At 71.8% G+C, this 57,671-nt stretch carries 44 protein-coding genes and 1 pseudogene (2 of these 45 running past the window's edge); 17 read left to right on the top strand and 28 right to left on the bottom strand.

The window, feature by feature from the left end:
• A protein-coding gene (locus SACE_RS15350) for a LysE family translocator (RefSeq protein WP_029621910.1) crosses the window boundary here: on the bottom strand, positions 1-46 show its beginning. 566 nt of this gene lie to the left of the window's left edge; the window shows 46 of its 612 coding nt (coding positions 1-46); its start codon is at positions 44-46; its stop codon lies beyond the left edge, outside the window.
• A gap of 263 nt (positions 47-309) precedes the next feature.
• Between SACE_RS15350 and SACE_RS15345 the strand changes: the two genes are divergently transcribed.
• A complete protein-coding gene (locus tag SACE_RS15345) occupies positions 310-2,355 on the top strand; it encodes a neutral/alkaline ceramidase (protein ID WP_011873946.1) in 2,046 nt (681 codons plus the stop codon).
• A 94-nt stretch (positions 2,356-2,449) separates the two neighbouring features.
• On the opposite strand, the gene SACE_RS15340 is transcribed toward SACE_RS15345, so the two are convergent.
• Entirely contained in the window at positions 2,450-3,055 is a 606-nt protein-coding gene (locus SACE_RS15340) for a DUF4360 domain-containing protein (protein WP_231850059.1), read from the bottom strand.
• A 355-nt stretch (positions 3,056-3,410) separates the two neighbouring features.
• Between SACE_RS15340 and SACE_RS40390 the strand changes: the two are divergent.
• Positions 3,411-5,148 (top strand): annotated as a pseudogene (locus SACE_RS40390) (DUF4153 domain-containing protein).
• Positions 5,149-5,172: 24 nt separating this feature from the next.
• On the opposite strand, the gene SACE_RS15330 reads toward SACE_RS40390, so the two are convergent.
• Entirely contained in the window at positions 5,173-7,269 is a 2,097-nt protein-coding gene (locus SACE_RS15330) for a sensor domain-containing protein (protein WP_011873945.1), read from the bottom strand.
• 415 nt (positions 7,270-7,684) lie between these two features.
• Between SACE_RS15330 and SACE_RS15325 the strand changes: the two genes are divergently transcribed.
• The 5 genes from SACE_RS15325 (at position 7,685) to SACE_RS15305 (ending at position 15,247) form a co-directional block, all read left to right on the top strand.
• Positions 7,685-8,554 (top strand): HalD/BesD family halogenase, encoded by an 870-nt coding sequence (locus SACE_RS15325; RefSeq protein WP_009949081.1) that lies wholly within the window; start codon positions 7,685-7,687, stop codon positions 8,552-8,554.
• Between the two features lie 61 nt (positions 8,555-8,615).
• The gene (locus tag SACE_RS15320) at positions 8,616-9,542 is read left to right on the top strand and encodes a methyltransferase type 12 (RefSeq protein ID WP_009949082.1); all 927 of its coding nucleotides are present in this window, start codon (positions 8,616-8,618) and stop codon (positions 9,540-9,542) included.
• On the top strand, positions 9,493-11,304 hold the full coding sequence (locus SACE_RS15315) for a choline/carnitine O-acyltransferase (protein WP_173401310.1): 1,812 nt from the start codon (positions 9,493-9,495) through the stop codon (positions 11,302-11,304). Before SACE_RS15320 ends, SACE_RS15315 begins: the two co-directional genes overlap by 50 nt.
• Positions 11,305-11,746: 442 nt before the next feature.
• Positions 11,747-12,178 (top strand): CBS domain-containing protein, encoded by a 432-nt coding sequence (locus tag SACE_RS15310; RefSeq protein WP_009949085.1) that lies wholly within the window; start codon positions 11,747-11,749, stop codon positions 12,176-12,178.
• 183 nt (positions 12,179-12,361) lie between these two features.
• A complete protein-coding gene (locus SACE_RS15305) occupies positions 12,362-15,247 on the top strand; it encodes a LuxR family transcriptional regulator (protein WP_231850012.1) in 2,886 nt (961 codons plus the stop codon).
• 110 nt (positions 15,248-15,357) lie between these two features.
• Here the strand turns inward: SACE_RS15305 and SACE_RS15300 are convergent, their stop codons facing one another.
• The 4 genes from SACE_RS15300 to SACE_RS15285 all read right to left on the bottom strand — a co-directional run bounded on the left by SACE_RS15300 (position 15,358) and on the right by SACE_RS15285 (position 21,800).
• The gene (locus tag SACE_RS15300; protein WP_009949089.1) at positions 15,358-15,705 is read right to left on the bottom strand and encodes a hypothetical protein; all 348 of its coding nucleotides are present in this window, start codon (positions 15,703-15,705) and stop codon (positions 15,358-15,360) included.
• A gap of 579 nt (positions 15,706-16,284) precedes the next feature.
• A complete protein-coding gene (locus SACE_RS15295; RefSeq protein WP_011873943.1) occupies positions 16,285-19,527 on the bottom strand; it encodes an acetyl-CoA carboxylase family protein in 3,243 nt (1,080 codons plus the stop codon).
• A gap of 14 nt (positions 19,528-19,541) precedes the next feature.
• Positions 19,542-21,257 (bottom strand): AMP-binding protein, encoded by a 1,716-nt coding sequence (locus tag SACE_RS15290; protein WP_011873942.1) that lies wholly within the window; start codon positions 21,255-21,257, stop codon positions 19,542-19,544.
• Positions 21,258-21,410: 153 nt separating this feature from the next.
• A complete protein-coding gene (locus tag SACE_RS15285; RefSeq protein ID WP_021341759.1) occupies positions 21,411-21,800 on the bottom strand; it encodes a hypothetical protein in 390 nt (129 codons plus the stop codon).
• 235 nt (positions 21,801-22,035) lie between these two features.
• On the opposite strand from SACE_RS15285, the gene SACE_RS15280 reads away from it, so the two are divergent.
• Positions 22,036-22,782, top strand: a complete 747-nt coding sequence (locus SACE_RS15280; protein ID WP_009949096.1) for a lipoate--protein ligase family protein — start codon at positions 22,036-22,038, stop codon at positions 22,780-22,782.
• 89 nt (positions 22,783-22,871) lie between these two features.
• On the opposite strand, the gene SACE_RS15275 is transcribed toward SACE_RS15280, so the two are convergent.
• From SACE_RS15275 to SACE_RS15260, 4 genes are all read right to left on the bottom strand, one after another.
• A complete protein-coding gene (locus SACE_RS15275; protein ID WP_011873941.1) occupies positions 22,872-24,008 on the bottom strand; it encodes an aromatic ring-hydroxylating oxygenase subunit alpha in 1,137 nt (378 codons plus the stop codon).
• Between the two features lie 125 nt (positions 24,009-24,133).
• Positions 24,134-26,590 carry a GcvT family protein gene (locus SACE_RS15270; RefSeq protein WP_443706300.1) on the bottom strand — a complete coding sequence of 819 codons (2,457 nt, stop codon included), beginning with the start codon at positions 26,588-26,590 and terminating at the stop codon, positions 24,134-24,136.
• A gap of 41 nt (positions 26,591-26,631) precedes the next feature.
• Positions 26,632-27,261, bottom strand: a complete 630-nt coding sequence (locus SACE_RS15265; protein ID WP_009945262.1) for an MBL fold metallo-hydrolase — start codon at positions 27,259-27,261, stop codon at positions 26,632-26,634.
• Entirely contained in the window at positions 27,261-28,346 is a 1,086-nt protein-coding gene (locus SACE_RS15260) for an S-(hydroxymethyl)mycothiol dehydrogenase (RefSeq protein ID WP_009945263.1), read from the bottom strand. The genes SACE_RS15265 and SACE_RS15260 overlap by 1 nt, the downstream gene beginning before the upstream one ends.
• Positions 28,347-28,677: 331 nt before the next feature.
• Between SACE_RS15260 and SACE_RS15255 the strand changes: the two genes are divergently transcribed.
• Together SACE_RS15255 and SACE_RS15250 are read left to right on the top strand one after the other, a co-directional pair.
• On the top strand, positions 28,678-29,028 hold the full coding sequence (locus SACE_RS15255) for a bifunctional 3-phenylpropionate/cinnamic acid dioxygenase ferredoxin subunit (RefSeq protein ID WP_009945264.1): 351 nt from the start codon (positions 28,678-28,680) through the stop codon (positions 29,026-29,028).
• On the top strand, positions 29,025-30,212 hold the full coding sequence (locus tag SACE_RS15250; RefSeq protein ID WP_009945265.1) for an NAD(P)/FAD-dependent oxidoreductase: 1,188 nt from the start codon (positions 29,025-29,027) through the stop codon (positions 30,210-30,212). The genes SACE_RS15255 and SACE_RS15250 overlap by 4 nt, the downstream gene beginning before the upstream one ends.
• A gap of 172 nt (positions 30,213-30,384) precedes the next feature.
• Here SACE_RS15250 and SACE_RS15245 read toward each other — a convergent pair whose 3' ends face one another.
• The 3 genes from SACE_RS15245 to mdlC form a co-directional block, all read right to left on the bottom strand.
• Positions 30,385-31,845, bottom strand: a complete 1,461-nt coding sequence (locus SACE_RS15245; RefSeq protein WP_009945266.1) for an aldehyde dehydrogenase family protein — start codon at positions 31,843-31,845, stop codon at positions 30,385-30,387.
• Positions 31,846-31,882: 37 nt separating this feature from the next.
• Positions 31,883-33,247: an MFS transporter gene (locus SACE_RS15240; protein ID WP_009945268.1), complete on the bottom strand. Its 1,365-nt coding sequence runs from the start codon at positions 33,245-33,247 to the stop codon at positions 31,883-31,885.
• Between the two features lie 82 nt (positions 33,248-33,329).
• Complete coding sequence (gene mdlC, locus SACE_RS15235; RefSeq protein WP_009945269.1) at positions 33,330-34,760, bottom strand: benzoylformate decarboxylase; 1,431 nt, start codon at positions 34,758-34,760, stop codon at positions 33,330-33,332.
• A gap of 151 nt (positions 34,761-34,911) precedes the next feature.
• On the opposite strand from mdlC, the gene SACE_RS15230 reads away from it, so the two are divergent.
• On the top strand, positions 34,912-35,823 hold the full coding sequence (locus SACE_RS15230) for a LysR family transcriptional regulator (RefSeq protein ID WP_009945271.1): 912 nt from the start codon (positions 34,912-34,914) through the stop codon (positions 35,821-35,823).
• 115 nt (positions 35,824-35,938) lie between these two features.
• On the opposite strand, the gene SACE_RS15225 is transcribed toward SACE_RS15230, so the two are convergent.
• The 3 genes from SACE_RS15225 to SACE_RS15215 form a co-directional block, all read right to left on the bottom strand.
• The gene (locus SACE_RS15225; RefSeq protein ID WP_009945272.1) at positions 35,939-36,520 is read right to left on the bottom strand and encodes a pyridoxamine 5'-phosphate oxidase family protein; all 582 of its coding nucleotides are present in this window, start codon (positions 36,518-36,520) and stop codon (positions 35,939-35,941) included.
• A 197-nt stretch (positions 36,521-36,717) separates the two neighbouring features.
• Entirely contained in the window at positions 36,718-38,004 is a 1,287-nt protein-coding gene (locus tag SACE_RS15220; RefSeq protein ID WP_009945274.1) for a glycoside hydrolase family 27 protein, read from the bottom strand.
• Between the two features lie 499 nt (positions 38,005-38,503).
• Entirely contained in the window at positions 38,504-39,121 is a 618-nt protein-coding gene (locus SACE_RS15215) for a hypothetical protein (RefSeq protein WP_011873938.1), read from the bottom strand.
• A gap of 195 nt (positions 39,122-39,316) precedes the next feature.
• On the opposite strand from SACE_RS15215, the gene SACE_RS15210 reads away from it, so the two are divergent.
• Entirely contained in the window at positions 39,317-40,183 is an 867-nt protein-coding gene (locus tag SACE_RS15210; protein ID WP_009945276.1) for a PaaX family transcriptional regulator, read from the top strand.
• On the opposite strand, the gene SACE_RS15205 is transcribed toward SACE_RS15210, so the two are convergent.
• Positions 40,167-40,574 carry a RidA family protein gene (locus SACE_RS15205; protein WP_009945277.1) on the bottom strand — a complete coding sequence of 136 codons (408 nt, stop codon included), beginning with the start codon at positions 40,572-40,574 and terminating at the stop codon, positions 40,167-40,169. The two genes, SACE_RS15210 and SACE_RS15205, sit on opposite strands and share 17 nt — an antisense overlap.
• Complete coding sequence (locus tag SACE_RS15200) at positions 40,571-41,326, bottom strand: SDR family NAD(P)-dependent oxidoreductase (protein ID WP_009945278.1); 756 nt, start codon at positions 41,324-41,326, stop codon at positions 40,571-40,573. The genes SACE_RS15205 and SACE_RS15200 overlap by 4 nt, the downstream gene beginning before the upstream one ends.
• An 85-nt stretch (positions 41,327-41,411) precedes the next feature.
• Here SACE_RS15200 and SACE_RS15195 point away from each other — a divergent pair, with 85 nt between their 5' ends.
• Positions 41,412-43,754: a bifunctional salicylyl-CoA 5-hydroxylase/oxidoreductase gene (locus SACE_RS15195; RefSeq protein ID WP_009945280.1), complete on the top strand. Its 2,343-nt coding sequence runs from the start codon at positions 41,412-41,414 to the stop codon at positions 43,752-43,754.
• 83 nt (positions 43,755-43,837) lie between these two features.
• Positions 43,838-44,977, top strand: coding sequence for an acyl-CoA dehydrogenase family protein (locus SACE_RS15190; RefSeq protein WP_009945281.1), 1,140 nt, complete (start codon positions 43,838-43,840; stop codon positions 44,975-44,977).
• 60 nt (positions 44,978-45,037) lie between these two features.
• Here SACE_RS15190 and SACE_RS15185 read toward each other — a convergent pair whose 3' ends face one another.
• Positions 45,038-45,865, bottom strand: coding sequence for an enoyl-CoA hydratase family protein (locus SACE_RS15185; protein WP_011873937.1), 828 nt, complete (start codon positions 45,863-45,865; stop codon positions 45,038-45,040).
• A 182-nt stretch (positions 45,866-46,047) separates the two neighbouring features.
• Here SACE_RS15185 and SACE_RS15180 point away from each other — a divergent pair, with 182 nt between their 5' ends.
• Positions 46,048-47,667, top strand: coding sequence for an AMP-binding protein (locus SACE_RS15180; protein ID WP_009945284.1), 1,620 nt, complete (start codon positions 46,048-46,050; stop codon positions 47,665-47,667).
• A gap of 496 nt (positions 47,668-48,163) precedes the next feature.
• On the opposite strand, the gene hrpB is transcribed toward SACE_RS15180, so the two are convergent.
• Positions 48,164-50,683, bottom strand: coding sequence for an ATP-dependent helicase HrpB (gene hrpB, locus SACE_RS15175; RefSeq protein ID WP_009945286.1), 2,520 nt, complete (start codon positions 50,681-50,683; stop codon positions 48,164-48,166).
• A gap of 164 nt (positions 50,684-50,847) precedes the next feature.
• Positions 50,848-51,321 (bottom strand): CAP domain-containing protein, encoded by a 474-nt coding sequence (locus tag SACE_RS15170; protein WP_009945287.1) that lies wholly within the window; start codon positions 51,319-51,321, stop codon positions 50,848-50,850.
• Between the two features lie 222 nt (positions 51,322-51,543).
• Here SACE_RS15170 and SACE_RS15165 point away from each other — a divergent pair, with 222 nt between their 5' ends.
• The gene (locus tag SACE_RS15165) at positions 51,544-51,765 is read left to right on the top strand and encodes a hypothetical protein (RefSeq protein ID WP_009945288.1); all 222 of its coding nucleotides are present in this window, start codon (positions 51,544-51,546) and stop codon (positions 51,763-51,765) included.
• 305 nt (positions 51,766-52,070) lie between these two features.
• Here SACE_RS15165 and SACE_RS15160 read toward each other — a convergent pair whose 3' ends face one another.
• From SACE_RS15160 to SACE_RS15145, 4 genes are all read right to left on the bottom strand, one after another.
• Entirely contained in the window at positions 52,071-52,868 is a 798-nt protein-coding gene (locus SACE_RS15160; protein ID WP_009945289.1) for a class I SAM-dependent methyltransferase, read from the bottom strand.
• Positions 52,869-52,943: 75 nt separating this feature from the next.
• Entirely contained in the window at positions 52,944-54,092 is a 1,149-nt protein-coding gene (locus tag SACE_RS15155; protein ID WP_011873936.1) for an acyl-CoA dehydrogenase family protein, read from the bottom strand.
• A gap of 61 nt (positions 54,093-54,153) precedes the next feature.
• Complete coding sequence (locus tag SACE_RS15150; protein ID WP_009945291.1) at positions 54,154-55,005, bottom strand: TIGR03084 family metal-binding protein; 852 nt, start codon at positions 55,003-55,005, stop codon at positions 54,154-54,156.
• A gap of 125 nt (positions 55,006-55,130) precedes the next feature.
• Complete coding sequence (locus SACE_RS15145) at positions 55,131-55,343, bottom strand: hypothetical protein (RefSeq protein ID WP_011873934.1); 213 nt, start codon at positions 55,341-55,343, stop codon at positions 55,131-55,133.
• Positions 55,344-55,741: 398 nt separating this feature from the next.
• On the opposite strand from SACE_RS15145, the gene SACE_RS15140 reads away from it, so the two are divergent.
• The gene (locus SACE_RS15140) at positions 55,742-56,074 is read left to right on the top strand and encodes a putative quinol monooxygenase (RefSeq protein ID WP_009945293.1); all 333 of its coding nucleotides are present in this window, start codon (positions 55,742-55,744) and stop codon (positions 56,072-56,074) included.
• Positions 56,075-56,705: 631 nt separating this feature from the next.
• On the opposite strand, the gene SACE_RS37650 is transcribed toward SACE_RS15140, so the two are convergent.
• Both SACE_RS37650 and SACE_RS15135 read right to left on the bottom strand, forming a co-directional pair.
• Positions 56,706-56,852 carry a hypothetical protein gene (locus SACE_RS37650; RefSeq protein WP_157355926.1) on the bottom strand — a complete coding sequence of 49 codons (147 nt, stop codon included), beginning with the start codon at positions 56,850-56,852 and terminating at the stop codon, positions 56,706-56,708.
• Positions 56,853-57,222: 370 nt separating this feature from the next.
• On the bottom strand, positions 57,223-57,671 hold the final stretch of the coding sequence (locus SACE_RS15135) for a DUF72 domain-containing protein (protein ID WP_029621509.1). Its footprint extends 451 nt past the window's final position; the window shows 449 of its 900 coding nt (coding positions 452-900); the start codon falls outside the window, past its right edge — the gene reads right to left on this strand; the stop codon is at positions 57,223-57,225.

The raw sequence follows: 57,671 nt of genomic DNA, 5'->3' as shown, positions 1-57,671 counted from the left end.
GCGTCACGACGATGACCAGCGATGTCAACCAGAATTCCAAGCTCAAGGCAGCTCCCCTCCAGTGCACGGCGCCGCAGGCGCGCTCGTCGCGCCGACGCCGCGCCGGCGACATTACGGCAGAACCCGCACCGGCCCGGGGTATTGCGCGTTCTCCCGCCGAGGGGTAAGAACTCCGCAAAACATGATTTCTATTCGCATTTTCCCGTTGGCTCGCCGGACGCGGATCTCCCGCACTGGCCAGACGCCGCGGGACGGCACCGGCGGATCCACCCGGCGCCAGAGCAGGCCACTGTCCACTGAGGAGTTCGCATGGACGACCGCACCACGAGTTCCCGCCGGACCGTGCTGCGCGCGACCGCGGCGGCGGCAGGACTCGGCCTGGCGGCGTCGCGGCCGGGGCCCGCCGATGCCGCCGGAACGGCTTCCTTCCTGGCGGGGCGCGGGATTTCCGACGCCACGGGCGAGGTGGCCGAGTGCGGGATGATGGGTTACGGCCGCTTCGACCAGCAGGCCGCGGGGCTGCACACGCGGCTGCGGGTGCGCTCCTTCGTCATCGCCACACCCGACGGCGGTGACCGCGTCCTGCTGATCGTCGTCGACTCCCCGATGATCTTCGAGAGCGTGCACCAGGCCGTGCTGCGCCGCCTCGGAGAACGATTCGGCGACCGCTACACCGAGCAGAACGTGCTCATCACCGCGACCCACACGCACGCGGGCCCCGGCGGCTACTCGCACCACCTTCTCTACAACCTGACCACCACCGGCTTCCACCGCCGGACCTTCGACGCGGTCGTCGACGGCATCGTGGAGTCCGCCGAGCGAGCCCACGCCGACCTCGCGCCCGCCGAGCTGACCCTCACCCACGGCGAACTGCGCGACGCCAGCGCGAACCGCTCCCGCGCGGCGTTCGACCGCAACCCCGGCGACATCAGGGCGCACTTCCCGGACGCGATCGACCCGCAGACCTCGCTGCTGCGCATCGAGCGCTCCGGCCGCGCGGTCGGCGCGGTCAACTGGTTCGCGACCCACGGCACCAGCATGTCCGGCGACAACAGGCTGATCAGCGCCGACAACAAGGGGTACGCGGCCTACCACTGGGAGCGCGAGGTCGAGCGGGTCGACTACCGCGCCGATGCCGATCCGGGCTTCGTCAGCGCGTTCGCGCAGACCAACGCCGGGGACATGTCACCGAACCTGGACCTGCGGCCGCCGACCACGCCGGAGGACTTCGAGCGCACCCGCGTCAACGGGCACCGCCAGTACGAGGCCGCGGCCCGCCAGCTCGGCTCGCCCGGTGCCCGGCTCACCGGTGGTGTCGACTCGCGGCTGGTCTACGTCGACCTCTCCGATGTCGTGGTCTCCCCCGAGTTCACCGGCGACGGCAGGACCCACCGGACGAGCAAGCCCGCGATCGGGGCGCCGATGGCGGCGGGCAGCACCGAGGACGGTCCGGCGTTCCCGGGGTTCGCCGAGGGCGAGAACCCCCTCTGGGACGCCGTTTCCGGCTCGGTGGTCTACGGCCCGGCACCCGAGCTGCGGGACGCCCAGGCACCCAAGGCGATCGTGGTGCCGGTGGGCGCGATGAACCGCGTCTACCCGTGGGTCCAGGAGCAGGTGCCGGTGCAGCTGGTCCGCGTCGGGCGGCTGCACCTGATCGGCATCCCCGGCGAGGTGACGATCGGCGCGGGACTGCGGCTGCGCCGGACGGTCGCCGGGATCGTCGGCGCCGACCTCGCCGACGTCCTCGTCGCCGGCTACGCGAACTCCTACTTCCACTACGTGACAACGCCCGAGGAGTACGACGCGCAGCAGTACGAGGGCGGCAGCACCCTGTTCGGGCGCTGGCAGCTGCCCGCGCTGCAACAGGTCGTCGCCGAGCTGGCGACCGCCATGCGCGACGGCAGGCGGTTGCCGCTGGGTCCGGTCCCACCGGACCTGTCCGGCTCGCAGCTCTCCCTGCAACCCCCGATCGTCATGGACGTCCCGCAACCGATGCGCGCCTTCGGCGACGTGCTGACCGGGCCGCGCGACTCCTACCGCGCGGGCGAGCGGGTCTCGGTCGTCTTCGCGGGCGCCCACCCTGGCAACGACCTGCACCGGCGCGGCACCTACCTTCAGGTCCAGCGCGACGAGGGGGGCCGGTGGCGCACGGTCGCCGACGACGGTGACTGGTCCACGAGGTTGCACTGGGAGCGCGACGGGATCGCGGCGTCGAAGGTGACCATCACCTGGGACGTTCCGGGCGATGTCGGGCCCGGCGGATACCGCATCCGCTACCACGGCCACGCCCGGCACCTCACCGGCGCGATCAGCGCGTTCACCGGCACCACCCGCACCTTCACGGTGTCGCGCTGAAGACCATCCGCGAAGGGATGCCTGTGCGGGCCTGTTCCGCCGGGCCCGGCGGAACAGGCCCGGCGGAACAGGTCGTCTCAGCTTTGCCGCCCCGTCACGGCTTCGGGCACTCCTTCCACTGGAAGTGGTAGGTGGTCTCGAGGTTGCCGTCGGTGGAGTCCATCGACATGAAGCTCGTCTTCGCCGGGTCCGAGGTACCGGCGTCCACCCGGAGTTCGGTGTTGATGTTGAAGTTGCGCTGCTCACCGCACGGCTTGTAGACGATCGCGCCGACCTCGGTCGCGTCGGTGACCTGCCAGTTGTCGCTCATCGGACCGGAAAAGGGTGTCTGGAAATATTCCGTCTGCGACATTCCCTGGAAATAGTAGCTCGCCTTTGCCAGACCGGTCGCGCCCGGTTCCAGGTGGGCGAAACCGCGGTAGTCGGCGCTTGCGATTCCGTAGGTGAAACCCTGCGGGATGTTGACCACGAGGTTCAGCTGGCAGTTCTTGCGGAAATCGGTGGGCGCCGATCCGGGCCCCACCTTCACCAGGTAGTCGCTGTAGCTGACGGTGAAGGAGGTGTTGTCCGGCGACACCGCGACGGCGGCGGTTCCGGCGGGGCAGCCGGAGCCGTTCACGGTGGCCACGTCGATGGTGATCCGGCCGGCCGGCGGGGGGACGTCGTCACCGATGATGATCGTGGAGGGAAGTACGGCCATCGCCGTCAGGACGGCGGCCGGGAGCGCAGCGAACATGGCGAATGCCTTTCGTCGAAAATCGAACAGACAAGACGTCACTGCTGTGAAACTGCGATGAGAGTAGCGGCGCGGACGGTTTGCGCACGCCTCTGAACGGACCAAAGTGGGCTATTCCTCGAAAACTGTTAAACGATCACACCGAAGGGGTCGGACCATTGTTGCCCGGACGCGGAAAACGACCGCACCGCAATTGTGGGACGACCGTTCCGGTCGGATCGGAGGAGGAACCCTCCCGGAACCGGTGCACCCGAAGCGGTGAACCTGGCGCCCTCCGATGCGTCTGAGGGAGTGACGGCCGACGAACGACTGGAGGATCATGTCCGGCAACCCCGACGACACCCGGGGCGCCCGCGACCGCGCGGACGCCGACGCGCAGCCCGCGGAGGTGCCCGAACGGGACGCCCATGAGGAGACTTCGGGCGAACCCCAGCCGCAGGACGCCGAATCCCTGGCTCCAGGCCAGGAGCAGGACGAGGCCCAGCGCCCTCCGGTTCCCGGTCCGGACCCGGCCCCCACTCCGGCCCCGGCCCGGGCTCCGACTTCGACGCCGAGCTCGGTTCCCGCCCCGGCCCGGACGCCGATGCCGACTTCGGTTCCGGTTCCGCACGGTCCCACGCCGGGCGGTGGCCGGCCGCCTCCCGTGCAACCGGTTCCCCCGCTGTTCGACGGCTTCTGGCCCGCGCCCGAGACATCGCGAGCCCCGGTCGTCCTGCTTGCCGCGTCGCTCGGCGGGGTCGGCGGCGCGCTGTTCGTGCCGCTGGGTACACCGGGCATCGGGTGGCCGCTGCTCGGTCTGGCGATCACGGGCGCTCTGCTGCCAGCAGGACGCCGGGCGCAGCGCGAGGTCCGCCCGATGCAACTGCTGTGGGCGGCGATGGCGTTGATGCTGCTCGGCGTCTGCGCGTTCCGGGCAGCGGAGTGGCTCTGCGCGCTGTGCGTGCTCACCGCCTGCGTCGCCGCCGCGCCGGCGGTCGCCGACGGCCGCGACGTGCGGACGTTCGCGGTGTCGGCCATGGCGGTTCCGGTAGGCGCTCTCCGCGCGCTGCCGTGGTGCGTGCGCGGAATGCGCGGGAGGCCGCCGCACCAGCGGAGGCATGCGCATCGCTGCGTCGGTGGCGGTGGGGGTCCTGCTGCTGCTCGTGTTCGGCGCGCTGTTCGCCGACGCCGACGACGGGTTCGCCGAGCTGGTCCGGGCGCTCACACCGCGCTTGGACGGTCTGACCTTCTTCCGCTGGACCTTCGTGCTCGGCTTCTTCGCACTCGTCTGCCTCGGGGCCGCGTTCACCCTGGTCCACCCGCCGCAGGTCGCCGAGGCCACCGGGTCGGGCAGGACGCTGCGCCGCCTGGAGTGTGCGATCCCGGTCGGGCTGCTGGTGCTGCTGTTCGCGGTGTTCGTCGCGGTGCAGAGCACCCCGATGTTCGGCGGTGGTCAGCACGTCCAGCACACCGAGCGGCTGACCTACGCCGGATACGCGCGAAGCGGCTTCTGGCAGCTCATGCTCGTCACCATCCTCACGCTGCCGGTCATCGCGGCGGCCGCGCGCTGGGCGCCCAAGCGGTCCGCGCTCGACCGCAACCTGCTGCGCGGCCTGGCCGGGATGCTGGCGGTGCTGACCCTGCTGATCGTGTTCTCCGCGCTCATGCGCATGTGGGCGTACCAGGCGGCCTACGGCTACACCGTGCTGCGGCTGCTGGTGATGGCCTGCGAACTGTGGCTGGGAGTGGTGTACCTGCTGGTCATCGCGGCTGGTGTCCGGCTGCGTGCGCGCCGGCCGGCCAGCGCGGTGGTCGGCACCGGCATGCTGGCGCTGCTCGCACTGGCCGCCCTCAACCCGGAGGGCCTGATCGCCGGACGCAACATCGACCGCTTCGAGACCACCGGCAGGCTCGACGGGCACTACCTGGCGGATCTGTCCGCCGACGCGGTCCCTGCGCTGAGCCGGTTACCGGAGAGGGAACGCACGTGGATCACCGACGCGATCGGGCGATCCGCACCGGGCGGTGACTGGCGCACGTGGAACCTGTCCGACCACCTCACGACCAGCGGTCCCTGATCCCGTCGGCGGCTCGCGCGGCCTTCAGGGCTGGTGGTCGGGCAGCGGCAGCGGGCCGCCGGCGACCACCGCGCGGAAGTCGGCCTGGGGCAGCGGGCGGGAGAACAGCCAGCCCTGGTGGGCGTCCACGCCGAGCTCGTTGAGCAGGTGGTACTGGGCCGCGGTCTCCACCCCCTCTGCGACGCAGCGGCGGTCGGTGGCGTGGGCCATGTCGATGGCCGACCGCACGATCGCGCGGTCGGCCTCCTGGGTCTCCAGCCCGGAGATGAACTGGCGGTCGAGCTTGATGACCTGCGCGGGCAGGTCCTTGAGCCGCGCCAGCGACGAGTACCCGGTGCCGAAGTCGTCCACGGCGAACGACACGCCGAGCCGGATCAGCGCGTGCATGGCGTCGCGAGCCGCCGCCGACAGCTCCACCAGCGAGGTCTCGGTCACCTCGAGGACGACCCGGTGCAGGTCGATGCCGGAGTCGGCGAGTATCGCCCCGACCGCGTCCAGGAAATCGACCTCGGCGGAGAACCGGCCGCTGAGGTTCACCGAGACCCGCACCGGACGCCCCCGCGCCTGCCGCGGCCAGCCGACCGCGTCGCGCAGCGCCGCGCGCAGCACCCACAGGTCCAGTTCGTGCAGCAGGTTGCCCTGCTCGGCGATCGGCAGGATCACGTCCGGCGACAGCAGCCCCATCCGCGGGTGCGGCCACCGCACCAGCGCCTCGGCGCTGACCACAGTCCGGTCCCGGTCCACGATCGGCTGGTAGTGCAGGCGCAGCCCGTCGGTGCGCAGCGCCTCGCCGAGCTGCTCCTCCAGCCCCATCTGCTCGGCGAGGCTGGCGGTCAGCTCCGGGTCGGCCAGCACCACCCGGCCGGGCCCGTGCCGCTTGGCGCGGAACATCGCGGCGTCGGCGAAGCGCAGCAGGTCCTCGCCGCTGGTACCGGACTCGGGGAACATCGCCGCGCCGACCGAGGCCGAGACCCGCACCAGGTGCCCCCGGACCGGCACGACCATGCGCAGCATGCCCGCGACCCGGTCGGCCAGGACCCGCAGCCCGCCGACGGCGTCGACGTCGGTGGAGGCGATCAGGAACTCGTCGCCGGAGAGGCGGGCGACCGCGCACTCCTCGCCCAGCTCCCCGCGCAGGCGCTGGGCGACTGTCACGATCAGCTCGTCGCCCGCCGCGTGGCCGAGCGAGTCGTTGATCCGCTTGAAGTTGTCGATGTCGCAGAACAGCACGGCCAGCCGCCCGGCGTTGTCGAGCAGCTCGTCCACTCCCCGCCGGTTGGGCAGCCCCGTGAGCGCGTCGTGGGTCAACTGGTGCTGGAGGGCCTCGGCCTGGTGGATGCGTTCGGTGACGTCCTGGAACACCACCAGCCAGAAGTGGCTTCCGTCGTCCTGCACCGAGAGTGCGCTGTAGACGTCGCAGTGGATCGGCTCGCCGTCGGAGCGCAGGAGCACCCTCGACCGCGACACCGGAGTCTCGGGCTCCTCCTCGCTCAGGGCGTTCTCCGAGGTCAGACCCCCGCCCCCGTCGCGGGGGTGCAGCAGGTCGGCGCCGGTCATCTCGAGCACCTCCGCCCTGGGGTGGCGCACCAGGCGGCACAGCGCGTTGTTGACCTCGCGGACGCGGTCGTTGTCGTCGACGAAGCACACGCCGACGGGGGCGAGGGCGAGCAGGTCGGAGAAGCGCCGGTACGAGCGCTGCTGGCGGGCGTGCGCCTCGCTGTCGTCGCGGACGACCTTGACGAAGCCCTGCAGCACGCCCTGTTCGCTGCGCCGGGCGGCGATGATGAGGTAGGCCCAGAAGCGGGTGCCGTCCTTGCGTATCCGCCAGCCCTCGTCGATGTGCACCCCGGCTTCGGCCGCTCGTTCGAGCTCCTCCTGCGGGTAGCCGACCGCGGCCAGCTCCGGAGGGTAGAAGACCGAGAAGTGCCGCCCCAGGATCTCCTCGCTGCGGTAGCCCTTCAGCCGCTGCGCGTCGGGGTTCCAGCTGGCCACCCTGCCCTCGGCGTCCAGCGAATACACCGCGACCGTGCCGGGGCCCGCTTCGGCCGGTCGGCTCGCCTCGCGGCGCGCCCGGCGACCCCGTCCCACCGCGGCCAGGACCTCGTCGTGTCGATCGATCATGCGCTCCACCAACCCGCCGAACCGCTGGTCCGCAGCGGCGCCGGGCTCCCTCCGGCGAGGACACCCCACCTCGCATACCCCGCCGGAGCAAATCGGACACACCATCGGGTGACGGGTCGCCCGGTGCGGCCGGCCTCCGGGGTCGCCATGACGACAGGGCGGCCGGTCTCGGCAACGGGGCGGGAAGGTTCCTTACATGATCTTGTGCGGCACCCACAATATGGCCACGATCACGAACTCGACCACCCGTATCGCTGTCGCACGTCAGGGCGGTCGCGGGATATGAAAACCGCACGCGGAAAGCCCTCATCCGCCACCCGCTCGCGAGGCGGCGGTAACCGCCCCGGCCGGTGTTCGTTGGGCGGTTCGAGAACCCGTCCAGGGTGGGTGAGCTTCGGACGTGGAGAGGATCCTGATGAGCGCATCGGAAGCCGGGCTGGTCGAGCAGGTGGTCGACACCGGTCGTTATCCGCTGACCGATCCGGACAGCACCGCCTGGAAGGACGCGGTCGACCGCGCGCGCCGGGATCTGCGGGAGCTCGGATGCAGCGTGCTGTCCAACTTCGTGCGTTCCTCACTGCACGAGGAGCTGCGCGCCGAAGGCGCCGCGATCGCACCGCTGGCGCACTACGACGTCGAAGTCGTCAACGCCTACAACATCGCCGTCGACGCGGAACTGCCCGAGGACCACCCGGCGCGCACCGCCATGGAACGCGGCAACGCCTTCGTCGCGCGGGACGCCATCCCCCGGCAGGCCATCATCCACCGGCTCTACACCAGCGAGCTTTTCCAGCGCTTCATCGCCGAATGCGTGGAGGTCCCCAGGGTCCACGAGCTCGCCGACCCGCTGGCGGGGCTGTGCCTCAACGTCGTGCGTCCGGGCATGGACCACCCCTGGCACTTCGACACCAACGAGTTCGCGGTCAGCCTGCTGACCCAGCAGTCCGAGGACGGCGGGGTCTTCGAGTACTGCCCGGGCATCCGGTCGGCGCGCGACGAGAACTTCGGCGACGTGCGCGCGGTGCTGGCCGGGGACGGCGAGCACCTGGTCCGCCGCATCGCGCTGCGTCCCGGCGACCTCCAGCTGTTCCGGGGGCGGTACTCGCTGCACCGGGTGACCACGGTGCGGGGTGCGACCGCCCGGCACACGGCGATCTTCGCCTACAGCGAGCGCCCCGGGGTCATCGGCAGCGTGGCGCGGACCAAGCAGATCTTCGGCCGCGTGCTGCCCGAGCACCTGGCCGCCGAGGGCCGCGCGGTGCGCGTCGACCAGCTGCTGGACTAACGAGCAGGCCGGCACGGCGAACCCGGGTACCCGCCCGCGAAACCGAACAGGAGCACGGTCCGTGCGTCTCGACGCGACAGGGAAAGTCTCACTCGACCAGATCTACACCCGTCCCGATCCCCGCCCCTACTTCCGCACGCTGCGCGATCTCGGCTACTGCATCCCGCAACTGGCAAAACCGCACTTCGCCGAGCTGGTGCGGGAATACCGCGAGGCCACCGGGGTGCGGGTGCCGACGATCCTGGACATCGGCTGCTCCTACGGGATCAACGCCGCGCTGCTGCAATGCGATCTGACGATCGACGACCTCTACGAGCACTACTGCGACCACGGCGCGGACGAACGCGACCGCGACTGGCTGCTCTCACGCGACCGCGATCTCATGCGTTCGCGGGGCAGCAACGCGGGAATGCGGTTCGTGGGCCTGGACAGCTCCGGGCCCGCGCTCTCCTACGCGCTGTCGGCCGGCTTCCTCGGCGGCGCGGTGCACGCCGACCTGGAGACGCGGGAGCCGACTCCCGGGCAGCGCGCCGAAATCGCCGCAGCCGATCTGGTCATCTCGACCGGTTGCGTGGGATACGTCGGTGAGCGGACCCTGTCGGCGGTGGCAGGCGCGCACGGCCGGCGCAAGCCGTGGATGGCGCACTTCGTGCTGCGGATGTTCCCGTTCGACCAGATCGCCGCCCGCCTCGCCGAGGCGGGCTACGAGACCGAGGAGCTGCCCGGCTTGTACCGGCAGCGCCGGTTCGCCTCCCCGCAGGAGCAGTCGCAGGTGCTGGATACGCTGTCCCGCGCCGGGGTGGATCCGCGGGGACTGGAGGCAGACGGCTGGTTCTACGCCCGGCTCTTCGTCTCCCGGCCGCGAGTCGCCGCGGCGAGCGCGGTCGTAGAGCCGGCTTCGCCGGCCGACAACGATCCGTCCACCATCGAAGTCGAGGATGAAATTGAACAGCAGCCAAGTGTGGTCGCCCCGTACCTTCGGCAATGAGCAGGAGCTGCCACGGGTGCCGCTGCCGGGGTTGGAGGACAGCTGCCGGCGGTTCGTCGAGTGGTGCGCGCCGCTGCTGACCGAGGCCGAGCTGGCCGAGACCGAGGCCGCGGTGTCGCGGTTCCTGCGTCCGGACAGCGCCGCCCGCGTGCTGCACGCCGCGCTGGAGGACTACGACGCCCGCGAGGACGTGCACAGCTGGCTCGACACCTTCTGGCCGTACCGCTACCTGGGCCGCCGCGACCGGATCGCGCTCAACGCGAACTTCTTCTTCCTGTTCCGGGAATCGCCGCTCGGGCAGGTGGAACGCGCTGCCGCGCTCATCTCCGGTGCTCTCGGGTACAAGCGGCTGCTGGACGCCGAGGAGCTGCCGCCGGTGATGCAGCGCGGACGTCCGCTGTCGATGGAGCAGAACAAGTTCCTGTTCTCCACCACGCGCATTCCCGGGCAGGTGCAGGACACCGTCCGCGCCCCCTACGGCGACGAGTCACCCGGACCTTCGAAGGCGCGCCACATCGCCGTTTTCCACCGCGGGAACCTGTTCCGGATGGACGTGCTGGACGAACGGGGAGAGCCGTACTCGACCGACGACCTCGGCGCCGGCCTGCGCGCGGTCATGAAGGCGGGCGCGAACCGGGCGGCGACCGGGAGCTCGGTCGGGCACCTGACCACCAAGGCACGCGCGGAATGGGCCGACAGCCGGGAGGCGCTGCTGGCGCTGGATCCGGCCAACGCCGAGGCGCTCGACGCCGTGGAGACCGCGCTGTTCTGCGTGTGCCTGGAGGACTTCGCCCCGCAGGACACCCAGCAGGCCTGCGACCACCTGCTCCACGGCGACAGCGGCAACCGCTGGTTCGACAAGGCCGTGTCGCTGGTCGTCTTCGCCGACGGCACCGCGGGCATCAACGTCGAGCACTGCGGCCTGGACGGCACCACGATCCTGACCTTCGTCGACGCGCTGCTGGAGGAGTCGTCCGAGGCGCCCGCGCGCACGGCGGAGCAGGGCGTGCCTGCCGCGGAGGCGATCGAGTTCGTGCTCGACGACGCGTTGCGGGCCGACGTGCGCGCGGCCGCCGACGCGTTCGCCGACTACGCCGCAGGCACGGCCACCACGACGGTGTCCTTCGAGGACTTCGGCGCGAACCGGGCCAAGCAGCTCGGCATGTCGCCGGACGCCTTCGTGCAGATGGCCTACCAGCTCGCGCACAAGCGCAGCAAGGGGCTGACCGGGGCGACCTACGAGTCGATCGCGACCCGCCAGTACCGGCACGGACGCACCGAGGCGATGCGCGTGGTGACGCCGGAGGTGCTGCGCTTCGTGGCGGTGATGGACGACCCGCAGGCCGACGCGGCCACCCGCAGGGATGCCTTCCGCGCCGCCGCGGACAAGCACGTGGCGCGGGCCAGGGAGTGCCAGGCCGGGCAGGCTCCCGAGCAGCACCTGTGGGAGCTCCAGCTCATCCAGAAGCGCCGCGGCGGTGAGCTCGGCGCCACCGAGCAGCTCGACCTCTACGAGTCCCCGGGCTGGCTGAAGATGCGCGACGACTACCTGAGCACCAGCTCGGCGCCCTCGACCAACATCCAGTACTTCGGGTTCGGCTCGACCAGCAGCCAGTGCATCGGCGTCGCCTACGTGCTGCTGCCGGAGCGCTTCAACATCTACCTGAGCACCCCGCGGCAGGTGGCCGACGAGATGTACGGCTTCGCCGACCGGCTCCGCGAAGCGGTGGGTGAACTGCAGGACCTGCTCGGCCAGGAGTGAGACACCCGCACCGCTGAAGTGGCCCCACCTCGCCGAGGTGGGGCCACTTCGACGTCGGGGACGCGTCAGGGCGACCGAAAACCGCATCCCCGCCCCGAGTTCGCGGACACAGTGGACAGACCGCGCCGACGAACAAGGGAGCGCTTCCGGCGGTCGACCGACCGCTTCGAGGTCGCCGGAAGAGACCCCGCGCCGCGGCCGACACCGGGTCAAAGACCCAAGCATTGGTTCGAACCATTCGCTGTGCCGCGGCTCCTCCGCTTGGACTTCGTCGGGCGTTGCGCCCACCGCTACCATGAGTAGCCCGCGGGGATCCGCGGTGCCCGCGCCGAACGATCGTTGTCGCGCCGGACCGCCGCCCTCCGCACCGGCCGCCGAGCAGCCGCCAGCCGACCGCCCAGGACCGATCCACGAAGACGTGACCGACCGGGAGGTACCACCCATGCGCATCTCCGAGATCCTGAGCAAGAAGGGCTCCGACGTCGCCACCATCCGCCCGACCGCCGCGGTGAGCGAGCTGCTCAGGATGCTCGCGCACCACAACATCGGCGCGATGGCCGTGGTCGGCGAGGGCGAGGACCTGCTGGGCATCGTCTCCGAGCGCGACGTCGTGCGCCGCCTCGACGAGCGCGGCGCGGAGCTGCTGACGGCCACCGTCGCCGAGATCATGACCACCAGCGTCATCACCTGCACGCCCGCGGACGCCGTCGAGAGCCTCACCGAGATCATGACCGAACGCCGCATCCGCCACCTGCCCGTGGTCGAAGGCGGGGCGCTGGTCGGCATAGTCAGCATCGGCGACGTCGTCAAGAGCCGCATCGACGCCCTGGAGCAGAGCCAGGAGCAGCTCGAGTCCTACATCACGCAGGGCTGACGACCTCGGCCGCCTGCTGTCCTGCCGGCGGGCGGCACGTGCCGCGGTCCGCTGAAACGGTTGCGAAAACGGGAAATCACCGCTGAGGGTGGCCGCCGCCGGCGGATTGCGCCGCCGAGATCGGCATGCCTAGGCTTCCACCACCGCTCCATCACGTGCGGGGTCCGGGTCCGGGAGCAGCCGATGCCGCAAGACGCGTGTACTTCCGCCCGGCAGAACACGTCCTCGGTGGGCCTGCGCACGAGTTCGCCGGTGCTCATCGGCCGCACCGCGGAGCTGGGCACACTGGTCACCGCCGTGAACACCGCGCCGTCGGTGGTGTTCGTCGAGGGCGAGGCCGGGATCGGCAAGACCCGGCTGGTCAACGAGCTGCTGGTGGCGGTGCGCTCCGAGTCGGTGTGGGTCACCACGGGCTACTGCCAGCCGCTGCGCGACCCGTTCCCGCACGGCGTGGTGTTCGAGTGCCTCGGCGGCTGCGCCAAGCGGCTGTCGGCTTCCGGTCGGCTCAGCGCCGTCACCGGTTCGCTGCGCCCTTACCTGCCCGAGCTCGCCGACCGGCTTCCGCCGGCACCGGAACCGCTCGGCGACCAGGCGGCCGAACGGCACCGGCTGTTCCGCGCGGTGCGGGACCTGCTCGCCGCGCTCGGCCGGGTCGTGGTCGTGGTCGAGGACATCCAGTGGGCCGACGAGGGTTCGCGGCAGCTGTTGCGGTTCGTCATGACCGATCCGCCGCCCGGGCTCTCCCTCGTGGTCACCTACCGCAGGGAGGAGCTGCCCGGCCGCTCCGCCGCGCTGGGCAGGGCGTTCCGCCCGTCACCGGGGACCAGCAGCGCGCACCTGGTGCTGGGTCCGCTGGAGCCCGAGGAGGTGCGCGGCCTCGCCCAGGCCATCCTCGGCACGCCCGTGTCGCACGAGTTCGCCGTCGACCTGCACGGCGGAACGGCCGGAATTCCCTTCGTGCTGGAGGAAACGCTGCACGCGCTGCGCCAGCGGGAAGGCGGCATCCGTCCGGACGGCCGCGGCGCCAAGCGGATGCTGGCCGAGCTGGAGGTCCCGGCCCTGCTGCGGGAGGCGATGCTGGAGCGACTGGACGGCCTGCCCGCCCACGCCCGGGCGCTCGCCGAGTGCGCGGCGGTGCTCAACTGCCCGGCCGACGTCGCGCTGCTCGCGTCGATGACGATGCTGGCGCCGGCGCGAGCGGGCACCGCCGTCTCGAAGCTGCTCACCGCCGGGGTGCTGGTGGAGGACGAGGACGGCCGCTACCGCTACCGCCACCCGCTCGCACAGCGCGCGGTGTACTACGCACTGCCCGGGCCGCGCAGGCAGGAGCTGCACAACCGCGCGCTGCGCATGCTGGCCAGGCAGGACCCGAGACCGCTGCTCATGCTCGCCGAGCACGCCAAGCGGGCGGGCCAGCACGCCGCGCGGCTGCGCTACGGCGAGGAGGCCGCCGCCCTGGCCATGCAGGCGGGCGACGCCACCACCGCCGTGGAGCTGCGGCTGTCGCTGGTGGCCGAGCCCGCGGTGCCACCGGCCGACGTGAACCGGCTGGTGAGCAGGCTGTGCCAGGACGCGCTCACCGGACTGCACCAGCACGAGGTCACCGCGGAGCTGGAGCGGCTGCTCCCCGACACCCGGCTGTCCGAAGACGTGCGTGGCGAGGTGCGGCTGGGCCTCGGGCTGCTGCTGATCCGCCAGGAGGGCGCGCTGGAGCGCGGCCGGGTGGAGGTGCAGCTGGCCATCGACGACCTGGGAACCCGGCCCGACCTGGCCCTGCGCGGGATGGCGGTGCTGGCGCTGCCCTACATCGGCATCACGCCGCTGGCCGAGAACATGCGCTGGCTGCAACGGATCGAGCGCGAGCTGGGAGCGGTCCCGCGCGGCCTGTCGGGGTTCGCGGTGCTGGCCAACTCGATCGGCGGGCGCATGCACGTCGGCGACCCGCTCGCCTGGCAACAGCTCGCGCGGGTCGATCCGCTGTCCGACGACGTCGGCGAGCAGCGCCACATCGCCCGCCTCTACTGCAACCTGGCCGACTCGTGCTCGTGGACCGGGCATTACCAGCAGGCCGAGCGGTTCATCCGCAACGGCCTGAGCGTCGCCGCCCGCTGCGGCGCGCCGTACGTGGTGGGCACCGCCGAGGCGACCAGGATCCGGCTGGACTGGATGGCCGGGCGCTGGGCGGGGCTGCAGGAGCGGGCGTGGCAGCTCGCCGAGACCTACCAGCACCTGATGCCGGTGGTCAGCGAACTGCACCTGGTGCTGGGCTGGACCGATGCCGCGCACGGGAACTGGGACGGCGCGGCGGAGCACTTCGCCCGCACCGGGCTGTCGGACCCGGGCAACTCGATCGCGCCGGTGATGCTGGCGGCCTTCGGCGGTGTGGTGAGCGTCCGGCTGGCCCAGGACGACGTCGTGGAGGCGTGCCGGCAGGCCGACCGCGGGCTGGAGGTCTTCCGCCACAAGGGCGTGTGGGCGTGGGCCGGGGAGCTGGTGCCGGAAGCCGTCGAGGCGTACTGCGCGGCGGGCAGGACCGCTGACGCGGAGAAGGTGACCGAGGAACTGGCCGTGGGTCTGTCCTCTCTGGACGCTCCGCTGGCCGAGGTGGCGCTGCTGGACTGCCGAGCCCGGATCGCCGCGCACCGGGGACGGCCGTCGGCCGCGGCTCAGGAATTCCACCGCGCAGGGCGGACTTACGAGCGCCTGGGGGTGCCCTACCGCGCGCTGCGGATGGCCGAGCTGGCGGCACATCACGCGCCCGGTGGACCGGACGGCATGGGGGAGCTGGCCGACCGCTACGCCGAGCTGGGCGCGACGCGCGACGCGGCGAGGTGCCGCCACCTGTTGCGCAGCCACGGCACCACCACGCCGTCGCGGCGGGGCAGGCGCGGCTACGGCAACGAGCTTTCGCCGCGCGAGCAGGACGTCGCCCGGCTGCTGGCCGGAGGCCGCACGAACCGGGAGATCGCCGAGGCCCTCTTCCTGTCGCGGCGCACGGTGGAGCAGCACGTCGCGCGCGTGCTGCGCAAGCTCGGCGCCGCCTCGCGCACCGAGCTCCAGCGCCACTGAGAGCTTGGCTTCGATCCCCGAAAGCGACTCAGCCGCTTGGCCACCAACCGGTGAGGTTCTTGCTCACGGCCGCCGCCGGTGCCGGGTGTCCGCCCGGCACCGGCGGTACCTCAGAGCAGGTCGAGCGGCAGGTCCGCGTGACCGGCGACCTGGTCGGCGACGTCGCCCACGACCGGCAGGTCGGCCGGCGCGGGCAGGGTGCCGGCCACGTCCTCGACCGGCAGCGCGCCGGTGAGGTCGTCGGTCGGCAGGTGCTCGGCCAGGTCGGCGGCGATCTCGCCGGGCTCCAGGCCGAGACCGCTCAGGTCGCCGGGAACCGAGGCCGCCGACGGCTCGAACTCCTCGACGTCACCGACGGTGTTGCCGGCGGCCGCGACGTTGGCGACCTCGTTGCCGCTCAGGACGTCGTGCACGCTGACGAGGTTGTGCGAGTCGTTCTGCTCGATCTCGATGTCCACGTCCGGACGGGGGTCCGGCGGCGGAGTCGGTCCGGGCGGAGGCGTGGGGCTGGGAAGCAAGTTCTCTTCCTCTCGGTATCGCAGATGTGCGGGATGTGCGTCCGACCGGCGACGTCCGGCGGACCCGGCGCGCGCAGCGCGGCCCAGGGGGCGCAGCCGCTGGTGGCAGCACCGCGCGGCGGCGTGCCGGCCGTCAGCCCGTCGGCGGTCGGTCGTTTCCGAGGACGGCCGGGGTTCCGGCCGGTCACCAGCCGGGTCAGGACTGGTCACCGCGAGGGGCGGCGTGCGACCGGGGTCCGGGAGCCGCCCGCGAGCGGTCCGGACGATCCCGCTGCGCTCGGCCGGCTCCGGATCGTTCCTCGGGGGCGACGACGGGAACCGGCCAATGCCGGATGACGGCACCTTTTCCCCTCTTCACCACGGAAAGTCAGAAAAGTGTGCCGTTTCCCACCGTCGTGATCACTCTATCGGGTTGAGCACGTAACGAACATGGCCCGCTACCCCTAGTCATCCACTTTCTCTGTTAGGGGCACCCTTGCGGGGCGCCATGGGGGATGCCGACCGGCACCGTAGGAGTGCTCACCAGGTGTCCACGCAGGGCCTGCGGCCTCCGGCCGGGGCCGAGGGCCCCTCCGGCGTCAGCAGGGCGGCGATCCACCGGCGGGACTCGGCCGGGTCGATCACGTCGTCGATCTCGAACGCCGAAGCCACGTTCGTGGCCTGGCCGCGCTCGTACTCGGCGGCGACCATCTCCTCGAACCTGCGCTGCCGCTGCGCCGGGTCGGCGATGGCCTCCAGCTCCTTGCGGTAGCCCAGCCGCACCGCGCCTTCCAGTCCCATCGGCCCGAACTCCCCGGTGGGCCAGGCGATCGTGAAGCGCGGTTCCCGGAACCCGCCCGCGGCCATCGCCTGCGCGCCGAGACCGTAGCCCTTGCGCAGCACGATCACCCCGAACGGCACCGACATCGCGGCGGCGTTGACGAACATCCGGCTGACGTGCCGGACCGTCGCGGTGCGCTCGGCGTCCGGGCCGACCATGAAACCGGGCGTGTCGCACAACGAGAGCACCGGCAGGCCGAAGGCGTCGCAGAGCTGGAGGAAACGCGCGATCTTGTCCGCCGCGGGCGAGTCGATGGCACCGCCCAGGTGCGCCGGGTTGTTGGCGATCAGGCCCAGCGGCCTGCCCTCCACCCGCACCAGCGCGGTGACCGCGCCGTGCCCGAAGTCGCGCCGGAGCTCCAGCACCGAGTCCACATCGGCCAGATCCTCGATCAGCGCGCGGACGTCGTAGACGCGCAACCGGTTCTCCGGCACGGCGTGGCGAAGCCTGCGCGCATCCGGCGCTTCCCACCGCGACGCCGCGCCCTGGAAGTAGGACAGATACTTCCTGGCGAGTGCGACGGCGTCGGCGTCGTCGCGGGCCACCAGGTCGATGACGCCGTTGGCGCGCTGGACCTCGGTCGGCCCGACCTCGTCCGGCGCGAACACGCCGAGGCCGCCACCCTCGATCATCGCAGGGCCGCCCATGCCGATCGACGCATCCGGCGTGGCGATCACGACGTCGGAGCAGCCGAGCAGCGCGGCGTTGCCCGCGAAGCAGCGTCCGGAGGCGATGCCCACCAGCGGCACCACACCGCTGAGCCGCGCGTAGAGGGCGAAGGCGCGGCAGTCCAGTCCGGTGACGCCGCTGCCGTCGGTGTCGCCCGGCCGGCCGCCGCCGCCCTCGGCGAAGAGCACCACGGGCAGCCGGGCGCTCTCGGCGAGCTCGAACATGCGGTCCTTCTTGGCGTGCCCGCGCTGGCCCTGCGTCCCGGCCAGCACCAGGTAGTCGTAGGACATCGCGACCACGCGGGCGTGTTCGAAGTCGGCCCCGTTGACCGCGCCCACGCCGGCGACCAGCCCGTCCGCGGGGGTGCGCTCGACCAGGTCCCGCAACGAGCGGCGACGCCGCTGCGCGGCGATCGCGAGCCCGCCGTACTCGACGAAGGTGCCTTCGTCGCACAGGTCGGCGATGTTCTCCCGGGCGGTGCGGCGGCCCCGGTCGTGCCACCGGGCGACGGCGTCGGGCCGTGCCTCGTCGGCCAGCACCGCCCGCCGCTCCCGCAGCGCCGCGAGGTCCGGGCGCGGCGCGTCGAGGTCGACCGCCGCGGTGCCGGACTCGCCGCCGTCCTCCTCCTCGCCCGGTGAAACCAGCGCGACCGGCTGCCCAGCGGTCACCACGTCGTCGACCTTCACCAGCACCTCGGCCACCACACCCGGGGTGGCGGCGCTGACCGGGTGCTGCATCTTCATCGCCTCCAGGACGGCGATGACCTCGCCCCCGCGGACCGGCTCCCCCGGCGCCCGGCAGACCTCGACCACGGTCGCCGCCATCGGCGCGGTCACCTCGACCACGTCGTCGCGTCCGGGCAGCGCCACGGATTCGACGCCCACACCGTCCAGTTCGGACAGCACGTCGTCGACGAACGTGGTGTGCACGGCACCTGCCCGCACCTCCGGTCGCGCGAGCAGGCTGCGCAGCAGTTCGCGGTTGGTGGCCACCCCCTCGACGCGGAACTCCCCCAGCGCGCGGTGGGCCCTGCCGACGGCGTCGGCGAGCACCGGAGCGGAGTCGCGTGCGACGAGCTTGGCCAGCGTCGAGTCGTAGCGCGGGCTGACCCGGTAGCCGGGGTACCCGCACCCGTCGACCCGCAGCCCCGGCCCGCCGGGTGGTTCGTAGGCGGTGATCGTGCCGGTCGCGGGTACCGCCTGGCCTCCGACCGTCAACCGCTCGGTGTTGAGCCTCGCCTGCACGGCGAACCCGCGCGCGGCGGGCAGCTCTCCCGGCGCGAGACCGAGGTCGGCCAGGCTCGCTCCCGCCGCCACGCGGATCTGCGCGCGGACCAGGTCGATGCCGGTGACCTCCTCGGTCACCGTGTGCTCGACCTGCAACCGCGGGTTGGCCTCCATGAAGTACCAGCGGGGCTCTCCCACGTCCCCGGCCTCGACCAGGAACTCGAACGTCCCCAGCCCGCGATACCCGCATTGGCCCGCGAGGGTCGAAGCCGCCTCCGCGAGGGCCTTGCGGACCTCGTCGGGCAGGTCGGGGGCGGGCGCGATCTCCACCAGCTTCTGCCTGCGGCGCTGGAGGCTGCAGTCGCGGTCGCCGAGGACCGCCACCGCACCACCCGCGTCGGCGAGCACCTGGACCTCGATGTGCCGGGCGCGCCGCAGCAACTGCTCCACGAACACCCCGTCGTCGCCGAACGCGGCACGTGCCTCGGACCGGCAGCGAGCGACGGCCTCGGCCAGGTCCTCGTGCGGGGCGACCACGCGCATCCCGCGTCCACCGCCGCCGGCGACGGCCTTGACCACCACCGCGGAGCCGCCCGGCAGGCCCGCGCGGAACTCCTCCGCCTCGTCGGGACCGCTGATCGCCGAGGTCCCCGCCAGCACCGGCACACCGCAGCGGGCCGCCAGCTCCCTGGCGCGCGTCTTGTCGCCGAGCACGTCGAGGGTTTCCGGTTCCGGCCCGACCCAGGTCAGTCCGGCTTCGACGCACGCGCGGGCGAAACCCGCGTTCTCGGCCAGGAAACCGTAGCCGGGGTGCACGGCGTCGCAGCCGGTCGAGCGAGCCGCGTCGACCAGGGCGGCACCGTCGAGGTAGCCGGCGGGCCCGGTACCCGGGAGTGGCACCGCGCGATCGGCCATCCGCACGTGCAGGGCGTCGGCGTCGTCGGCCGCGTGCACCGCGACGGTCTCGACACCCAGTTCCCCGGCGGCGCGGATGACGCGGACCGCCACCTCCGCCCGGTTGGCCACCAGCAGTCCGGCGATCTGCATCTGCACCCTTCCCACTACGGTCGCGCGGTGAGCCGTTCGGCCTCTTCCAGCAACCGTCCTTTTTGGATCTTCCCGGTCGCGGTCATCGGCAGCGCGTCGACCAACCGCACGACCGGGACCTTGTACGGCGCCATGTTGAGCCGAGCCCACTCCCGCAGCGCGGCCTCGTCCAGCTCCGCTCCCGGGGCGGGCTGCACGAACGCCACCGGCACCTGGCCGCGCTCGGGATCGGTCTTCGGCACGACCGCCGCACCGAGCACGCCTGGATGTCTGGCGAGCAGACTCTCCACTTCGGACGGGAAGACGCTCATGCCCGACACCTTGATCATCTCCTTGTTGCGGCCGAGGTAGTGCAGGCAGCCGTCCTCGTCGACGATCCCGAGGTCGCCGGTGTGCAGCCAGCCGTCGCGCAGCGCGTGGGCGGTCGCCTCCGGCTGCTGGTAGTAGCCGGTGAGCAGCGACGGCGAGCGGACCACGATCTCCCCCGTCGCGCCCAGCGGCAGCGGCTCGGCGGTGACCTCGTCGACGACCATGAACTCCGTGCCGGGCACCGGAAGCCCGCAGAACACCGGAGCGGTGAGCAGGTCGTGGTCGCCCGCCTGGAAGCCCTCGGTGATCGAGTCCGCGGTGTGGGTCTCGGTCATCCCGTAGGAAGCCTCGCGCAGCACGCTTCCCGGCCCGGCCAGCTCCCGCCACCGCTGCCGCAACCGCGGCGTCAGCTTGCGGACGAACGACATCGCGCGCGGCCGGCGCAGCGACGACAGCTCGTGGGCACCGGAGTCGGGGTGCTCCATGAGCTCGACGTAGTTGTCCACGGTGCCGAGCATCGTGGTGACCCGGCGCGTGGTCACCGCCTCCAGCACCGCGCCCGCGTCCCAGCGGGTCAGCAGGACGACGGTGCTCCCGCAGAACAGCGGCACCAGGATTCCGAAGTCCTCCCCCGCGATCCAGAAGATCGGCACGTAGATCAGGAAGACCTCGGGCCGCCCGCCGGTGACGTCGATGCCCGCGGCCGCCGCGGCGGTGGCGGCCGTGTAGATCATGTGCCGCTGCGTGTGCTCGCAGCCCTTGGGCATGCCGGTGGTGCCGCCGGTGTAGTTCAGCGCCGCCAGCGCGTCGAGGTCGGCTCCACGTCCCGGCGCGGGCGGATGCGCGAGCGCCCGCGCCCATCCGCTCGCGATCTCCGATGGGGCGCGCACCGAACCTGGCTCCGGACGCACGGGTTCCGGCGGCAGCATGTCGGTCAGCGCGGTGACGAGCACCTCGCGCACGGCGGTGTCCGGCCGCACCTTTTCGACCAGTGGGTACAGCGCGTCCAGCGACAGCAGGACGGACACGCCCGCGTCGGCCAGCTCGTGGCGCAGCTCGTGCTCGCGGAACATCGGGTTGACCGGGACGTACACCGCCCCCGCGCGCAGGACGCCGAGCATGGCGACCACGAGTTGCGGGCAGTTGGGCAGGAACACCCCGACGCGCTCGCCCGGGGCGACGCCGACCGCGTCCAGCCATCCCGCGAACCGCGCGGCGAGCTCGTCCAGTTCGGCGTAGGTGATGCGGCGTCCGTAGAAGTCGTAGGCGACGCGGTCGGGAACCGTGCGCGCCCAGTGGCTCACGTACTCGGTGACCGGCCGCTCGCCGAGCGGGTACTCGACCTCGCGCGGGATGCCCGGCGGCCACACCTCCTGCTGACGCACGCGCAGATCCGCGAGGTAGTCCTCAACAGCGCCCATCCCACCACCCCATTGAGACCGACTAGTCGGTATGCGGAAGGTTAAGTTCGGTGGTCCGGGTGGTCAACCCTCGTCGACCGATCGGCCGCGCGCCCGGATGCGGCATACCGCTCATTCCCCAAGCCGACTCGCAGGTTCATCGCCCGCCGCCCGTCAGCCGGCCCCCGTTCGAAGCGGCCGGCCGCAGCACGCCAGCGCTGCCGCGACGTCCCGGAGCCCTGGCCTCGGGTGGTGCTCGCGGCGGTCACCGCCGCCGCGGCGTGGTGGCCTGCGCAGCGGCTGCTCGGCCGGCCCAGCCCGATCTTCGCGCCGATCGCGGCGATGGTCAGCCTCCTCGACGAGCAGGGGGCGCGCGGTCGGCCCGCGGTGCGCGTCATCGGCGGTGTGCTGGTCGGCGTCGCGGTGGGGGAACTGCTGGTCGGGCACCTGGGCAGCGGACCGCAGGAGATCGGCATGTCGGTGGCGGTCCCGGCACCGCTGGTCGCGGGCGCTGAGCACGAACCCGCTGACGGTGGTCCAGGCCGGTGTCACATCGTTGCTCACGAGCCAGAGCCGCTGCCCGCCGCACGCACCTGCTCGCCCGCACTCCGTCCCGGCAGAGCGGCCCCGGACGACGGCGTTCCCATCCGTCCATCGTCGCAACGGCCGACCTCGACGGCCGGGGTGCGGTCGCGTGTCGGGCGCACGGAACCGCAGCGCAAGATAAGCCGAAGCCAGCCGGAAGCCCGCGGCCGCGCGGGGTCCGGGACCGCGCGTGCGCACTGGTTAAGCTCGGGGCGTGGACCTCCTGCACGGCGCCCTCGGCGCGGACGAAGACCAGGCGTTGGAGATCGCGGTCGCGCACGCGCTGCTGCGCGGGGTCAGCCGCGGCGACTCCGGGGCGGTCCTGCGGGTGTACCGGCCGACGGCACCGGTCGTGGCGTTCAGCCGCCGGGACTCCCACCTGCCGGGTTTCGACGCGGCGGTCCGCGCCGCGCGCGACGCGGGGTTCCAGCCGCTCGTCCGGCCGCAGGGCGGCCGCGCGGTGGCCTACACCGAGCAGTCGGTCGTGGTCGACCACGTCAGCCCGCACCCGGACTTCCCGGCAGGGCTCAACGAGCGGTTCACCGACTACGGGCACCTGTGGGCGGACGTGCTCCGGGAGCACGGCGTGGACGCCCGGGTCGGTGCGGTACCGGGCGAGTACTGCCCCGGTGCCTACAGCGTCAACGCCCGCGGCGTGGTCAAGCTGGTCGGCACCGCGCAGCGGCTGGTGCGGCAGGCGTGGCTGTTCAGCGCGGTGGCCATCTTCGACGGCGCCGAGGTACTGCGGCCGCTCCTGACCGAGATCTACGCCCACCTCGGCCTGGACTTCGACGGCAGCTCGGTCGGCTCGGTGCGCGAGGAGGTGCCCGACCTGGACCTGGAGCGCTTCGAGTCGGCGGTCATCGCCTCCTACGGCGCCCTGACCGAGCTGACCCCCACCGCGCTCGACGACGGGGTGGTGAGCGCCGCCCACGACCTGGCCGTCGACCATCGCCTCTGAGCACCGGCTCAGGGCCGGTGCCACCAGGTTTCCCGCCGAGGTGGCGGGTGCGGCGGGTGGCGGGTCCGACAGCCGCCACCCGCCGCTGCTCACTCGCCGCCGGAGCCTTCGCCGATCTGCTCCCGGGCCCAGTCGTGGAATTCCGCGATGTGGTGTTCGCTGGGGACGAAGACTCCGCCCTTGCTGTAGCCGCGGGAGTCCATGGCCAGCTGGCAGCGTTCGCAGGCGTCGAAGTCCTGCCGGTTGACGCGGTCGAACAGCTCGACCGAGCGGGACAGGTCGCGGCCGGACTCCACGACCTCGGGCAGGTACAGCCAGTCGCACTCGATCAGCGTGCGATCCGGCGCGACCGGGAACATCCGGTGGAAGATGACGTGGTCGGGCACCAGGTTGATGAACACCTGCGGGCGCACGGTGATGGCGTAGTAGCGGCGGTCCTGGTCCTCGGTCACCCCGGGCAGCCGCTCCAGGCCCTCGCTGCCGTCGACGGTGAAGCCCTGCACGTCCTCACCGAACTCCGCACCGTGACCGACGTAGTACTGCGCGGCGAAACCGTCGGCGAACTCCGGCAGCACCTCGGTGAGCTCGGGGTGGATCGTGGCGCAGTGGTAGCACTCCATGAAGTTCTCGATGATCTGCTTCCAGTTCGCCTTCACGTCGTACTCGATGCGCTTGCCCAGCTTCAGCGCGGTGATGTCGTAGGAGTTGATCGCCCCGGCATCACCCAGCCGCGCGGTGACATCGGAGACCACCGTGTCGTCGAACGACGGCGGGTCCTCGGCCAGGCACACCCACGCATACCCCAGCCACTCCCGCACGTGCAGCCGGTTCAGCCCGAACTCGGTGCGGTCGATGTCGGGCATGTCGTTGAGGTTGGGCGCGGCGATCAGCTTGCCGTCCAGGCCGTAGGTCCAGGCGTGGTACGGGCACTGGAAGGAGCGGCGCACCTCGCCCTTCTCCTCGGTGCACAGCCGCGCGCCGCGGTGGCGGCAGATGTTGAGGAACGCATTGATCGCGCCGTCACGGCCCCGGGCGATGAGCACGCTCTCACGCCCGATCTGCACCGTGCGGAAGGCGCCGGGCTTGTCCAGGTCGTCGCAGCGCACCGCGCAGAACCACTGCTCCTCGAAGATCCGGGACTGCTCCAACGAGAAGATGGCCGGGTCGGTGTAGTAGTGGCCGGGCAACGTCGCCATCAGGCTCTGCGGCGATCCGGTCGTGGTCATGACAGCAACCTCACAGGGGTAGTTCGGGTGGGTTGTGCGGAGCGGCCCGGCGGCGACGTCGCCGGGCCGCGACGGTGGCGGTCGGTTCGGTGCGGGTCGCCGCGGAGGCGACCCGTGCCGCGGCTTCAGCGGCGGATGCGGGCCATCTCCGGGTCGAACAGCGGTTCCTCGGCGACGGTGGCGGGCAGCCGCTCGGCGAAGTACTCGACGTCGACCCGCGTGCCGGGCGCGGCGGCGTCCGCGGGCAGCCACGCGTAGGCGATCGAGCGGCCGATGGTGTAGCCGAAGGCCGCGCTGGTGACGTAGCCGACCGAGCCGTCGGCGGTGTGCACCGGCTCCTTGCCCATCACCACGTGTTCGGGCTGGTCCATCAGCAGCGGCACCAGCCGCCGCCGCGGCTGCTCCGCCGCCGCCTCGACCAGCGCGGAGCGGCCGACGAAGTCGGCCTTGTCCATCCGGACGGCGAACCCGACACCGGCTTCGAAGGGGTTGTGCTCGGTGGTCATGTCGGTTCCCCAGGAGCGGTAGCCCTTCTCCAGCCGCAGGCTGTTGAACGCGCTGCGGCCTCCCGCCGTGACACCGAGCCCCTGCCCGGCCTCCCACAGCGCGTCCCACAGCCGCAGGCCCACGTCGGAGTCGGCGTAGATCTCCCAGCCCAGCTCGCCGACGTAGGACACCCGCATCGCGGTGACCGGCACCCCGGCGATCCGGGCGTGCTTGGCCTTGAAGAAGCCGAAACCCTTGTGCGAGAAGTCGTCGCGGCTCAGCGGCTGCACCAGGTCGCGCGCAAGCGGACCCCAGACCCCGACGCAGCACGTCCCGGCGGTGATGTCGCGGACCACGACCGAGCCGTCGGCGGGGGCGTGGCGCAGGAACCAGTCCAGGTCGAGGTTGCCGTTGACGCCGATCTGGAAGCGGTCGCGCTCCAGCCGCGCCACGGTGAGGTCGCTGCGCACCCCGCCCGCCTCGTCGAGCAGCAGCGTGTAGCGGACGGTGCCCGGCCTGACCGCCATCTGGTTGGTGGTCATGTGCTGGAGGAAGTCCAGCGCGCCCCGGCCGGAGATCTCCAGCCGCTTCAGGGGGGTCATGTCGTAGAGCGCGACCTGCCCGCGCGTCGCGCGTGCCTCGGCCGCGGCGGCCGGCGACCAGTACCGCGACGCCCACGCGCCCCGTTCCGGCACCTCGAGCCCTTCGGCCGCCTCGGCGTTGGACTCGTACCAGTGCGGGCGTTCCCAGCCGTGGGCCTCCAGGAAGTAGGCGCCCAGCTCCTGCTGGCGCGGGTAGAACGGGCTCACCCGAAGCTGCCGGGGCCGTTCCGCCGGCTGCAGCGGGTGCAGCACGTCGTAGACCTCGACGAACGCCTGCGACGCGCGCTCGTGCACGTAATCGGTGTCGAGCTGGACCTGCTCGAAGCGGTGCACGTCGCACTCGTGGACGTCGGTGTCGGGCTGCCCGTCGACCAGCCACTGCGCCAGCGCCCGCGCCACACCCGCCGAGTGCGTCACCCACACCGCCTCGGCCAGCCAGAAACCGGGCAGCTCGCGGGACTCCCCCATCAGCGGCATGCCGTCGGTGGTGAACGACATGATCCCGTTGAAGCCCTCCTCGACCTTGGTGTCCTGCAACGCGGGCAGCAGGTCGAGGGCGTCCTGCCAGGACGGCTCGAAGTCCTCCGCGGTGAACTCCAGCACCGACGGCATGACCTGCGCGGCCGCGGAGCTCGGCACGTCGGCGAGGTCCACCGGCATCGGGCGGTGCGCGTAGGAGCCGATCCCGATGCGGTCGACGTGCTCGCGGAAGTACAGGTCGGCGTCCTGGTGGCGCAGGATCGGCCGGGAGAGCTCGTGGCGCTCGTCGTTGACACCGACGAGCTCGGCGAGCTGCGTGGTCTTGGCGTACTGGTGGGCCATCGGCAGCAACGGCACGTCCACACCCGCCATCCGGCCGATCCTCGGACCCCACAGCCCCGCCGCCGACACCACGACGTCGGCGGGCAGCACCCCCTGGTCGGTGACCACGCTGCTCACCCGTCCGCCGCGCTGCTCGATGCCGACGACCTCGTGGTGGGCCAGGAACACCGCTCCCCTGGCGATCGCGCGCCGGGCCTGCGCCTCGCACGCACGCAGAGCCTTGGCCAGCCCGTCGCCGGGGGTGTGGAAGCCGCCGAGGATCCGCTCGCGGTCGATCGTCGGCCACAGCTCCACGCATTCGAGCGGGTCCAGCAGCTGCGAGCCGATGCCCCACGAGGTCGCCAGGCCGTGCTTGCGCTGCAGGTCGGCCCACCGCTCGGAGGTGGTCGCCAGCTCGAGACCGCCGACGGGCAGGAAGCACGGCGCCCCGTCGAGGTCCATGCCCCGGAACTTGCGCACCGTGTAGTCGGCGAACTCGGTCAGGGCCTTGGACCCGTTGGTGCGGAACACCAGGCCGGGGGCGTGCGAGCTGGAGCCGCCGGTGGCGAACAGCGGCCCCTTCTCGACGACCGTCACGTCGGTCCAGCCGCGTTCGGTGAGCTCGTCGGCCAGCGAACATCCGACGATGCCTGCACCGATGATGACCACTCGGGGTGTGGCGGGAGATGTCACCAGCGTTGGTCCTTTCTCCAGAGGCGGGGTGAGTGCCGGGCTCAGTGCCCCCGGGCGATCCAGTCCGGCAGGTTCGGGGCTTCGGTGCCGATGGTCGTGGTCGGCCCGTGTCCGGTGTGGACGACGGTGCTCGCGTCCAGTTCCAGCAGTCGCGAGGAGATCGAGCGGATGATCGTGGTGAAGTCGGAGTACGAGCGGCCGGTGGCGCCCGGGCCGCCCTGGAACAGGGTGTCGCCGGAGAAGAGCCAGCCCTGTTCGGCCGCGTGCAGGCAGACGCTTCCCCAGGTGTGGCCCGGGGTGTGCAGGACCCGCAGGTCGGTGCCCGCCACGGTCAGCAGATCGCCGTCGCAGATCGTCCGGTCCGGCGGCCGCTCGGCGTGGACCTGCTGCCACAGCTCCAGGTCGTCGGCGTGCAGCAGCACCGGGGCGCCGACCTTGTCGGCCAGCGCGACGGCACCGTTGATGTGGTCGTTGTGGCCGTGGGTGCACACGACCGCGGTGACCTCGCGCTCGCCTACGGCGTCCAGCACCAGGTCCGGGTCGTGCGCCGGGTCGACGACCAGGACCTCGCGGTCGTCACCGACCAGCCAGACGTTGTTGTCGACCTCGAACGTGCCACCGTCGAGGGCGAATACACCCGAGGTCACGACCTTCTCCACGCGGGCGGGCATCAGAGGACCACCACCGAGCGCAGCACCTCGCCGCGGTGCATCTTCTCGAAGGACTTCTCCACCTCGTCGAGCGCGATCCGCTCGGTGACGAACGCGCCGAGGTCGATCCGGCCCTGCTGACTGAGCTCCACGAGCTCCGGGAAGTCGCGGCCGGGCAGGCAGTCGCCGTACCAGGACGACTTGACCGCTCCCCCGCGCGCGAAGACGTCGATCAGCGGCAGGTCCAGGGTCATCTCCGGGGTCGGCACGCCCACCAGCACGACGGTGCCCGCCAGGTCGCGGGCGTAGAACGCCTGCTTGAACGTCTCGGGACGCCCGACGGCGTCGATCACGACGTCGGCGCCGAAACCGCCGGTCAGCTCCCGGACCGCCTCCACCGGGTCGGCGTGGCGGGCGTTGACCAGGTGGGTCGCGCCGAAGGCCTCGGCCCAGTCCAGCTTCTTCGTGTCGAGGTCGACGGCGATGATCCGGCGCGCCCCGGCCAGTTCGGCGCCCACGATCGCCGCGCTGCCGACGCCGCCGCAGCCGATCACCGCGACCGTGTCGCCGCGGCGCACGGGAGCGGTGTTGACCGCGGCGCCGATCCCGGCCATCACGCCGCAGCCCAGCAGCCCGGCCACCGCCGGGTCGGCCCCGGCGTCGACCTTCGTGCACTGCCCCGCCGCGACCAGGGTCTTCTCGGCGAAGGCGCCGATGCCCAGCGCCGGCGAGAGCGGCGTGCCGTCGGCCAGCGTCATCGGCTGGCGGGCGTTGTGGGTGTCGAAGCAGTACTGGGCCTTGCCGCGGCGGCAGGCCCGGCACTGGCCGCACACGGCCCGCCAGTTCAGGACCACGAAGTCCCCGGGCGCGACCTCGGTGACCCCCTCGCCGACGGCCTCGACCACGCCGGCGGCCTCGTGCCCGAGCAGGTAGGGGAAGTCCTCCCCGATCCCGCCCTCGCGGTAGTGCAGATCGGTGTGGCAGACCCCGCAGGCCTGCACGGCCACCAGGGCCTCGCCCGGGCCGGGGTCGGGGACCAGGACGTCGAGCACCTCGACCGGTGCGCCCACCTCTCGCGCGACGACGCCGCGGACCTGATGCAGCAAGGGACGCTCTCCTCTCCGGGAGTGTGGAGTTCGGGGATTCGGGCCGGAAGGTGGCCCTAACCTGCAAAGTTGCGCATTAAGCACCTTGTTGCTTGATGGGAAACAACGATGAGGCCGCACCCCTGCGCTGTCAAGAGCCCCGCGCCGATCATCCGCGGGTTACCGCGACGTAACCCTCCGCAGCGCGCATCGCGTTGCCGGGAAAGGGAATCCGGGCGCGCGAAACATTGCGGGCCAACGGCGCGATCCCTCTTGACGACCACCCCGGAGTCGTGGAGCCTGTTGCGCATAACGGTTGCTGTTCTCTTATGCGCAACAAACAGGAGGGCTCATGTTCGCCGTCTGCCGTACCGAGGAGCTGCCTCCCGGCGAGTCCGCGCGGATCGTCGCCGACGTTCCCATCGCGGTGTTCAACGCCGATGGCGAGTACTACGCGGTGGATGACACGTGCACGCACCAGGACGCCTCGCTGTCCGAGGGGTTCCTGGAGGGCTGCTTCGTCGAGTGCCCGCTGCACGCGGCGTTCTTCGACCTGCGCACCGGGCAGCCGACCTGCCTGCCGGCCAAGCGCCCGGTGCGCACCCACGCGGTGACCGTCGACAACGGCGTCATCTACGTCGACGTCACGCCCCGCCGGACCGCGGGCCAGGACGCCGCGCTGGAACAGGAAAGCGTCGCATGAGGACGATCACCGTGGTGGGAGCGTCGCTGGGCGGGTACTCCGCGGCCCAGCAGCTGCGCGCGCAGGGCTTCGACGGCAGGCTCGTCGTGGTCGGCACCGAGGTCCACCTGCCCTACGACCGGCCGCCGCTGTCCAAGGACTTCCTCAAGGGCCGGATCGGCGCGGCCGACCTCGCGCTCGGCGAGCAGCAGGACTTCGACGAGCTCGAAGCCGAATGGCGGCTCGGCGAGTTCGCGGCGCGCCTGCGGCCGGCCGACGCCGGCATCGAGCTCTACAGCGGGGAGCAGATCGGCACCGACGGCGTCGTGATCGCCACCGGGGCCTCGACCCGGGTGCTTCCCGGCAGCGCGGGCGTCGGCGGCGTGCACACACTGCGCACGCTCGAGGACGCCCAGGCACTGCGCGAGGAGCTGACGACCGGACGCCCGAACGTGGTGGTCATCGGCGCCGGGTTCATCGGCGCCGAGGTCGCCTCCTCCTGCGCCGAGCTCGGGCTGGACGTGACCATCGTCGAGGCCGCCGAGCTGCCGCTGGCTCGCGTGCTCGGCACGCGCCTGGCCTCCGCGTGCGCGGCACTGCACAGCGAGCACGGCGTGGCGGTCCGCTTCGGCGCCGGGGTCGAGGAACTGCGCTCGGCCGCGGGCCACGTGGTCGGCGTGCGGCTGTCCACCGGCGAGGAGCTGCCAGCCGACGTGGTGGTCGCCGGCATCGGGGTCCAGCCCAACACCGGCTGGCTGAGCGGATCGGGCCTGAGCCTGCACGACGGCGTGCTCTGCGACTCCGGCGGCGTGACCGACCTGTCCAACGTCGTCGCCGTCGGCGACGTGGCCCGCGTCTTCCGGCCCGACCTAGGCAGGAACGTGCGCACCGAGCACTGGGCCACCGCCAACGGCCAGCCGCGGATCGCGGTGCGCAACCTGCTGGACGGCATCACCAACGAACAGCACACCGACATGCCCTACTTCTGGTCCGACCAGTACGGGGTCCGCATCCAGTTCGCGGGCTTCGTCCACCCCGAGGACGAGGTGCGCATCCTCGACGGAGACATCGAGGACCGCTGCTTCCTCGCCCAGTACGAGCGCGACGGGCGACCCGTGGGCGTCCTGGCGTTCAACCACCCCCGCGGCTTCGGCCGCGCCCGCCGCCAGCTGTCCAGGCCCACCCTGGACGTGGCGACCTCGTAGGACGCCCGCGGTCCGAGCTCCCCGCGTACCGTCGTTCTCGCGGGGCGCGCAACGACTTCCGCGGGGACCAGGGCGCCGCCACTCGCACTTCCTCCAGCCGCCGCCGGGCACGGCTCCCGGCGGCGGCGTGTGGTGCCGGCCGCTCAGCGGCGGAGCAGGACGCGGGCTCGGCCTAGAACGGGTACTGCTGGATGCTGCCCTGGATGGTGACCCACTGGGTCTCGGTGAACGCCTCGACGTTGGCCTCGGCGCCGCCGATGCGACCGCCGTTGCCCGAGTCGCGCACACCCCCGAAGGGGATGTGGGGCTGGTCGCCGACGGTCTGGTCGTTGACGTGCACCAGCCCGCTTGGGATCTGCTTGGCGACCTCCCACGCCCGCATCGCGTCGGCGCCGAGCACGCTCAGCGACAGGCCGTACTCGGAGTCGGCGGCGATCTCCACCGCCTCCTCGATCGTCCGGTAGCGCAACACCGGCGCGACCGGCCCGAAGATCTCCTCGGCGAAGGCGGGCGTGTCCCGCCGGACCTGGTCCAGGACGGTCGGCCGGTAGAACAGCTCCTCGTATGTACCACCCGCCACGAGCTGAGCACCGGCCTCGACGCTCGCGGTGACCAGGCGGTGGATGTTGTCGCGCTGCCCCTCGTCGATGATCGGGCCCAGCGCGACCTCGGCGGTGTGCGGGTCGCCGACCGGCAGGGCACGGGCCTTCTCGGCGAGGGCGGCCACGTAGTCGTCGGCGATCGACTCGTGGACCAGGTGCCGTCCGGCCGCCATGCAGATCTGGCCCTGGTGCAGGTACGCGCCCCACGCGGCGGCGGAGGCCGCGGCGGCCACGTCGGCGTCGGGCAGGACGATCAGCGCGTTGTTGCCGCCCAGTTCGAGGTGCGTCCGCTTGAGGTGGGTGGCCGCGGCCTCGGCGACCTTGCGCCCGGCTCCGGTGGAGCCGGTGAAGGCGATCACCCGGGTGTGCCTGTTCGCCACCAGCGCCGCACCGGCGTCGGCGCCGCCCGGCAGCACCTGGAACACCCCTTCCGGGACGCCCGCCGCCGCGAAGACCTCCGCCAGCGCGGCACCGCCGCACACCGCGGTGCGCGTGTCGGGCTTGAGCACCACGGAGTTGCCCAAGGCGAGCGCGGGTGCCACCGCGCGGATGGACAGGATCAGCGGGAAGTTGAACGGCGCGATCACGCCCACCACACCCGCGGCCACCCGCCTGCTGAAGCTCAGGCGCCCGTCGGCGGCGGGCAGCAGGTCACCGCTGGGGTGCGAGGGCAGTGCCGCGGCCTCGTAGCACTCGGTCGCGGCGGTGCGCAGTTCGAGGTCGGCCTTCGCGCCGATCGAGCCCGCCTCGCGCACCAGCCAGGTCCGCAGCTCCGGCGCGTGCTCCTCGAAGAGCTGACCGGCCCGCCGCAGGATCGCCGCGCGCTCCTCGAACGACGTGCTCTCCCACTCCCGCCGCGCGGCCGCGGCCCGCTCGCACGCGGTGTCGACGTCGGCGGGCGTGGCGGTGCCCACCTGGCCGAGCGACTTGCCGGTCGCGGGTTCGGTCACCTGCGACGGCGCACCGCCCGCGGTGCTCCACCGTCCGGTGAAGATCTTGTTCTCCCAGACCTGGGGGGCGACGAACGCCATGGCGGATCTCTCCTACGGCACGATTCCTACGGCACGATCAGACTTTGCGGGTTTCTTCGCTTCCGCGGCGGGATGTCACCCCGGCCACCGGCTCGGAACGCGGCGCGGTCCGGAACCTCTTGCCCGCCACGAGCGCGACCGCGACCGCCCCGATGGCTCCGGGCACCGCCACCGCGATGAAGTTCTGCTGGAACGGCAGCTCCATCGCCAGCAGCGCGCCGCCGAGGGTCGGACCGCCGATGGCGCCGATGCGCCCGACACCGGCCGCCCAGCCGACACCGGTCGAGCGGACGTGCGCCGGGTAGTACTCGACGGCGAAGGCGTGGATGATCGCCAGCACGCCGATGGTCGCGGCCCCGGCCACGAACAGCAAGAGGTTGAGCACCACGGCGTTCGGGTCGAACGCCAGCCCGACCAGCGACACCGACGCGAGCACGAAGTACAGCACCAGCGTGCCGCGGTAGGTCCAGCGGTCGGCGAGCCAGCCGCCTGCCACGGCGCCGATCATGCCGCCGAGGTTGAGCACCACCAGGTTCCACAGCGCCGAGCCCAGCGGGTAGCCGGCGGTCTGCATCAGCTTGGGCAGCCAGGTGTTGAGGCCGTAGCTGAGCAGCATGCACATCGCGAAGAAGACCCAGATCAGCACGTTGTTGAGCGCGTTGCCGCCGGTGAACAGCTGGGAGAGCCGGACCTTGCCCGCCGCCGGGCGCTCGTCGGCCACGACGCCGCCGTGGTCGCCGGTGGGGTCGACCCTGCGCAGCACCGCGAGCAGCCGCTCGCGGTCGCCGTTGACCGCCAGGTACTCCGGCGACTCGGGCAGGTGGCGCAGCAGGACGGGCACGAGCAGCAGCGGCGCGCCCGCGATGTAGAAGACACCGCGCCAGGTCCACAGCGGCTCGACGTAGATGGCGAAGACCGCCGCCGCGATCCCGCCGACGGAGTAGAAGCACGACACCAGCGTCACGAACAGCGCCTTCGACCGCTGCGGCGCCAGTTCCCCGGTCAGGGCGATGAAGTTGGGCACCAGCGCGCCCAGCGCCGCGCCGACGACCAGCCTCAGCGCGCCGAGCTGCACCGGTCCGGTGGCGAAGGCACACGCCAGCGACGCCGCGCTGGCCACGGTGACGCAGGTGATCATCAACGGCCTGCGCCCGTGGGTGTCGGCCAGCGGCGCGATGAACATGCCGCCGACGAGCATCCCGACCAGCGCGGCCGAGCCGAGGGTCCCGGCGGTGACCGGGTCCATGTTCCACTCGTCCATCAGGTGGCTGATGACGGTGCCGTAGGAGACCATGTCGTAGCCGTCGACGATCATGAGCAGCGAGCACATGACCAGGACGCCGACGTGGAAGCCGTTCAACCGGGCCTTGCCGACCACGGATGTGACGGTCTGCTGGGACACTGGGATTTCCTTCTGCTGTCGCGGCTTCGGGTTGGCGGTTTCCGGGCCCGTACGGGTCCGGGGGTCTGTTCTGATTGCCGGGTCAGGGTTCGGTGAGCTCGGTCTCGACCTCGATGAGGGCCGGCCGGCCCGCGCCGAGCGCGTCCTCGAACGCGGTCGCGAAGTCCGCGGCGGTGCGCACCGAGGTGGCCTCCACCCCGTAGCCGCCCGCGATCCGCACGAAGTCGATGCCGGGCACGTCCATGCCGGGCGTCTCGCCCGCGTCGAGGACCTTGGCGAACCAGCGCAGGGCCCCGTAGGTGCCGTTCTTCAGGATCACGATGCTCACCGGGATCCGGTACTGCGCGGCGGTCCACAGCGCGGTGATGCCGTAGTTCGCCGAGCCGTCACCGATGAGCCCGACGACCTGGCGTTCCGGGTGCGCGAGCTGGGCACCGACCGCGGCGGGCAGGCCGAAGCCGAGCCCGCCGGAGGCAGGGAAGAAGTAGCTGCCCTGGCGGGAGAGGTCCATCTGCGACCAGAAGGTGCCGGTGGTCGCGGTGGACTCCTTGACGTAGACGGCGTCCTCGGGCGCGATGTCGCGCAGGGTCGCGAACAGCTCCGCCGGGTGCACCGCGCCGCCCGAACCGCTCACGCTCGGGAAGTCCGGCAACGGCGGCAGCCGCGGGCGGTCGGTGTCGGCGGCCTCGTCGGCCAGCCTGGAGAGCGCGTCTGCGATGTCGCAGACCAGCGCCTCCCCCATCGGGGCCCGCGCGGCCTCGCCGGGGTCGCTGGTCAGGTGGACCAGGCGGGCGCCCTCGGGCAGGTACTCGCCGGGGACGTACTGGTGGTAGCGGAACACCGGCGCGCCGGCGACCAGGACGAGGTCGTGTCCGTCGAGCGCGTCGGTCACGCCCTGGACCGCCGCAGGCAGCACTCCCCGGAACGAGCGGTGGCGGGTCGGGAACGGGCACCGCGACGGCGAGGGCGCCACCCACACCGGGGCGTTGAGCTTGTCGGCGAGCCGGACCGCGTGGTCGTTGGCGTGCTGGGCGTCGACGTCGGGCCCCAGCACCAGCACCGGGTTGCGCGCCGAGTCGACCGCCTGGACCAGGTCGGCGAGTTGCTCGGAGCCGAGGGAGCCGGCCGAGGTGGTGCTGCGGCGCAGCAGGTGGCCGGCCTCCCGCGGGGCCTCGCCGTCCCAGTCGTCGTAGGGCACCGACACGTAGACCGGCCCCTTGGCAGGCAGGTTGGCGGTGTGGATGGCCTGGCTGATGGTGCGCGGCACGTCCTGCGCGCACGACGGTTCGGCGCTCCACTTGACCAGCGGCTTCGGCAGCGACGCGGCATCGACGTTGGCGAGCATGACCTCCTGGCCGATCGTCGAGCGCACCTGCTGGCCCGCGGTGATGACCAGCGGGCTGTGCGAGTACACCGAGTTGGTCAGCGCGCCCAGGGCGTTGCCGGTACCGGCGGCGGCGTGCAGGTTGACCAGCGCCGGCCCACCGCGGGCCAGGGCGTAGCCGTCGGCCATGGCACCGAACGGTCCCGCGGGTCTTCTGCGCGGTGATGGCGCCGAAAGGCTCACGGGTGCTCTCGTGTCGGGGAGCCACCCTATGCAGACAGCAAACATAACCCTAATGAATGATGTTGATGCGGGCATAGGCAGTGTCTATTCTCCAGGGATGACCGAGGTGGACCTGAACCTCATGCGGACGTTCGTGCTGCTCTACGAGACGCGCAGCGTCACGCGGACCGCCGAGGCGATGTTCGTCACCCAGCCGTCGGTCAGCCACGCGCTGCGGCGCCTGCGCAGGCAGGTCAACGACGAGCTGTTCGTCCGCTCGCCGGACGGGCTGGTGCCGACCGAGGCGGCCGACCGGATGTACCCGAGCCTGTCCCAGGCGCTGGAGGTGGTGACCGAGACCTTCTCCGGCGCGACCGACTTCGATCCGGCGAGCTCGGCGCGCACGTTCCGGGTCTGCGCGACCGACCTCGGCGAGATCAGCCTGCTGCCGTCGGTGCTGGCCCAGCTGGAACGGCAGGCCCCGCGGTGCAGCGTCGAGGTCACGCCGCTGGACTTCGCCGACGCCGCGCGCAACCTGCGGCAGGGGCGCAGCGACGCGGTGATCTGCACCCCGCGCATCGACGCGCCCGACCTGCAACGCGACGCGTTGTTCCGGGAGAACTACGTGGGGCTCTGCGCCCGCGAGCACCCCAGGATCGGCGAGCACCCGACGCTCGGCGAGTACCTGGCCGAACGCCACATCGTCGTGCACGCCGCGGCCGGGCACATCGACGCCGACCAGGAGCTGAACCGGCTCGGCCACCGCCGCGACATCGCCGTCCGGGTGCCGCACTTCGCCGTGCTGCCCGAGTTGCTGGCCCGGACCGGGTTCCTGTCGGTGGTGCCCAGCCGGGTCGCGGGGCTGTTCACCCGCTCGTCGGCGGTCCGCACCTTCGTGCTGCCGCTGGATCTCCCGGTCGTCGAGGTCTCGCTCTACACCTACCAGCGCGCACTGCCCGCGCCGGGCATCGAATGGCTGCGCGAGCTCATCGTGCGGACGTTGCGCGACCAGCCCCCGTCCAACGACTGAGGGCCTTGCTGCGGTAGGCGAAACCGCTGGGAACCTCCTCCTCAGAGCGCATCGTTGTTCTCTGAAGCGGCGCAGCCGCTTGGCCCACCCCCGCAACCGGCACCGCCGCGGGTTCTCAGGAGGTCCGCGCCGGCAGTGGCAACGGCAGGGCGGGCAGGCCGTCGATGCTGATGCCGTTGTGCTCCTTGGACTCGCAGTAGGCCGCGAACTCCTCGTCGGTCTTGCGTCCGAAGTGGTCGGCGTGCAGCGTGCGCTCTTCTCGGTAGTCCATGAACGGGACGGCGAAACCGCAGCTGTCGCTGATCCGCTCGGCGCGGACCACGACGATCGCGCGCAGGCCGGGGGCGTCGGCGTCGCCGAACCTCCTCACCAGCTCCGCCCACCTGGGGTCGTCGCGGAACACCGGTTCGCCGCGCCCGTGCACCCGCAGCACCTTCGGCGGGCCCTCGAAAGCACACCACATCAGGGCGATCCGGCCGTTCTCCCGCAGGTGCGCGAGCGTTTCGGCGTGGCTGCCGCCGAAGTCGAGGTAGGCCAGCTCGTCTTCGCCCAGCACCGCGAGCGAACCCGCGCGGCCCTTGGGCGAGATGTTCACGTGCCCGCTGCCGGAGAGCGGTGCCGAGGCGACGAAGAAGACCTTCTGCGCCTCGATGAACGAACGCAGGCGGTCGTCGATCCGGGCGTACACCTTCCCCACGGCACACCATCCTTGTCCACATTCCAAGACGATTATCTCGAATGACAAGACAAGGATAGAACTTCACGTCCGCCCTTCCAACCGGCCTTTCGCCCAACACTGCCGGAACTTCCCATCCAAGCCGCACGATTCGCCGGACAGGACAAGAAGAATCGCCTCCCGGCCGCGTGGCGACCGGGAGGCGATCGGCGCAAACGTCAGCCCTGCGCGGACACCCGCAGCAGGACGACGCCGTGCGCCGGGACCTCGGCCCGGATCTCACCGTCGGTCGTGGAGGTCTCGTGCGCCCAGAGATCGCGCACCTGGTACTCGGACGCCTTGGGCAACCCGGCCTCGCGCGCGGTGGTCCGGATGCCCGCGGGGCGCTCGCCCCGGTTGAACAGCGCGACCACCCGGGAGCCGTCGGCCATGTTCTTGACCCACACCTCGCGGTCGCCGTGGTCGCGGACCGGGACGCCCTGCGCACCCGCCGGGTCCTGGTCGACCGCGACGACCTCCCGGTTGGTCAGGATGTCCCGGATTCCGTCCGGCATCCGGGTCACGTTGTTGCCCGCGATGAGCGGTGAGGCCATCAGCGCCCACATGCTCAGGTGCGCACGTGCCTCGGTGTCGGTCAGGCCCTTGAACCCCTCGACGTCGTACACGCCGACCTCGAGCATGTCGGGGTCGTTCCAGTGACCGGGACGTGCCTGCGCGGCGAGCCCCCGGTTGACGTCGATGATGTTGACCACGCCCATCGGGTACTCGTTCTCGTTGCCCGAGTCCCACACCGGCTTGATGTCCTCGGTGGTGCGCCACATGTTCGCGACGGGCGACCAGTCGTGGGTCGCGCCGTTCTTGTCCGGGTGGTAGCTGTTGGAGTTGATGCTGTAGACGATCGGCCTGCCGGTCGCGGCCAGCGCGTCGCGCATCTTGGTGAAGGCCGCGATCTGGTCCTCGAGGGTGCCCTCCGGCGAGCACCAGTCGTACTTGAGGTAGTCCACGCCCCACTCGGCGAAGGTCCGCGCGTCCTGCTCCTCGTGCCCGAGGCTGCCGGTGGCGCCCGGGTAGGTGCCGCCGCGCTGCGCGCACGTCTTCTCGGTCGGGACCTGGTAGATGCCGAACTTCAGGCCACGCGAGTGCACGTAGTCAGCCAGCGCCCTGATGCCGCTGGGGAACCGCTCGGGGTTGGCCCGCAGGTTGCCCTGCGGATCGCGCTGCGGGTCGAACCAGCAGTCGTCGACCACGACGTACTGGTATCCGGCGTCTCGCATGCCGGAGCCGACCAGGGCGTCGGCGGTGTCGCGGATCAGCCGCTCGTCGATGTCGCATCCGAAGGAGTTCCACGAGTTCCAGCCCATGGGAGGGGTGCGGGCCACCCCGTCCTGGGCGGTGGGCGCCGGCGGGCCGGCCGCTGCCGTCGCGGGCGCCATCGCGGCACCGACGGCGACAGTGACACCCACCGCGGCTGTCGCGAGCCGAGCCCGCCGCTTCGCAGACTTCATTGTCTCTCCTCGATGTTTCGTCCCATCCGGCGAGATCCCGGCGGCACTGGGGCGACCCCGTGGCCACCGGCAGGCCATGATTACGACACACAAACACACGAGAGTCAACATCGAGTTCTCATGCTCGCGCTCTCCGCCGACTGACTGGGAGACTGAACGCGGACCTCACCCACCGAGTCCGACCTACGTCGGCGACCACCTCGCAATGGGCCCACCACCAGCAGCGACGCCAAGAAAGTGCGGACGGTTGAACCTTTTCACGCATACTGGGCGACTACGACACGATGGCGCGATCCAGCCGAGCCGACCCCGACTACGCGGCACCGACACGAACGATCACAGCAAACATCATGGTGTTCGTTTTTGTTGATTTCAGCGTGTCCATCGGGAGCGGTAGAGCGAACCGCCCCCACAACACAGAAGTGCGGGCACCGGCCGCGCGATTTCGAAACGCACGACCGGTGCCCGCACCGGAATCAGGGAGCCTGGACGCCGCCCGTCACTGCGGGGGCTGCTGTCCTTGCGGCTGCTGGGGAGCCTGGCTGAACATCTTGCACTCCTGCGCCTGCTGCGCGGCGGCGTTCAGCTGCGGGTTCTGGTTGAACTGCGCGATGGCGCCGTTCATGTTGAGCTGCTTGCCCTTGTCGAGCTCGTGCTGGACCTCGGTCATCCCGGCCTGGAACCGCTGCTTGTCGGACGGGTCGGCCTGCTGCGCCTTGTCCTGCGCCGTCCGCAGGATGTCGCGGACCTGGACGAAGCCCTGCTCGAAGCTGTCGTTGAGCTGGTCGGAGCCCTGGATCGGCCCCGGGCCCATCTCCTGCAACCCGCGCAGCGTGTCGTCGGCCGCACGCGCGGAGTGGTCGATCTGGTTGACCACCGACTGCTTGAACGCGCTGGTGTTGCTCTTGTCGGGGGCGGGCTGGTTCTTCTGCGCGGCGGTGAACCCGCCGACGACCCCGCACAGCTTGCCCACCCACGCCACGCCCTCCGGGCTCGGCGCCGCCGCCTGCGGCTTCGGCTCGGGCGGCTGCGCCCCGGGTCCGGAGCCCTGCGCACAGCCGGCGAGGACCAGCGGCACAGCGGTGAGCACCGCTGCGGACGTAGTACGGAACTTCATGCGCACTCCTGGGTAAGGCTCGGAGTTTTCACCATGTCCGGCCCTCGACTCTCCCTCACCCACCCGCCGCCGCGCGACCCCGGGGGCCTTCGACCGGAGAAACCCCTGGGTACGAGGCCGGAGACGGTGCACCGCCGCTCGATCGTGCTGCTCCCCAGTGGACGCCGGGGACGCCGCCCCACGTATCGTGTCGTCGTGACGACCGACGTGGTGGCCGAAGACGAGGCGTTCGTCAGCGAGCTGACCGGACGCGGCGCCCAGCCCAGGCAGCTCATCGTGACCGTCTACGGCCTCTACGCCCGCGAGTCGGGCGGCTGGCTCTCGGTCGCCGCCCTGGTGCGGCTGCTCGGCGACCTCGGCGTGGACGAGCCCGCCGTGCGGTCGTCGATCTCACGGCTCAAGCGCCGCGGCATCCTCGTGGCGAGCAGGCAGGGCGGCGCGGCCGGCTACGTGCTGTCCGAGCAGGCGCTGGAGATCCTGCGCGAGGGCGACGAGCGGATTTTCAGCCAGGAGCGCGCCACGGCCGCCGACGGCTGGCTGCTGGCGGTGTTCTCGGTGCCCGAGTCGCAGCGGCAGAAGCGGCACGTGCTGCGCACCCAGCTCACCAGGCTGGGCTTCGGCACGGTGGCGCCCGGCGTGTGGATCGCGCCCGCGCACCTGCACGCGGCGGCGACCAGCGCGCTGCGCCGCTTCGAGCTCGACTCCTACGCCGAGCTGTTCCGCTCCGATCACGTCGCGTTCGGCGACCTGCGGGAGAAGGTCGCGCAGTGGTGGGACCTGGAGCAGCTGCAGGAGCTCTACGGGCGTTTCGTCGGCGTGCACGAGCCGGTGCTGCGCAGGTGGCAGCGGCGCCGCAGCCGCCGGGAGCGGGAGGCCTTCCTCGACTACGTGCGGGTGCTGACCGACTGGCGGCGCCTGCCCTACCTCGACCCCGGCCTCCCCGCCGACCTGCTGCCCGCGGAGTGGAACGGGGCGGTGGCGGCGGAGCTGTTCTTCTCGCTGCGGGCGTCGTTGCAGGAGCAGGCGCACGCCTACGTCGACGAGGTCACCGGGCGGCGCTGACCGCCGCCGTGCCCTTGATCTCCACCAGGGCCTCGGCGTCCCAGAGCCGGTCCACGCCGATGCCTGCCATCGCCGGGTAGCGCGCACCGGCCAGACGCCGCCAGACCGCTCCGATCTCGCGCGCGCGGGCGCGGTAGGAGTCCATGTCGACGATGTAGACGGTGAGCTCGGTGAGGTCTTCGGGCCCACCTCCGGCCGCCCGCAGCGCGGTGAGCAGGTTGCTCAGCGCGCGCTCGAACTGCGCGACGACCCCGCCCTCGACGATGTGCCCTTCGGCGTTCATGCCCGTCTGCCCGGCGAGGAACACCAGTCGGCAGCCGGCGACCGCCGTGGCGTGCGAGAAACCCGACGGCCTGGCCAGTTCCGGTGGGTTGATGCGTTCGATGGTCACGACTGGACCGCTCCTCCGTCGACGTTGATCGCCTGCCCGGTGATCGCCGCGCTGAGCACGCAGAGCTCGACGGCGTCGGCGACCTCCTCCACCTCGATCAGCCTGCCGACGGGCTGGCGGCGTTGCAGGATCCGCCGCGCCTCCTCGGCGGTGCGTCCGGTCCGGGCGCTGATGTTGGCGACCGCCTGATCGGTCAGGGGTGTGTCCACGTAGCCCGGGCACACCGCGTTGACTGTGACCCCGGTGCCCGCGAGCTCGGCCGCCGCGGACCGGACCAGCCCGAGGACGCCGTGCTTGCTCGCTGTGTAGGCGCTGACGTAGGGGTCGCCGCGCTTGGCCGCGATGGAGGCGACCACCACGACCCGCCCCCAGCCGCGCTCGGCCATCGCGGGCGCGGCACGGCGCAGGAAGCGGAACGGAGCGGTCAGGTTGACCTCGATCGCGCGCTGCCAGTCGGCGTCGCTGGTCGCGGCCAGTGGCGCCGAGGTCGCGGTGCCCGCGTTGAGCACCAGCACGTCGACACCGCCCCATTCCTCTTCCACAGCTTCGAAAACGGCCCTGGCCGCCGTCGCATCGGTCACGTCGGCGGGCAGTCGCAGGACCGGGCCCGCGAGTCCGGCGGCCACCGCGCCGAGCTGGTCGGCGCTGCGGGCGGTGATCGCGACGCGGTGGCCGCGCGCCGAGAGCCGGGTGGCGATGGCCCGGCCGATGCCCCGGCTCGCGCCGGTGACCAGGCAGTTGCGTGTCGTCACGGCGCCGATATTACGGAAAATTGACGACCGTGCGCAATCCGCCATACGCTGAGCGCCGACCGGCCCCGGCGGGAGGAGTGCTCAGGTGCGTATCGCGGTCGTCGGCGGAGGCCCGGGCGGGCTCTACTTCTCCGCGCTGGTGAAGCAGCTCGACCCGGCTCACGAGATCACGGTGTGGGAGCGCAACGCCGCCGACGACACCTTCGGCTTCGGCGTGGTCTTCTCCGACGAGACGCTCGGCGGCATCGAGCACGCCGACCCCCCGGTCTTCCAGGCCATGCAACGGGAGTTCGCCCGCTGGGACGACATCGACGTGCACTACCGGGGCGAGACCCACACCTCCGGCGGGCACGGGTTCGCCGCGATGAGCCGCAAGCGGCTGCTGCGGATCCTGCAGCGGCGGTGCGCCGAACTGGGCGTCCGCGCGCACTTCCGCACCGAGGCTCCCGACGTCGAACGGCTCGCGGCCGAGCACGACGTCGTGGTGGCCTGCGACGGGGCCAACTCGGCGGTGCGTTCCAGGTTCGCCGACTCCTTCGCCCCGAGCGTGGAAACCCGGCGCTGCAAGTACATCTGGCTGGGAACCGACCTGGTCTTCGACGCCTTCCGCTTCGACATCGCGGAAACGCCCTACGGCACCATGCAGTTGCACGGCTATCCGTTCAGCCGCGAGGCGAGCACCTTCATCGTCGAACTGCACGAGGACGTGTGGCGCCGCGCGGGCTTCGCCGACTTCGACGCCACCACCCCGGCCGAACCCGGTTCCAGCGACGAGAAATCGATCGGGCTGATCAGGGAGTTGTTCGCCGACGTGCTCGACGGCCACTCCGTCGTGGCCAACAACTCCCGGTGGCTGAACTTCCGCACGGTGCGCTGCGAATCGTGGCGCCACCGCAACGTGGTGCTGCTCGGCGACGCCGCGCACACCGCGCACTTCTCCATCGGATCCGGCACGAAGCTGGCGATGGAGGACGCGCTCACGCTCGCCGCATGCCTGCACGAGCACACCGACCGCGACGCCGCTCTCGAGGCGTACGAGCTGGAGCGCCGCCCGGTCGTCACCTCGACCCAGCGGGCCGCGCAGGCGAGCCTGGAGTGGTTCGAGAACATCCGGCAGTACACCCACCAGGACCCGCCGCAGTTCGCGTTCAACCTGCTCACCCGGAGCCGCCGGGTCACCTACGACAACCTGCGGATGCGCGACCCGGAGTTCGTCGCCGGCCTGGACACCTGGTTCGCCCGCGACCACGCCGAGGTGCGTCCGCCGATGTTCCAGCCGGTGAAGCTGGGTCCGCTGGAGCTGCCCAACCGCGTCGTCGTCTCGCCCATGGACATGTACCGCGCCACCGACGGCGTGCCGAACGACTTCCACCTGGTGCACCTGGGCAGCAAGGCGATGGGCGGCGCGGGCCTGGTGATGACCGAGATGGTGTGCGTGTCCGAACGCGGCCGCATCACGCCGGGCTGCACCGGTCTGTACTCCCCCGCCCAGGAGGAGGGCTGGCGCCGGGTCGTGGACTTCGTGCACCGCAACAGCCAGGCCAGGATCGGCGTGCAGCTCGGGCACGCCGGGCGCAAGGGATCGACGAAGCTGATGTGGGAGGGCATCGACGAGCCGCTGCCGGAAGGCGGTTGGGAGGTCGTCGGTCCCTCGCCGGTCCCCTACTCCGAGATCAACCAGGTGCCGCGCGAGCTGACCGCGGCGGAGCTGGCAGAGATCAGGCAGCAGTTCGTCTCCTGCGCCGAGGCAGCCGCACGCGCCGGTTTCGACGTGCTCGAACTGCACTGCGCGCACGGGTACCTGCTCTCCTCGTTCATCTCACCGCTGTCCAACCAGCGCACCGACGCCTACGGCGGCTCGCTCGCCAACCGGCTGCGCTACCCGCTGGAGGTCTTCGACGCGGTGCGCGAGGTGTGGCCGGCCGACCGGCCGATGACGGTGCGGATCTCGGCCACGGACTGGTTCGAGGGCGGCGTCGACGCCGACGACGCGGTGGAGATCGCCCGCGCCTTCGCCGCACACGGCGCGGCGGGCATCGACGTCTCCACCGGTCAGGTGCTCAAGGCCGAGCGACCGGCCTTCGGCCGCAGCTACCAGACCCCCTACGCCGACCGCATCCGCAACGAGGTGGGCCGAGAGCACGGCACCGCGGTCATCGCGGTCGGGGCGATCTCCTCCCACGACGACGTCAACTCGCTGATCCTCGCCGGCCGCGCCGACCTGTGCGCGCTGGGACGCACGCACCTGCACGACCCGCACTGGACGCTGCACGCCGCCGCCGAGCAGGAGTACTCCGGACCGGGCGCGGTGTGGCCCGACCCGTTCCTGGCGGGCAGGCGCAGACCGCAGACCGGACGTACCGAGGGCCCCAAGCCTCGCCTGGAGCTGATCCGCTCCGGCGGCACCACGACCGCGCACACCAGATGAGTGCCGGACCAGCGACCGACCGCACCGTGAGACTGCTACAGCGATCCAGAAGACCCACAGGCCCGAACGGATGGGAAGCACCGATGAGCACGTTCTCGCTGGACGACGAGCGGCGCGAGTTCGCCGCGTGGGTGCGCGAGATCGGCGCGCGGCGGTTGCGTCCGCTGGCCGAGGCGGGCACGCCCGGCGCGGTCAACCGCCCGCTGATCAAGGAGATGGGACGGCTCGGACTGCTCTCCCGCCTGTTCCCCGGCTCCTGTGACGACCTCGCGTCGGGACAGGCCGCCTCCACCGATCTCTGCCTGCTGCGGGAGAACCTGGCCCGCGAGTGCACCGAGGCCGAGACCGCGCTGGCGCTGCAGGGACTGGGCAGCTACCCGGTCCTGCAGTCCGGCAGCGACGAGCAGGTGCGGCGCTGGATCCCCGCCGTCGCCGCCGGGGACGCGGTCGCGGCATTCGCGCTCACCGAGCCGGAGGCCGGCTCGGACGCGGCGGCGCTGGAGCTGGCGGCCGAACCGGACGGTGACGGCTGGCGGCTCAGCGGCGAGAAGGTCTGGATCTCCAACGCCCCGGAAGCCGACTTCTACACCGTCTTCGCCAGGACCACGGCGGCGGCAGGAGCGCGCGGCGTCAGCGCGTTCGTCGTTCCCGCCGACCGCGCCGGACTGTCCGGAGAACACCTGGAAATGCTCAGCGAGCACCCCATCGGGCGCCTGACGTTCGACGGCGTCGCGGTGCGCCGGGACGAACTGCTCGGCGAGCCCGACCGCGGTTTCCGGGTGGCGATGCGCACCTTGGACCTGTTCCGCCCGAGCGTCGGCGCGTTCGCGGTCGGGATGGCGCAGGCCGCGCTGGACGCGGCCGTCGAGCACGCCGGGTCCCGGCAGGCGTTCGGCGGGCCGCTCAGGGACCTGCAGTCGGTGTCGCACACCCTGGCCGAGATGGCGATGCGCACCGAAGCCGCGCGACTGCTCGTCCACTCCGCCGCGGCCGCCTACGACGCGGGCGAGCAGCGCCTCGCCGGTCGCGCCGCCATGGCCAAGCTGCTGGCGACCGAGACCGCGCAGTACGTCGTCGACGCCGCCGTGCAGATCCACGGCGCCCGCGCCCTGCGCAAGGGCAGCCTGCTGGAACACCTCTACCGCGAGGTGCGCGCACCCCGGATCTACGAAGGGGCGTCGGAGGTCCAGCGGACCATCATCGCCCGGGAGCTCTACCGCTGAGCGCACGCCGGGCCGGCGGCTCACCGGGGTGCCACCAGCCCCGCCCGCCGGCGGCGGAGGTCAACGGCCCTGCCAGTCTGGCTTGCGCTTGGCGTTGAACGCGGCGTGGAACTCCCGGTAGTCGTCGGTCTTCATCAGCAGGGCCTGGGTCACCGCCTCCAGCTCCAGCGCGCTCGACAGGCTCATGTCCAGTTCCCTGGTCAGCAGTTCCTTCGTCAGGGCATAGCCCTGGTGCGGCCCGGTGGCCAGGCGGGTGGCGAGCCGGTCCACCGCGGCGTCGAGCTCGTCGTCGGGAACCAGCTCGCTGACCAGCCCGTAGCGTTCGGCTTCGGCGGCCGGGACGGTGTCGCCGAGCATGAGCAGCTGGGTCGCCCGGCCGAGGCCCACCAGCCGCGGCAGCAGGTAGGCCGAGCCCATGTCCGCACCGGAGAGCCCGACCTTGGTGAACAGGAACGCGAACCTGGCCGACTCCGCCGCGATCCGGAAGTCCGCCGCCAGCGCGATCACCGAGCCCGCGCCCGCGGCCATCCCGTTGAGGGCCACGACGATCGGGATCGGGCATTCCCGCATGCCCTTGATGACCTCGCCGGTCATCCTGGTGAACTCCAGCAGCTCGTCCGGACGCATCCGCAGCGTCTCGCCGATGATCTCGTTGACGTCGCCGCCCGAGCAGAACGCCCGGCCCGCCCCCCGCAGCACCAGCACCCTGGTGTCGCCGCGGTGCGGCAGTTCGGTCAGCAGGTCGCGCAGGTCGGCGTAGGCCTCGAAGGTGAGCGCGTTGAGATTGTCGGGCCGGTCGAAGGTGACCGTGGTGACGCCGTCGGCGCGCTCCAGGCGGAAGTGCTCCCACTCGTCGGTGAACGGGACGGATCCGCGGAACGGGCTCATGCCAGGGCCTCCTGCCTGTCTGCGGTGCGGCCCGCGCCGGGCCCGGACCGCGGCAGGTTATCACTGATACATGACTGTCGTCACCAAACCGACATAGCGTGTTTATGACGCTCCATTGACTGTCGTCATGATTGATGAATACTTGTGGAGATTCCCCGCCAGCCGAGGAGGGAGCGCTGCCGATGCGGCTTTCGCCTTCCGCCCACACCGACACCTTCTGCCGGGACAGCCTCCCTCCGCTCGACCAGTGGCCCCGGTTCCGCTTCGACCTGCCCGAACTGGCCTACCCGGACCGGCTGAACTGCGCCGAGGTGCTGCTCGACCAGGCCGTCGAGAGGTGGGGCGAGGACCGCCTCTGCCTCATCACCCCGGGTGAGCGCTGGACCTACGGGCAGTTGCGGCGCCGGGCGAGCCAGATCGCGCAGGTCCTCACCGAGGATCGCGGACTGGTGCCGGGGAACCGCGTTCTGCTGCGGGGACCGAACAACCCGTGGCTGGTCGCCGCGTGGTTCGGCGTCATCAAGGCCGGGTGCGTCGCGGTGACCACCATGCCGCTGCTGCGCGGGACCGAGATCCGGACGCTGCACGAGCTGACCCGCACCTCGCTCGCACTGTGCGACCACCGGTTCGTAGACGACCTGCACGCGGGCGTGCCCGAACTACCCTTGCTGGGCTACGGTTCCGGCGACGGCGAGGACCTGATCCGGCTCTGCGACGGGAAATCCGGCGAGTTCACGGCGGCCGGGACGGCCGCCGACGACGTCGCGCTGCTGGCGCCCACGTCGGGTACGACGGGCAGGCCCAAGGCCACCATGCACTTCCACCGCGACGTGCTGGCCAACGCCGACACCTTCGCCCGGTACGTGCTCAAGCCTGCCGAGGACGAAGTGTTCACCGGCACGCCGCCGCTGGGCTTCACCTTCGGGCTGGGCGGCCTGGTCGTGTTCCCGTTCCGGTTCGGGGCCGCGTCGCTGCTGCTGGAGAAGCCCGGTCCCGACGAGCTGGTCGCCGCGATCGCCGAGCACGGCGCCACCGTGCTGTTCACCGCGCCCACGGCGTACAAGGCGATCCTGGCCACCGGGAAGGCGTCGGCGCTGCCGAGCCTGCGGCGCTGCGTGTCGGCCGGGGAGCACCTGCCCGCCGAAGTCTGGGCGGAGTTCCACCGGCAGACCGGCCTGAAGATCATCAACGGCATCGGCGGCACCGAGCTGCTGCACATCTTCATCTCCGCCGCGGACGACGACATCCGCCCCGGCTCGACGGGCAGGGTCGTACCCGGCTTCGAGGCGGTGGTGCTCGACGACGACGGCTCGCCCGTGCCCGACGGCCAACCGGGCCGGCTCGCGGTGTGCGGGCCCACGGGCTGCCGCTACCTGGCCGACCCGCGCCAGCAGGTCTACGTCCAGGACGGGTGGAACATCACCGGCGACACCTACGTCCGCGACGCCGACGGCTACTTCTGGTACCAGGCACGCAACGACGACATGATCATCTCCGCCGGGTACAACATCGCGGGCCCGGAGGTCGAGGAGGCGCTGCTCGCCCACCCCGACGTCGTTGAAGCCGCGGTCGTCGGCGCCCCCGACGAGCACCGCGGCACCATCGTGATGGCCTTCGTGGTCCTGCGCCCGGGAGTCGACGGCGACGAGCGCACCACCGAACGGCTGCAGACCTTCGTCAAGCACGCCATCGCACCGTACAAGTACCCACGCGAGATCGAGTTCGTCGCGGAGCTCCCGCGGACGGTCAACGGCAAGCTCCAGCGCTATCTGCTGAGGGAGCGCGCACGGACGCGGAGTTGAGCCGGCTCGGCTGTCGCCGGAGTGCAAGAGAGAACGCAAACTGGACGGATCTTGAGTCCGGACGCTACGGCGGCTCGTCGAGTTCCGGGATTTGTCGGCGTAGGGCCCGCGCGTCCCGTTTCGGCAGTGCGGCGAGGATGATGCGGAACCGCGCGCGCATCCTGTCAGGATCAATCGGACAGCACCCGAGCACACCGCATCCGTCCAGGTGGTCCCAACGCCGGTGGGTCGGTGCCGCGACGTGGCGTTGCCATGCGCGCACCAGCTCGACCGGTCGCGCCCATCCCGAGCCGGGTCTGTTCGAGGTGGCGCAAACGCTCCCTTCCCCTATGGGACAAGCCGTCCGGGAGGGGAAATCGCTCATGCCGGAGGCGACGGAGCCGGAGGTCCTCGCGTACGTGGGCCGGCGACCTACGCGCCATGCCCCTTTCGCGTGTTCGACGACATGCGACGATCCTCGCACATGCTGTCAACCAACAGAGTTTCCCGACCCCGGCTACCGCCGAGACCGCGCGCTCGTCCTCGCCGTGGGGGTTGCGGTCGCCGGGTCCTCCGGCCACGGGTGCTTCGGGTAGCGGCCGCGCAGTTCCGCGCGGACCTGGGGGTATCCGTTGCGCCAGAAGGATTCCAGGTCCGAGGTGACCGCTGCCGGACGCCCGGCCGGTGAGAGCAGGTGCAGCACCACCGGCACCCGCCCTTCGGCGATGCGCGGCACGTCGCGCCAGCCGAAGACCTCCTGCAGCTTCACCGGCAGCACCGGCTGCTCCGCCCCGTAGTCGACCCGGATGCGCGAGCCGGAGGGCACCTCGATCCGGTCCGGCGCGAGGTCGTCCACCCCGGCGGCCGACGACCAGGGCACCAGCCTCCGCAACGCGGTGCCCGCCGGCAGGCGCAGCAGGTCGGCGCGGCGCCGGACGCGGGACAGCTCCGGCTCCAGCCAGTGATCCGCCGAGGCGATCAGCGACTCGTCGTCGACGGCGGGCCAGGGCTCGCCGAGCGTGTTGTGCAGGAAGCCGAGCCGCTCCCGCAAACGCCGTGCGTCCTCGGGCCACTGAAGGAGTTCGAGCCCTTCCGCCCGCAGGCCGTCGAGTACCGCGCGCCGGATCTCGGCCGGTTCGGGACTGTCGATTCCGCGCTCGCGCAATGTGATCGCGCCGAGGCGTTCGGCGCGGACCGCACGCACGTCGCCGTCCACCCAGCCGATCTCATCGGCGGTGGCCAGCAGTGCGGGTGCCGCCCGGCGGCCTAGCTCCTCGTCGGCGGGGGCTGCGAGCCGGACCGTGCCGGTGGCGCTGCCCGGCGAGCGGTCGGCCACCGCGACCGCCAGCCACTCGCAGTGGCCGAGTCCCGAGCCCGCGGGAAGTTCCACCGCCGTGCCGGAAGCCATCAGGTACACCGCCGAGTCCGGTGACCGCCGTCGCGCGAGCCGTTCCGGCTGGGCCAGGGCGACCACCAGCGCCGCGTCGCCCCGGCCAGCAGCCCCACCACGGTCCACCGGCGCCGCGTCGCCCCCGTCAGCGATCCCCGCACGATCCGCCAGCGCCGCGTCGCCCCGGTGACCAGTCCCTCTGCGGTCCTGCACCGCCGCCTTGAGCCTGCCGACCTCGCGACGCCACCGTTCGGCGCCCGGGGCGCCCCGGCGCAGGCGGGACAGCGCCGAGGTCACGTCCGCCTCGGCTGTCAGCGCGTCGTTGTCCAGCAGCGCGACGACCTCGGCCGCGGTCTCCGCGCCCGCCGCCTCGCTGCCGTCGAGCAACGCCCGCGCGAGCCTGGGGTGCAGGCCCAGCTCGGCCATCCGCCGCCCGCGCTCGGTCACCGCGCCGGAGGCGTCCAGCGCGCCGAGGCCGCGCAGGACCTCGCGACCGGCCGCCAGCGCACCGCCCGGCGGCTCGTCCCACCAGCTCAGCGACGACCCGTCGGGCGTGCCCCAGCAGGCCAGTTCCAGCGCGAGCCGGGTCAGCTCGGCGGTGCGGATCTCCGGCTCGGGGTAGGCGGGCAGCGTGCTGTGCTCGTGCTCCGGCCAGCACCGGTACACCACGCCGGGCCCCTGCCTGCCCGCGCGGCCCGCGCGCTGGTCGGCGACCGCGGCCGACACCCGCACCGTTGCCAGTCCGGCGAGCCCGCGGCGAATGTCCACACGCGACTCCCGGGACAGCCCGGAGTCGACGACGGCGCGCACGCCGGGCACCGTCAGACTCGACTCGGCGACCGCGGTGGCCAGCACGACCCGGCGGCGCTGTCCCTCGCGCAGCGCCAAGTCCTGCTGCGCGTGCGGCAGCCTGCCGTGCAGCGCCAGCACGTCCACATCGGACTCGCCGGACAGGTGGCCGGCGACGCGGCGGATCTCGCCGGCTCCCGGCAGGAACGCCAGCACGTCGCCATCCTGCTCGGCCAGCGCGGTGCGCACGGCCCGCGCCACGCACGCCTCGATCCGCTCGCCCCGGCCGGGCGGCAGGTAGCACGTCGACACCGGATACGTCCGCGCACGCGCCTCGAGCACCGGAGCGCCACCGAGCAGCTCCGCCGCGCGGCCCGCGGCCACGGTGGCCGAGGTCGCCAGGACCCGCAGGTCCGGCCGCAGCCCCTCCCGCGCGTCCAGCAGCAACGCCAGCAGCAGGTCGGCGTCGAGGTGGCGCTCGTGGCACTCGTCGAGCATCACCACGTCGACCCCGGCCAGCTCGGGATCGGACTGCAGGCGCCGCACCAGCAGGCCCGAGGTCACCACCTCGACGACCGTGCCGGGGCCGCGCCGCCGCTCGCCGCGCACCGAGTAGCCCACGCGGCCCCCGACCTCCTCGCCGAGAAGGCTCGCCATGCGCCGCGCCGCCGCGCGGGTGGCCAGCCTGCGCGGCTCGGCCACCACGACCCGCAGGCCGCGCTCGGCCAGCGCCAGCGGCACCAGGGTCGTCTTGCCGGTGCCCGGCGGCGCCACCAGCACCGCAGTACCGCGCTCCATCAGGGCGCCGGTGACCTCGTCGAGGACGGCGCGCACCGGAAGATCGGGGAACTCGAACATAGCGCTGCCATCCTGCCACCCGCCTCCCCCGCGCCAGGCCTGGCGCGGTGCGCGTGAAGCGGCGCCGCACCTGTCAGCCAGGCGCGGCGCCGCTCGGGGAGGGGATACGGGGAGCGCCGGTCAACGACCGAACTCGCGCCGGTCAACGACCGAAGTCGCGGGGATCAGCGACCGAAGTCCTGCGTCCAGTACCAGCCGCTGGGCTCGACGCCGACGCCGATCGTCTTGAGGGAGCAGTTCAGGATGTTGGCCTTGTGCCCGGGCGACTTCATCCAGGCGTCCATGACCTGCTCGGCGGTCTGCTGGCCCATGGCGATGTTCTCCGCGCCCGGCGACGGGTAGCCGGCCCTGGTGATGCGCTGGGAGAACGTCGAGCCGTCCTGCGAGGTGTGGGCGAAGTAGGAGCGGTTGGCCATGTCGGCGCTGTGGGCCTGGGCGGCGTCGGCGAGGCGCGAGTCGGCCTTGACCGCCGCGCAGCCGGCACCGGCGCGGGCCTGGTTGACGAGCTCGACGACGCGCCCCTCCGCGGAGGAGTCGGCCGAGGCCGCCGGGGAGAGCGCCAGGGCGCCTCCGGCGGAGAGCAGGGCGGCCGCAGCGCTGACCGCGATTACGGAGCGTTGAAATTTGGAGCGAGTCACGGCAGGCAAGCTACCCATTCGTGTCGTGATCGAACTGTTATAGATGCGCTAAGTCACAATCTCGTTCACTTTGGGTAGCCGAACCGGCACCGCGCGCCGTCCGGCATCGCGTTCCGGCTCACGTCCCGAGCCGCGGACGCACCGAGAGGCGGGAGGTTTCCTGCGGGCCGGATCCGGCAAAACGAGGGGCGGGCGTTGTCGACGAGACGAAGGAGGTCAAAAGTGGCCGACACACCGCCGCAGCAGGTCAAGGACAAGAACTACAACCTGATCACCGTCCTGCAGGCGTCGCTGAACAACGTTTGGCTCATGGAGACCTACATCCAGGACGCCGAGAAGGACGGCGACGAGGAGCTCGCCCGCTGGTTGCGCAAGATCCAGGAGAACAACCAGAAGGCCAGCGAGCAGGGCAAGGAGATGCTGGTCAAGCGCCTCGCCGGGTGAGCGGCTCGGTACGAGCAGCACGGGCCGCGCCACCGGCACGCGCTGACCAGGGGGTCGCAGTCGGTCGGCGGGTGTTCGGCGGGCCGCTCCGGTCGACTACCGAACGGAGCGGCCCGCTCACGCAGCGCGTCACGAGGCCGGGAGACCAACAGAACGGGGCGTTCCAGAGCCGGAAACTTCGCGAGTGGGGACGTGACGGGACGCAGCGCCGACAACGACCGGTCGACCCCGGAGACACCGCCCCAGCCGCACCGGCCTTCTTCAGAGACACCGCACCGGCTTCTTCCGCGGCGCCGCCCCGGCATTCAGCGGCGCAGGACCGCCGTCCACACCCGGACGCCGAACAGCGCGTCGATCTCCTCACCGTCCAGGCACGACCGGAGACCGTCAGTGATCTCGCAACGCAGGTCGTGCGCGGTGATGGCGCCGGACCGGACAGCCGCTGCGGCGTTGCTCTGGCTGAGCAGGTAGTCGGCCAGCTCCGATCGGCTCATGCGGACCCGGAAACCGTCCTCGGCACCAAGGGAGTCGCCGAAACCCGCCTCCGCCGCCGCTGCGGTGTCCAGGCGATGACGGGCAGGCGCCGGATGCCGGGCTAGGTACGAATCCTGGAACCACCGGTTGAACGCGGGCCGGCCGGCCACGCGACCGGTGAAGAAGTCGCTGTAGACGGCCAGCGCCGCGCCGTCGTTGAGGACGCGGGCGAGTTCGGGCAGCACGCGGGCCTGGTCGAACCAGTGGAACGCCGCGCCCGCGGTCACCAGGTCCGCGCACGCGTCGCGGACCGGAATCCGCTCGGCACCCGACACGACGTACTGCACGCCGGGATACCGCTGCGCCGCGCGCAACATCGCCGGTGCGACGTCGAGCGCCACCACCCGGTCCGCCACGTCGCACAGCGCACGCGTCGAAAGCCCGGTACCGCAGCCGATGTCGACTGCGGTGCCGGCGCGCTCGATCCCCAACTGGCGCATGGCCAGCCGCAACGCCGTGCGGTGGTAGTACGGACGGCCGCGCGCGTAACGGCGCGCCGCTCCATCGCTGTCGAAGGGATTGGCCACGACCCGCTCCACCGAACCGCCGACCGGTCGTTCTTCGCGCATGGACCTGCCTCCCGCGTGGCGCCTGCTCGCAACCCGCGCCGCGGCTCGGTGCCGAGCGCATGCCGCGACCGGTCCTCAGGCCACGAAACCCTTGCGCTTGGCGGCGAGTTCGGCCAGGACCTCCGACGTCCCGCCGCCGATGCCGAGGATGCGCATGTCCCGGTACTGGCGCTCGACTTCGGACTCCCGCATGTAACCGGCGCCGCCGTGCAGTTGCACGGCCTGGTCGACGACCCACGTGCCGGCCTCGACCGCGGTGTTCTTGGCGAAGCACACCTCGGCGACCACGTCGTCCCCGGCGAGGTGGCGGCGTGCCACGTCGTGCACGTAGCTGCGCGCGACGTCCACCTTCCGCGCCATCTCCACCAACGTGTGGCGGACCAGCTGCCGGGAGATCAGCGGCCTGCCGAAGGTCTCGCGCATCCGGCACCACGACACCGTCAGGTCGAGCGCGCGCTGGGCGCCGGCGTAGGCCTGGACGGCGAGCATGATGCGCTCGGTCAGGAAGTGCTGCGCGATCTGGACGAAGCCGGAGTCCTGGGCGCCGACCAGGTTCGCCGCGGGCACCCGGCAGTCCACGAAGGACAGTTCCGCGGTGTCCGAGCACTGCCAGCCCATCTTGTCGAGCCGGCGCGAGACCTCGAAGCCCGGCGTACCGCGCTCGACGACCAGCAGCGAGATGCCGTGCGCGCCGGGAGCGCCGGTGCGGACCGCGGTGGTGACGAAATCCGCGCGGCAGCCGGAGGTGATGAAGGTCTTCGCACCGTTGACGACAAGGTGGTCCCCGTCGCGCTCGGCGGTGGTGCGCAGCCCCGCCACGTCGGAGCCGCCGCCGGGTTCGGTCACCGCCAGCGCGCCGATGGCCTCGCCCGCCAGCGTCGGGCGGACCCAGCGGCCGACCTGCGCCGCATCGCCCGCCGCGACGATGTGCGGCAGCGCGATCCCGCAGGTCAGCAACGACGCGAATAGCCCACCCGACGCACCCGCGTAGTGCATCTCCTCGCCGAGCACGATGGTGTCGACGATGTCACCGCCGCCACCGCCGGCCTCCTCCGGGAACGCCACACCGAGCAGGCCGATCTCACCGGCCTTGCGGTGCAGCCACCGGGGCAGCTCCCCGTCGCGCTCCCAGCAGTCCTGGTGCGGCAGGACCTCGGCCTCCACGAAGCGGCGCACGGTCCGGCGCAGCTCCTGCCGCTCGGGAGTGCGGAACGGGTCGGTCACAACAGCACCTCCGGGAGTCCGGGTCCGCGCGGGGCTCTCCCGCGCGCGGCGAGGACGAGTGTCATGCGCCGGGCTGGACCCCGGCGTCCGGCGAACCCGCGGCCTCACGGCCCGGCCCCGGCGGACCGGCGAAGGCCTGCGCGATGCCCAGCCAGTGCCGGGCCTGCTCCCCCACGGCCGTCAGCGCGGTGCCGGCGGGATGCCTGCGCTGGGTCACGACCAGGCAGAAGTCCAGCGCGGGGCCGCGCACCACCTGCTCGGCGTCCTCCGGTCCCCAGCACCACCGCTGGCCGTCCGGCCCGGTCAGCTCCACTCGGAACTCCTCGGTGGGCGGCCGGATTCCGTTCACCGCGTAGGCGAAGTCGCGCGTGCGCACGCCGAGCATCGCGATGTGGCGCAACCTGTCGGTGGGTTCGCGCCGCACTCCCAGCGCGTCGGCGACGTCCTGACCGTGGGCCCAGGTCTCCATCAGCCGGGCGGTCACCATCGACGGGACTCCCATCGGCGGGCCGAACCACGGCAGCCGCGTTCCGTCAGGGCAGGCTGCCAGCAAGACCGCCAGTTCGGCGTGCCCGGTGCGCCAGCGCGCGAGCAGCGCGGCGGGGTCCTCCCGCACGCCGCGCGCCGCCGCGTCGTCCACCTCGCGCATGAGCTCGGCCGCGTTCTCCAGCGCGGCCTGGAAAGCCTCCGGATCGCGCACGGCCAGCACGGCCTGCTCGTCGGTCCACGCCAGGTGCGCGATCTGGTGCGCGATCGTCCATCCCGGCGCGGGGGTCGCCCGACGCCACCCTGCGGGATCGAGCCCGGCCACCAGGGCGTCGAGCTCGGCGGTCTCGGCGCGCAGGTCGACGAGCAGCCGCTCGGTCAGGCCGGACCCGGACGAATCGCGTTCCCGCCGCTCACCGCTGTGCATGCGCTCATCGTGGCACCGGCGCAGAACCAAAAGCAAGCAATCATGATTGCTTTTTGCCGGGCACGAAGAGACCGCCGGCCAACCGGCCGGCGGCCTCCCATGGTGACCGGCGCCGAGCACGGACCTCAGTGGTGCCAGGAAGCCTTGATCACCGGGTGGCCGTCGAAGTGACCTCCCCAGCACATCAGGCGGCCGCCCTCGAACTTGATCGGAGCGCCACCGCTGAGGACGCAGTCCCACCCCCTCACCGCGAATCCGGCGTGGGCCGGCCCGGCGGCGACCGCCAGGCCCGCCGCGGCGATGGTCCCGGCGATGATGATCCTCTTCACAGTGCGCATGCGTGCTCGCCCTTCCCGTCCGAACATCACGGAACTGCTGTGCCACGAGCAGCGTTGATGATGTTGCACCCGTTCGCATGCCGGGGCGCCCTGCCGTGTGTCATCCCTACAGTGCGAGCCCTGTTTTCGTCACGCTCAGCGCAATCACGGGGAGCACCGAAAACACGAACGAGCTTGACGGCCAGCGCATGAGGTGTAGCCCCACCGCGGCGCGGCACCGGAAAGTGGCAACCGGCGATCCGGCCTCAGCACGATCGTGGAAGCGGGCCCGGACCGCGAAGAGAGGGCGGCGCCGGCGGTGGAAGCGGTTCGGGCACCGGCTGCGGCGGTTTCCTAGGATTCCGGCGGAGGACGGTGGCCGAACCGCCTCCACCACGAGCGACGAAGGAGCAAGATCGATGATCTTCATCACCGCGAAGTTCCGGGTGCTCTCCGAGCACGCCGACCGCTGGCCCGAGATCGCGGGCGACTTCACCCGCGCGACGCGCGCCGAGGCCGGCTGCCTGTGGTTCGACTGGTCCCGCAGCATCGAGAACCCCGACGAGTACGTGCTCGTCGAGGCGTTCCGCGACGACGAGGCGGGCGCCGAGCACGTGCAGTCCGACCACTTCAAGCAGGCGCAGCAGACCCTGCCGCAGTACCTGGCCGAGACCCCGCGGGTGATCAACACGACCATCCCGCAGCAGGACTGGTCGACGCTCGGCGAGATGACCGTGCCCGAGCGGGGCTGACCCGCCCCCGCGCGCTCCGCCCGTGGTGCCCGCACGGGCCCCACGGCGGTCGCCGCGCCCACCCCGCAGGAAGGTTCGGCGAGCCGCCACCCCGGCCGATCGGGCACCGCGGCCGAGCAACCTCCACATCGAACACTGTGGACAGCACCACTGTGGACTCCTCGCACCCGCCCTCATAGCGCGACTCCGTCCGCGAACTCCTGGTCCGTTCGGACTATCGCGGCTCCGCCGGAAAACCTCTCAAGCGCGCGTCCGGACAAGGGCGTGATCTGTGACTGCTGCCCTCGACAGCCCGGGCGGCCTGCTGCAAACGTCTTCGCGAGTTTCTCACCGCGACGGCGGACAGGAAGCCGGTGCGAAGCCGACACGGTCCCGCCACCGTGAATGGGGAGCCACCGCCCCGCGCCACACGTCTCCACCGTTCGAGGCACGACGCGCGTCCACGTGCGTCGCTCGCAGGAATCACGCCGTGCTGACCGCACTGGTCCTTGCGGGTCGGCAACGCGGTCGGTTCGGGCTCCGGCGAAGCCCGCGAGGCGGACTCGCTCGACGTGGGTGATCTCGCCGGCCGCACCGTCGCCGCGCTGCTCGCACACCGCGAGGCGCCGATGCGGGTCGCGGTGCTCGACGCCTACCTGGCCTGGCTGCAACCGCACTCCCAGCACCCGAGGTCCAGCCTCGTGCACGTCCCGGCCGGTACGTCGTTGGAGAAGTCGATGACCAGTGCCCGGCGGTGCTGGTCTGCGACGAGATCACCTCCGGTCAGAACGGTGCACAAGGTGGGACTGCTCGAACTGCTCGCCGACGCGGTGCGTTCCGCAGGCGTCGGGTTGGTGCTGATCAGCCACGACCTTCCCGCCGGTACGTCGTTGGCAGACGAGATTTTCGTGTTGGAAACGGGACGCTGCGTGGAAACCGCCCCGACGCACACCCTGCTGTCGGCTCCGACCACGAGCTTCGCCCACGACCTCGTCGCGAGCGCCCGCGAAGGCGCGCAGCCGCAACACCTTCCGCGCGGATCCGTTCCCTGGTGCTTCGTAAATGATCTAGGTCTGGTTCGCGGGGGTTTACGCCGGAATGACGTTGGGCAAGCGCCGGTCATCCGCGGAGGCGACGCCGACGCAGTGACCAAACCTGTCCGCGAGTCACTAGCCCCGACCGGCCAAGCGCTCGCAGCGCTGCGCCAGTGCGAGGGCGTCATAAGGGGCGTGGACCTTGACGTCGTTGTCGAAGTAGACGTAGACGTCCCGGCCCTTCGCCCGCCGCGCGGGCGGAGCGACGGTGTGGTCGGTGCGCGGGCTGCGGCCCTGGTGCCAGTCGTGCACCAGTCCTGCCCAGCGGTCGAGCGCGCTGCCGGTGTAGCCGCTGACGTAGAGCTCCTCGTCACCGTGCAGCCGGACGTAGACGAAGTCGCTGGTGACGTCCTCCAGGTGCGGCCACTTCCCAGCGGTGTCGGCGACTACGAGTCCGATGTCGTGCTCCCGCAGCAGCTCCACGACTTCGGCGCCGGCGAAGCTCGGGTGGCGCACCTCCAGGGCGTGGCGCAGCGGCTGGTCGGTCTCGGTCTCGGTCAACGCGCGGCCGCGCAGGCGGTCGT

The sequence above is a fragment of the Saccharopolyspora erythraea NRRL 2338 genome, from assembly GCF_000062885.1.
Taxonomy (GTDB): domain Bacteria; phylum Actinomycetota; class Actinomycetes; order Mycobacteriales; family Pseudonocardiaceae; genus Saccharopolyspora_D; species Saccharopolyspora_D erythraea.
The sequence above is the reverse complement of the archived record's forward strand: the minus strand, read 5'-3'. Positions and strand labels throughout refer to the sequence as shown.

Excerpts from the sequence above, each read along its gene's own strand:
- SACE_RS15345 (WP_011873946.1), top strand. The coding sequence starts at position 310 with ATGGACGACCGCACCACGAGTTCCCGCCGGACCGTGCTGCGCGCGACC.
- SACE_RS15330 (WP_011873945.1), bottom strand. The coding sequence starts at position 7,269 with ATGATCGATCGACACGACGAGGTCCTGGCCGCGGTGGGACGGGGTCGC.
- SACE_RS15180 (WP_009945284.1), top strand. The coding sequence starts at position 46,048 with ATGCGGCTTTCGCCTTCCGCCCACACCGACACCTTCTGCCGGGACAGC.
- SACE_RS15290 (WP_011873942.1), bottom strand. The coding sequence starts at position 21,257 with ATGGGCGCTGTTGAGGACTACCTCGCGGATCTGCGCGTGCGTCAGCAG.
- hrpB (WP_009945286.1), bottom strand. The coding sequence starts at position 50,683 with ATGTTCGAGTTCCCCGATCTTCCGGTGCGCGCCGTCCTCGACGAGGTC.
- SACE_RS15230 (WP_009945271.1), top strand. The coding sequence starts at position 34,912 with ATGACCGAGGTGGACCTGAACCTCATGCGGACGTTCGTGCTGCTCTAC.
- SACE_RS15250 (WP_009945265.1), top strand. The coding sequence starts at position 29,025 with ATGAGGACGATCACCGTGGTGGGAGCGTCGCTGGGCGGGTACTCCGCG.
- SACE_RS15275 (WP_011873941.1), bottom strand. The coding sequence starts at position 24,008 with ATGACCACGACCGGATCGCCGCAGAGCCTGATGGCGACGTTGCCCGGC.
- SACE_RS15305 (WP_231850012.1), top strand. The coding sequence starts at position 12,362 with ATGCCGCAAGACGCGTGTACTTCCGCCCGGCAGAACACGTCCTCGGTG.
- SACE_RS15190 (WP_009945281.1), top strand. The coding sequence starts at position 43,838 with ATGAGCACGTTCTCGCTGGACGACGAGCGGCGCGAGTTCGCCGCGTGG.
- SACE_RS15140 (WP_009945293.1), top strand. The coding sequence starts at position 55,742 with ATGATCTTCATCACCGCGAAGTTCCGGGTGCTCTCCGAGCACGCCGAC.
- SACE_RS15255 (WP_009945264.1), top strand. The coding sequence starts at position 28,678 with ATGTTCGCCGTCTGCCGTACCGAGGAGCTGCCTCCCGGCGAGTCCGCG.
- mdlC (WP_009945269.1), bottom strand. The coding sequence starts at position 34,760 with ATGGCCGACGGCTACGCCCTGGCCCGCGGTGGGCCGGCGCTGGTCAAC.
- SACE_RS15150 (WP_009945291.1), bottom strand. The coding sequence starts at position 55,005 with ATGCACAGCGGTGAGCGGCGGGAACGCGATTCGTCCGGGTCCGGCCTG.
- SACE_RS15160 (WP_009945289.1), bottom strand. The coding sequence starts at position 52,868 with ATGCGCGAAGAACGACCGGTCGGCGGTTCGGTGGAGCGGGTCGTGGCC.
- SACE_RS15185 (WP_011873937.1), bottom strand. The coding sequence starts at position 45,865 with ATGAGCCCGTTCCGCGGATCCGTCCCGTTCACCGACGAGTGGGAGCAC.
- SACE_RS15145 (WP_011873934.1), bottom strand. The coding sequence starts at position 55,343 with ATGCGCACTGTGAAGAGGATCATCATCGCCGGGACCATCGCCGCGGCG.
- SACE_RS15220 (WP_009945274.1), bottom strand. The coding sequence starts at position 38,004 with ATGAAGTCTGCGAAGCGGCGGGCTCGGCTCGCGACAGCCGCGGTGGGT.
- SACE_RS15295 (WP_011873943.1), bottom strand. The coding sequence starts at position 19,527 with ATGCAGATCGCCGGACTGCTGGTGGCCAACCGGGCGGAGGTGGCGGTC.
- SACE_RS15245 (WP_009945266.1), bottom strand. The coding sequence starts at position 31,845 with ATGGCGTTCGTCGCCCCCCAGGTCTGGGAGAACAAGATCTTCACCGGA.
- SACE_RS15315 (WP_173401310.1), top strand. The coding sequence starts at position 9,493 with ATGAAATTGAACAGCAGCCAAGTGTGGTCGCCCCGTACCTTCGGCAAT.
- SACE_RS15265 (WP_009945262.1), bottom strand. The coding sequence starts at position 27,261 with ATGCCCGCCCGCGTGGAGAAGGTCGTGACCTCGGGTGTATTCGCCCTC.
- SACE_RS15310 (WP_009949085.1), top strand. The coding sequence starts at position 11,747 with ATGCGCATCTCCGAGATCCTGAGCAAGAAGGGCTCCGACGTCGCCACC.
- SACE_RS15215 (WP_011873938.1), bottom strand. The coding sequence starts at position 39,121 with ATGAAGTTCCGTACTACGTCCGCAGCGGTGCTCACCGCTGTGCCGCTG.
- SACE_RS15325 (WP_009949081.1), top strand. The coding sequence starts at position 7,685 with ATGAGCGCATCGGAAGCCGGGCTGGTCGAGCAGGTGGTCGACACCGGT.
- SACE_RS15340 (WP_231850059.1), bottom strand. The coding sequence starts at position 3,055 with ATGGCCGTACTTCCCTCCACGATCATCATCGGTGACGACGTCCCCCCG.